The organism is Bradyrhizobium manausense (genome assembly GCF_018130615.1).
Lineage (GTDB): Bacteria > Pseudomonadota > Alphaproteobacteria > Rhizobiales > Xanthobacteraceae > Bradyrhizobium > Bradyrhizobium manausense_A.
On record NZ_JAFCKB010000023.1, the window covers coordinates 55,210 to 110,934 of the forward strand.

General features: G+C 64.3%; 55 protein-coding genes and 1 pseudogene (1 of these 56 only partly in view). 29 read left to right on the plus strand and 27 right to left on the minus strand.

Annotated features, from left to right (window positions below; genetic code table 11):
* The 7 genes from JQ587_RS31220 to JQ587_RS31250 all read left to right on the plus strand — a co-directional run.
* Positions 1-591: the 3' portion of an ABC transporter substrate-binding protein gene (locus JQ587_RS31220; RefSeq protein WP_212427899.1), read on the plus strand. The gene continues 432 nt to the left of window position 1, outside the view; only the last 591 of its 1,023 coding nucleotides appear in the window; the start codon falls outside the window, past its left edge; its stop codon occupies positions 589-591.
* A 98-nt stretch (positions 592-689) separates the two neighbouring features.
* Complete coding sequence (locus JQ587_RS31225; protein WP_212427900.1) at positions 690-1,505, plus strand: ABC transporter ATP-binding protein; 816 nt, start codon at positions 690-692, stop codon at positions 1,503-1,505.
* The gene (locus JQ587_RS31230; RefSeq protein WP_212427901.1) at positions 1,502-2,320 is read left to right on the plus strand and encodes an ABC transporter permease; all 819 of its coding nucleotides are present in this window, start codon (positions 1,502-1,504) and stop codon (positions 2,318-2,320) included. Before JQ587_RS31225 ends, JQ587_RS31230 begins: the two co-directional genes overlap by 4 nt.
* Positions 2,320-3,309: a 2-hydroxyacid dehydrogenase gene (locus JQ587_RS31235; RefSeq protein ID WP_212303481.1), complete on the plus strand. Its 990-nt coding sequence runs from the start codon at positions 2,320-2,322 to the stop codon at positions 3,307-3,309. Before JQ587_RS31230 ends, JQ587_RS31235 begins: the two co-directional genes overlap by 1 nt.
* Positions 3,309-4,001: an AprI/Inh family metalloprotease inhibitor gene (locus JQ587_RS31240; protein ID WP_212303480.1), complete on the plus strand. Its 693-nt coding sequence runs from the start codon at positions 3,309-3,311 to the stop codon at positions 3,999-4,001. Before JQ587_RS31235 ends, JQ587_RS31240 begins: the two co-directional genes overlap by 1 nt.
* Before the next feature lie 125 nt (positions 4,002-4,126).
* The gene (locus JQ587_RS31245) at positions 4,127-4,534 is read left to right on the plus strand and encodes a YciI family protein (RefSeq protein ID WP_212303479.1); all 408 of its coding nucleotides are present in this window, start codon (positions 4,127-4,129) and stop codon (positions 4,532-4,534) included.
* A 31-nt stretch (positions 4,535-4,565) separates the two neighbouring features.
* Positions 4,566-5,846: an RNA polymerase sigma factor gene (locus tag JQ587_RS31250; protein WP_212427902.1), complete on the plus strand. Its 1,281-nt coding sequence runs from the start codon at positions 4,566-4,568 to the stop codon at positions 5,844-5,846.
* Here the strand turns inward: JQ587_RS31250 and JQ587_RS31255 are convergent.
* The gene (locus tag JQ587_RS31255; RefSeq protein ID WP_212427903.1) at positions 5,843-7,240 is read right to left on the minus strand and encodes a peptidoglycan-binding protein; all 1,398 of its coding nucleotides are present in this window, start codon (positions 7,238-7,240) and stop codon (positions 5,843-5,845) included. The genes JQ587_RS31250 and JQ587_RS31255 overlap by 4 nt on opposite strands.
* Before the next feature lie 283 nt (positions 7,241-7,523).
* Between JQ587_RS31255 and JQ587_RS31260 the strand changes: the two genes are divergently transcribed.
* Positions 7,524-7,898, plus strand: coding sequence for a hypothetical protein (locus JQ587_RS31260; protein WP_212303476.1), 375 nt, complete (start codon positions 7,524-7,526; stop codon positions 7,896-7,898).
* A gap of 145 nt (positions 7,899-8,043) precedes the next feature.
* Entirely contained in the window at positions 8,044-8,349 is a 306-nt protein-coding gene (locus tag JQ587_RS31265; RefSeq protein ID WP_212303475.1) for a YMGG-like glycine zipper-containing protein, read from the plus strand.
* Between the two features lie 86 nt (positions 8,350-8,435).
* On the opposite strand, the gene JQ587_RS31270 is transcribed toward JQ587_RS31265, so the two are convergent.
* The gene (locus JQ587_RS31270) at positions 8,436-8,861 is read right to left on the minus strand and encodes a tautomerase family protein (protein WP_212303474.1); all 426 of its coding nucleotides are present in this window, start codon (positions 8,859-8,861) and stop codon (positions 8,436-8,438) included.
* A 157-nt stretch (positions 8,862-9,018) separates the two neighbouring features.
* On the opposite strand from JQ587_RS31270, the gene JQ587_RS31275 reads away from it, so the two are divergent.
* Together JQ587_RS31275 and JQ587_RS31280 are read left to right on the plus strand one after the other, a co-directional pair.
* Positions 9,019-9,600 (plus strand): TetR/AcrR family transcriptional regulator, encoded by a 582-nt coding sequence (locus JQ587_RS31275; RefSeq protein ID WP_212427904.1) that lies wholly within the window; start codon positions 9,019-9,021, stop codon positions 9,598-9,600.
* Positions 9,601-9,625: 25 nt separating this feature from the next.
* A complete protein-coding gene (locus JQ587_RS31280) occupies positions 9,626-10,030 on the plus strand; it encodes a VOC family protein (RefSeq protein WP_212427905.1) in 405 nt (134 codons plus the stop codon).
* Between the two features lie 25 nt (positions 10,031-10,055).
* On the opposite strand, the gene JQ587_RS31285 is transcribed toward JQ587_RS31280, so the two are convergent.
* A complete protein-coding gene (locus JQ587_RS31285; RefSeq protein WP_212427906.1) occupies positions 10,056-10,847 on the minus strand; it encodes a bestrophin-like domain in 792 nt (263 codons plus the stop codon).
* An 86-nt stretch (positions 10,848-10,933) separates the two neighbouring features.
* Between JQ587_RS31285 and JQ587_RS31290 the strand changes: the two genes are divergently transcribed.
* Entirely contained in the window at positions 10,934-11,851 is a 918-nt protein-coding gene (locus JQ587_RS31290) for a tetratricopeptide repeat protein (RefSeq protein WP_212303471.1), read from the plus strand.
* A gap of 15 nt (positions 11,852-11,866) precedes the next feature.
* Here the strand turns inward: JQ587_RS31290 and radC are convergent, their stop codons facing one another.
* The 3 genes from radC to JQ587_RS31305 form a co-directional block, all read right to left on the minus strand.
* Positions 11,867-12,580, minus strand: coding sequence for a RadC family protein (gene radC, locus JQ587_RS31295; RefSeq protein ID WP_212303470.1), 714 nt, complete (start codon positions 12,578-12,580; stop codon positions 11,867-11,869).
* Positions 12,581-12,635: 55 nt separating this feature from the next.
* Positions 12,636-13,457 carry an intradiol ring-cleavage dioxygenase gene (locus JQ587_RS31300; RefSeq protein WP_212427907.1) on the minus strand — a complete coding sequence of 274 codons (822 nt, stop codon included), beginning with the start codon at positions 13,455-13,457 and terminating at the stop codon, positions 12,636-12,638.
* A 79-nt stretch (positions 13,458-13,536) separates the two neighbouring features.
* Positions 13,537-14,481, minus strand: a complete 945-nt coding sequence (locus JQ587_RS31305; RefSeq protein WP_212427908.1) for a DMT family transporter — start codon at positions 14,479-14,481, stop codon at positions 13,537-13,539.
* A 132-nt stretch (positions 14,482-14,613) separates the two neighbouring features.
* Between JQ587_RS31305 and JQ587_RS31310 the strand changes: the two genes are divergently transcribed.
* Complete coding sequence (locus tag JQ587_RS31310; protein ID WP_212303467.1) at positions 14,614-15,210, plus strand: bifunctional transcriptional activator/DNA repair enzyme AdaA; 597 nt, start codon at positions 14,614-14,616, stop codon at positions 15,208-15,210.
* Between the two features lie 63 nt (positions 15,211-15,273).
* On the opposite strand, the gene map is transcribed toward JQ587_RS31310, so the two are convergent.
* A complete protein-coding gene (gene map, locus JQ587_RS31315; RefSeq protein ID WP_212303466.1) occupies positions 15,274-16,095 on the minus strand; it encodes a type I methionyl aminopeptidase in 822 nt (273 codons plus the stop codon).
* A 185-nt stretch (positions 16,096-16,280) separates the two neighbouring features.
* Complete coding sequence (locus tag JQ587_RS31320; RefSeq protein ID WP_212303465.1) at positions 16,281-17,597, minus strand: mechanosensitive ion channel family protein; 1,317 nt, start codon at positions 17,595-17,597, stop codon at positions 16,281-16,283.
* 211 nt (positions 17,598-17,808) lie between these two features.
* Between JQ587_RS31320 and JQ587_RS31325 the strand changes: the two genes are divergently transcribed.
* Positions 17,809-19,602, plus strand: coding sequence for a potassium/proton antiporter (locus JQ587_RS31325; RefSeq protein ID WP_212427909.1), 1,794 nt, complete (start codon positions 17,809-17,811; stop codon positions 19,600-19,602).
* A 141-nt stretch (positions 19,603-19,743) separates the two neighbouring features.
* Positions 19,744-20,004, plus strand: a complete 261-nt coding sequence (locus JQ587_RS31330; RefSeq protein ID WP_212427910.1) for a PepSY domain-containing protein — start codon at positions 19,744-19,746, stop codon at positions 20,002-20,004.
* 73 nt (positions 20,005-20,077) lie between these two features.
* Here the strand turns inward: JQ587_RS31330 and modC are convergent, their stop codons facing one another.
* The 5 genes from modC to mepA all read right to left on the minus strand — a co-directional run bounded on the left by modC (position 20,078) and on the right by mepA (position 24,230).
* Positions 20,078-20,740, minus strand: coding sequence for a molybdenum ABC transporter ATP-binding protein (gene modC / locus JQ587_RS31335; RefSeq protein WP_212427911.1), 663 nt, complete (start codon positions 20,738-20,740; stop codon positions 20,078-20,080).
* 2 nt (positions 20,741-20,742) lie between these two features.
* A complete protein-coding gene (modB, locus tag JQ587_RS31340) occupies positions 20,743-21,438 on the minus strand; it encodes a molybdate ABC transporter permease subunit (protein ID WP_212427912.1) in 696 nt (231 codons plus the stop codon).
* A gap of 7 nt (positions 21,439-21,445) precedes the next feature.
* Positions 21,446-22,231 carry a molybdate ABC transporter substrate-binding protein gene (gene modA / locus JQ587_RS31345; RefSeq protein ID WP_212427913.1) on the minus strand — a complete coding sequence of 262 codons (786 nt, stop codon included), beginning with the start codon at positions 22,229-22,231 and terminating at the stop codon, positions 21,446-21,448.
* 193 nt (positions 22,232-22,424) lie between these two features.
* On the minus strand, positions 22,425-22,928 hold the full coding sequence (locus JQ587_RS31350) for a hypothetical protein (protein ID WP_212427914.1): 504 nt from the start codon (positions 22,926-22,928) through the stop codon (positions 22,425-22,427).
* A 357-nt stretch (positions 22,929-23,285) separates the two neighbouring features.
* On the minus strand, positions 23,286-24,230 hold the full coding sequence (gene mepA, locus JQ587_RS31355) for a penicillin-insensitive murein endopeptidase (protein ID WP_212427915.1): 945 nt from the start codon (positions 24,228-24,230) through the stop codon (positions 23,286-23,288).
* A gap of 428 nt (positions 24,231-24,658) precedes the next feature.
* Between mepA and JQ587_RS31360 the strand changes: the two genes are divergently transcribed.
* On the plus strand, positions 24,659-26,818 hold the full coding sequence (locus JQ587_RS31360) for a putative bifunctional diguanylate cyclase/phosphodiesterase (protein ID WP_212427916.1): 2,160 nt from the start codon (positions 24,659-24,661) through the stop codon (positions 26,816-26,818).
* A 90-nt stretch (positions 26,819-26,908) separates the two neighbouring features.
* Here JQ587_RS31360 and JQ587_RS31365 read toward each other — a convergent pair whose 3' ends face one another.
* A complete protein-coding gene (locus tag JQ587_RS31365) occupies positions 26,909-28,060 on the minus strand; it encodes an acyl-CoA dehydrogenase family protein (RefSeq protein ID WP_212427917.1) in 1,152 nt (383 codons plus the stop codon).
* A 79-nt stretch (positions 28,061-28,139) separates the two neighbouring features.
* Complete coding sequence (locus JQ587_RS31370; RefSeq protein ID WP_212427918.1) at positions 28,140-28,598, minus strand: GNAT family N-acetyltransferase; 459 nt, start codon at positions 28,596-28,598, stop codon at positions 28,140-28,142.
* A gap of 80 nt (positions 28,599-28,678) precedes the next feature.
* On the opposite strand from JQ587_RS31370, the gene JQ587_RS31375 reads away from it, so the two are divergent.
* Entirely contained in the window at positions 28,679-30,283 is a 1,605-nt protein-coding gene (locus tag JQ587_RS31375) for an amidase family protein (protein ID WP_212427919.1), read from the plus strand.
* Between the two features lie 50 nt (positions 30,284-30,333).
* Entirely contained in the window at positions 30,334-31,080 is a 747-nt protein-coding gene (locus JQ587_RS31380) for a hypothetical protein (protein WP_212427920.1), read from the plus strand.
* 14 nt (positions 31,081-31,094) lie between these two features.
* Here JQ587_RS31380 and plsY read toward each other — a convergent pair whose 3' ends face one another.
* Both plsY and JQ587_RS31390 read right to left on the minus strand, forming a co-directional pair.
* On the minus strand, positions 31,095-31,781 hold the full coding sequence (plsY, locus tag JQ587_RS31385) for a glycerol-3-phosphate 1-O-acyltransferase PlsY (protein WP_212427921.1): 687 nt from the start codon (positions 31,779-31,781) through the stop codon (positions 31,095-31,097).
* Between the two features lie 176 nt (positions 31,782-31,957).
* Positions 31,958-32,350 carry a hypothetical protein gene (locus JQ587_RS31390; protein ID WP_212303451.1) on the minus strand — a complete coding sequence of 131 codons (393 nt, stop codon included), beginning with the start codon at positions 32,348-32,350 and terminating at the stop codon, positions 31,958-31,960.
* 183 nt (positions 32,351-32,533) lie between these two features.
* Between JQ587_RS31390 and JQ587_RS31395 the strand changes: the two genes are divergently transcribed.
* The 3 genes from JQ587_RS31395 (at position 32,534) to JQ587_RS31405 (ending at position 34,714) form a co-directional block, all read left to right on the plus strand.
* Positions 32,534-33,496, plus strand: coding sequence for a tetratricopeptide repeat protein (locus tag JQ587_RS31395; protein ID WP_212303450.1), 963 nt, complete (start codon positions 32,534-32,536; stop codon positions 33,494-33,496).
* A gap of 69 nt (positions 33,497-33,565) precedes the next feature.
* Positions 33,566-34,096, plus strand: a complete 531-nt coding sequence (locus JQ587_RS31400; protein WP_212303449.1) for a hypothetical protein — start codon at positions 33,566-33,568, stop codon at positions 34,094-34,096.
* Between the two features lie 201 nt (positions 34,097-34,297).
* A complete protein-coding gene (locus JQ587_RS31405) occupies positions 34,298-34,714 on the plus strand; it encodes an SRPBCC family protein (RefSeq protein WP_212303448.1) in 417 nt (138 codons plus the stop codon).
* Positions 34,715-34,830: 116 nt separating this feature from the next.
* On the opposite strand, the gene JQ587_RS31410 is transcribed toward JQ587_RS31405, so the two are convergent.
* Complete coding sequence (locus JQ587_RS31410; RefSeq protein ID WP_212303447.1) at positions 34,831-35,328, minus strand: hypothetical protein; 498 nt, start codon at positions 35,326-35,328, stop codon at positions 34,831-34,833.
* Between the two features lie 120 nt (positions 35,329-35,448).
* On the opposite strand from JQ587_RS31410, the gene JQ587_RS31415 reads away from it, so the two are divergent.
* Positions 35,449-35,991 (plus strand): GNAT family N-acetyltransferase, encoded by a 543-nt coding sequence (locus tag JQ587_RS31415; protein ID WP_212303446.1) that lies wholly within the window; start codon positions 35,449-35,451, stop codon positions 35,989-35,991.
* Between the two features lie 41 nt (positions 35,992-36,032).
* Here the strand turns inward: JQ587_RS31415 and JQ587_RS31420 are convergent, their stop codons facing one another.
* Together JQ587_RS31420 and JQ587_RS31425 are read right to left on the minus strand one after the other, a co-directional pair.
* Positions 36,033-36,278: a hypothetical protein gene (locus JQ587_RS31420; RefSeq protein ID WP_212303445.1), complete on the minus strand. Its 246-nt coding sequence runs from the start codon at positions 36,276-36,278 to the stop codon at positions 36,033-36,035.
* 129 nt (positions 36,279-36,407) lie between these two features.
* Positions 36,408-36,617: a hypothetical protein gene (locus JQ587_RS31425; protein WP_212303444.1), complete on the minus strand. Its 210-nt coding sequence runs from the start codon at positions 36,615-36,617 to the stop codon at positions 36,408-36,410.
* A 191-nt stretch (positions 36,618-36,808) separates the two neighbouring features.
* Between JQ587_RS31425 and JQ587_RS31430 the strand changes: the two genes are divergently transcribed.
* The 3 genes from JQ587_RS31430 (at position 36,809) to JQ587_RS31440 (ending at position 40,483) form a co-directional block, all read left to right on the plus strand.
* Positions 36,809-37,498, plus strand: coding sequence for an aspartate/glutamate racemase family protein (locus tag JQ587_RS31430; RefSeq protein WP_212303443.1), 690 nt, complete (start codon positions 36,809-36,811; stop codon positions 37,496-37,498).
* A 169-nt stretch (positions 37,499-37,667) separates the two neighbouring features.
* Complete coding sequence (locus JQ587_RS31435; RefSeq protein ID WP_212303442.1) at positions 37,668-38,969, plus strand: serine hydrolase domain-containing protein; 1,302 nt, start codon at positions 37,668-37,670, stop codon at positions 38,967-38,969.
* A gap of 404 nt (positions 38,970-39,373) precedes the next feature.
* Positions 39,374-40,483: a helix-turn-helix transcriptional regulator gene (locus JQ587_RS31440; RefSeq protein WP_212303441.1), complete on the plus strand. Its 1,110-nt coding sequence runs from the start codon at positions 39,374-39,376 to the stop codon at positions 40,481-40,483.
* 361 nt (positions 40,484-40,844) lie between these two features.
* Here the strand turns inward: JQ587_RS31440 and JQ587_RS31445 are convergent, their stop codons facing one another.
* Complete coding sequence (locus tag JQ587_RS31445) at positions 40,845-41,882, minus strand: alpha/beta hydrolase (protein WP_212303440.1); 1,038 nt, start codon at positions 41,880-41,882, stop codon at positions 40,845-40,847.
* Between the two features lie 460 nt (positions 41,883-42,342).
* A complete protein-coding gene (lepA, locus tag JQ587_RS31450) occupies positions 42,343-44,154 on the minus strand; it encodes a translation elongation factor 4 (RefSeq protein WP_212303439.1) in 1,812 nt (603 codons plus the stop codon).
* Positions 44,155-44,267: 113 nt separating this feature from the next.
* On the opposite strand from lepA, the gene JQ587_RS31455 reads away from it, so the two are divergent.
* Positions 44,268-45,893, plus strand: a complete 1,626-nt coding sequence (locus JQ587_RS31455) for a glycosyltransferase family 39 protein (protein WP_212427922.1) — start codon at positions 44,268-44,270, stop codon at positions 45,891-45,893.
* A gap of 117 nt (positions 45,894-46,010) precedes the next feature.
* On the opposite strand, the gene JQ587_RS31460 is transcribed toward JQ587_RS31455, so the two are convergent.
* From JQ587_RS31460 to JQ587_RS31480, 5 genes and pseudogenes are all read right to left on the minus strand, one after another.
* The gene (locus tag JQ587_RS31460) at positions 46,011-46,328 is read right to left on the minus strand and encodes an HPr family phosphocarrier protein (RefSeq protein ID WP_212303437.1); all 318 of its coding nucleotides are present in this window, start codon (positions 46,326-46,328) and stop codon (positions 46,011-46,013) included.
* Complete coding sequence (locus JQ587_RS31465) at positions 46,325-46,726, minus strand: PTS sugar transporter subunit IIA (RefSeq protein WP_007597752.1); 402 nt, start codon at positions 46,724-46,726, stop codon at positions 46,325-46,327. The genes JQ587_RS31460 and JQ587_RS31465 overlap by 4 nt, the downstream gene beginning before the upstream one ends.
* 132 nt (positions 46,727-46,858) lie before the next feature.
* Positions 46,859-47,383 (minus strand): annotated as a pseudogene (locus JQ587_RS31470) (HPr kinase/phosphorylase).
* Entirely contained in the window at positions 47,380-49,170 is a 1,791-nt protein-coding gene (locus tag JQ587_RS31475) for a sensor histidine kinase (RefSeq protein WP_212427923.1), read from the minus strand. The pseudogene JQ587_RS31470 and the gene JQ587_RS31475 overlap by 4 nt, the downstream one beginning before the upstream one ends.
* A gap of 196 nt (positions 49,171-49,366) precedes the next feature.
* On the minus strand, positions 49,367-50,068 hold the full coding sequence (locus JQ587_RS31480) for a response regulator transcription factor (protein WP_027535781.1): 702 nt from the start codon (positions 50,066-50,068) through the stop codon (positions 49,367-49,369).
* Positions 50,069-50,308: 240 nt separating this feature from the next.
* On the opposite strand from JQ587_RS31480, the gene JQ587_RS31485 reads away from it, so the two are divergent.
* The 3 genes from JQ587_RS31485 (at position 50,309) to JQ587_RS31495 (ending at position 55,628) form a co-directional block, all read left to right on the plus strand.
* The gene (locus tag JQ587_RS31485) at positions 50,309-51,055 is read left to right on the plus strand and encodes a HugZ family pyridoxamine 5'-phosphate oxidase (protein WP_212427938.1); all 747 of its coding nucleotides are present in this window, start codon (positions 50,309-50,311) and stop codon (positions 51,053-51,055) included.
* A gap of 67 nt (positions 51,056-51,122) precedes the next feature.
* Complete coding sequence (locus tag JQ587_RS31490; protein WP_212427924.1) at positions 51,123-53,729, plus strand: CHAT domain-containing tetratricopeptide repeat protein; 2,607 nt, start codon at positions 51,123-51,125, stop codon at positions 53,727-53,729.
* A 282-nt stretch (positions 53,730-54,011) separates the two neighbouring features.
* Positions 54,012-55,628 carry a phosphoenolpyruvate carboxykinase gene (locus tag JQ587_RS31495; protein ID WP_212303431.1) on the plus strand — a complete coding sequence of 539 codons (1,617 nt, stop codon included), beginning with the start codon at positions 54,012-54,014 and terminating at the stop codon, positions 55,626-55,628.
* Positions 55,629-55,725 lie beyond the last annotated feature (97 nt).

A 55,725-nucleotide genomic window follows, 5' to 3' on the forward strand; every position in this document is an offset into this window, starting at 1 on the left:
ACCAGCTATTTCCAGTGGCTGAAGTCCGAATATGGATTCAGCGAGAAGAATGTCCGGCCCTATAATTTCAACCCGCAGCCCTTCATCGCCAATCCCAAGAGCGCGATGCAGGGCTACGTCACCTCGGAGCCCTTCGCCGTTGAGAAAGCAGCCGGCTTCAAGCCCAACGTCATCCTGCTCGCCGATGCCGGCTTCAACACCTATTCGACCTTGATCGAGGCCCGCCGCGACCTGATCGAGAAGAAGGCAGACCTGGTGCAACGCTTCGTCGATGCCTCGATGATCGGCTGGTACAATTACATCTATGGCGACAATTCGGCCGGCAATGCCATGATCAAGAAGCTCAATCCCGAGATGACCGACGACCTGCTCGCCTATTCCGTCGCCAAGATGAAGGAATACGGCATCGTCGATTCCGGCGATAGCCTGAAGAACGGCATCGGCGCGATGAGCGACGAGCGCTACACCTCCTTCTTCAACAAGATGGTGAAGGCCGGCGTCGTGAAGGGCGATCTCGACTTCCGCAAGTCGTACACGCTGCGCTTCGTCAACAAGGGCGTCGGCGTCGAGCTGCGCCCCGCCAAGCCGTAACGTATGCCGAGTTTAGACCCAGGTGTGACGTCGTCGCTTACCTCTCCCGGTTGGGGAAAGGTGGTCAACCCGCGACGTCGAACAGCATTTCGCGATCAATGGTAGAGCGCAAAACCTCGCCCACGGTCGAGGCCAGCCTGACGGCGCTTGCCGTCAGCCTGCGCGCTGTGACGAAGACCTACGACAATGGCGTCATGGCGCTCGGCCCTCTCGACCTCGCGGTGCGCAAGGGGGAGTTCATCTCGCTGCTCGGTCCGTCCGGCTGTGGCAAGTCGACGGCGCTGAGGCTGATTGCGGGGCTCAGCGCAGCGTCATCAGGCACGGTGCGGGTGGCCCGTCACGAGGGGCCCGTGCAGCCGGGCCACGGCATCGGCTTCGTGTTCCAGGAGCCGACGCTGATGCCCTGGACCAGCGTGCGCGAAAACGTGCGGCTGCCGCTGAGGCTCGGCGGCATTCCGAAGGCCGAAGGTCGGGCGCGGGCCGATGCAGCACTGGCCAGTGTCGGGCTCGCTGATTTCGCCGATGCCTTCCCGCGCGAATTGTCCGGCGGCATGAAGATGCGTGTGTCACTGGCGCGCTCGCTCGTGACCGATCCGGACATCCTCCTCATGGACGAACCGTTCGCCGCGCTCGACGAGATCACGCGTTTCCGTCTCAACAACGATCTGCTCGCGTTGTGGCGCAGCCTCGGCAAGACCGTCATTTTCGTGACCCATTCGGTGTTCGAATCCGTCTATCTGTCGCAGCGCGTCGTGGTCATGACGGCGCGGCCCGGCCGCATCGAGGCCGATATCCGCATCGAGACGGTCGAGCCGCGCGGTGAGGAGTTTCGTACCTCGGCGGCTTATTCCGATTATTGCCGCAAGGTGTCGGCCGCGCTGGCGCCGTCCTATTCGGGACAGTCGACGCTATGACCGCGCAATCCTCCGTCACCACGAAGCCGTCAGGTGCGCAAAGCGCGATGCGTCTCGTGCTGCCTGTCATCGTGTTCGCCGCCGGCCTCGCGGCCTGGGAGCTCGTGGTCCGGATCAAGGAGATCCCGCCTTATGTGCTGCCGGCGCCTTCGGTCATCTTTCTGACGCTGATCAAGGACTGGGCGGTGCTGTCACAGTCGCTCGCCACCACGCTTTTGACGACGCTGGAAGGTTTTGTCGCCGCCGGCATCGGCGGCATCGCGTTGGCCTTGTTGTTCAACCAGTCGAAATGGGTGGAATATTCACTGTTCCCCTATGCCGTCGTGCTTCAGGTCACGCCTGTCATCGCGATCGCGCCGCTCTTGCTGATCTATCTGGAGCAGCAGACCGCGGTCGTGGTCTGCGCCTTCATCGTCGCCTTTTTCCCGGTGCTGTCGAACACGACGCTGGGGCTGAATTCGGTCGACCGCAACCTCGCCGGTTTGTTCCAGCTCTATGGCGCATCAAGGCCGCAAACCCTGCGCTTTCTCAAGCTGCCCGCGGCGCTGCCCTATATTCTGGGCGGCCTGCGCATTGCCGGCGGTCTGTCGCTGATCGGCGCTGTCGTCGCCGAGATCGCGGCGGGAACGGCGGGCGCCGGCTCCGGCCTTGCCTACAGGATCGCCGAGTCGGGCTATCGATTGAACATACCCCGCATGTTCGCAGCGCTGCTGCTGTTGTCGCTAGCCGGGATTGTCATCTATGGGGTGCTGGCGCTAATTTCCCACCTCGTTTTACGGCGCTGGCATGAGAGCGCGCTTGGAAAGGAAAACTGATGTCAACCGGTTCGATTTCGTCCGATAAGATCGACCTTCTGATCTATGGGCCGGTGCGGCCGATCCTCGAGAGCGGGTTTTCCGATCATTTCGTCGTGCACAAGGCCGAGACGCGCGGTGACCTCGAGCGGCTGACGCCGGCGATCCGCGAAAAGATCCGCGGCGTTGCCGTGACCTATCACACCGTTCGCGCCGACAAGGACTCGCTGTCGCAATTGCCCAAGATCGAGATGGTTGCGAGCTTCGGCGTCGGCTACGACCATATCGACGCCAAATACGCTGCCGAGCACAACATCATCGTCACCAACACGCCCGATGTGCTGACCGAAGAAGTCGCCGACGTCGCGATGGGGCTGCTGATCTCGACCGTGCGTGAGTTCATCAAGGCCGACCGTTACGTCCGTTCCGGCCTCTGGCAGACGCAGAATTATCCGCTCAGTGTCGGCTCGCTGCGTGACCGCAAGGTCGGCATCGTCGGCATGGGGCGCATCGGCCAGGCGATCGCGCGCCGGCTCGATGCCTCGCTGGTGCCGGTGGTCTATCACTCCCGCAATCCGTCCAAGGACGTGTCCTACAAGCACTATCCCGACCTGATCGAGATGGCGAAAGCGGTCGACACGCTGATGGTGATCGTGCCGGGCGGCGCCAGCACCAACAAGATGATCAACGCCGAGGTGCTGAAGGCGCTGGGCCCGCGCGGCGTGCTGGTCAACGTGGCACGCGGCTCTGTCGTCGACGAGCCCGCGCTGGTGCAGGCGCTGAAATCGGGCACCATCCTCGCCGCCGGCCTCGACGTGTTCGCCGCCGAGCCGAACGTGCCGGACGAGCTCAAGACCATGCAGAACGTCGTGCTGCTGCCGCATATCGGCTCGGCCTCGGTGGTGACGCGCAACGCCATGGACCAGCTCGTCGTCGACAACCTCAAGTCCTGGTTCGCCGGCAAGGCGCCGCTGACGCCGGTTGCTGAAACGCCGTTCAAGGGGCGCTGATGACTGCTCTTCGGGTCGTTGCATTGCTGATCGCGACCTCTGTCGCCGCGATCAGCGCTGCGCGTGCGCAGGATGCGACGACCCTGAAGAAGGGGATGGTCGGGCAGTGGGAGCTCTCGACCACCGAGCGCAGCAAGACCTGCGTCGTCACCATCAAGGGCGATGCGGTGGCGCAGGGTTTCAAGCTCGAGCTGGAGCCGGCCTGCAAGACCGCACTGCCCTTCACCAAGGACATCGTGGCCTGGAGCATCAAGGGCCTCGACATCGTCCGCCTCCAGGATGCCACCGGTGAATCCGTGATCGACTTCACCGAGGTCGAGGCCGGCATTTTCGAAGGCCTGCGGCAGGGCGAGGGCGTCTACATCCTACAGGATCTCGCCGCCGCCCGCTCGATGGCCAAGTCGATGGACCAGATGATCGGTGACTGGGCCATGGTGCGCGGCAACGGCCAGCCGATCTGCGGATTGACGCTGACCAACACGGAAGCCGAGCAGGACAATTTCCAGGTCTTCCTCAAGCCGAAATGCGATGCGGCCATCGCCCAGTTCAACCCGACGCAATGGCGGCTCGAGCGCGGCCAGATCATCCTGATGTCGAAATCGGGCGACGTCTGGCAGTTCGAGGCCGACGACAACGCGCAATGGCGGCGGGTTCCCGATACGGCCGATCCCCTGATCATGCTGCGCCAATAGGCGCCCCTCCGGTCCTGCAATTTTTCTGTGGCGCATGTCGCTCCGGCCCCGGCTGGATCGTCATCTCCATAGCGAGCTGATCGCGCGGCCGAACCGGCTGCGTCTCGCCTCAACAGGAGTTTTGCATGCGCTTCATGTACATCGTCACCTCCAGCCAGCCGATGAAGGGCCCGTCTCCGGCGCTGATGGAGGCCATGCAGAAGATTTCCGAGCGGGAAATCAAGGCTGGCCGGATGATCGACAATGGCGGCCTGATGCCGCTTGCGACCGGCGCGCGGGTGCGGATCGTCGACGGCGAGCTCAGCGTCGTCGATGGCCCCTTCATCGAGGCCAAGGAAGTGGTCGGCGGCTACGCCATTTTCGAGCTGCGCGACAAGGCGGAAGCCCTGGCCATGGCCAAGGAATTCATGCAGCTGCACCTCGACCACATGCCGGGCTGGGACGGCACTTGCGAATTGCGGGCGTTCGCCACGCCGGGCGTGGATGGCGCCTGCGAGGTCAACGCGCGGTCCGAACTAGCCGCCCACGCCTGATGAATGGCACACCGCGTCAGGGTCGGCGGCGATGACGGCCGCCGACATCGATCAGGCCATCCGTGCCACGATTCACGCAACATGGCGCGTCGTGCAGCCGCGGCTGATCGCGACGCTGGCGCGGATGCTGCGCGACGTGCCGCTCGCGGAAGAGCTGACCCAGGACGCGCTGGTGGCGGCGCTCGAAGCTTGGCCCGCCGTCGGTGTCCCTGACAATCCCGGCGCCTGGCTGATGACCGCCGCCCGGCGGCGCGCGCTCGATCATTTGCGGCGCGGCAAGATGCTTGGCGACAAGCACGACATGCTGGCGCGGGACATGTTGCAGGAGCAGGAGACCGTGCCGGATTTCGATGCCGCGCTCGACGATGATATCGGCGATGAATTGCTGCGGCTGATCTTCACGGCCTGTCATCCGATCCTGTCGCGCGAGGCGCGCGCGGCGTTGGCGCTCCGCATGATCTGCGGCCTGACCACGTCCGAGATCGCGCGCGCTTATCTCGTGCCTGAAGCAACCATCTCCCAGCGTATCGTCCGCGCCAAGCGGACGCTGTCGAATTCCGGTCTTGCTTATGAGACGCCGAGCGGCGAGGCGCTGTCGGAGCGCCTCGCCTCGGTGCTGGAGGTCGTCTATCTCATCTTCAACGAGGGCTATCTCGCCGCGCGCGGCGAGGAATGGCTGCGGCCGCAGCTCTGCGACGAGGCGCTGCGCATGGGCCGCGTGCTCGCAGACCTGGCTCCGGACGAGCCTGAGGTTCACGCCCTCGTCGCGCTGATGGATCTGAATGCCGCGCGGGCGCGTGCGCGTACCGATGCGAAGGGTGACCCCATTCTGCTGATGGACCAGGATCGCACGCTCTGGGACTGGCTTCAGATCCGCCACGGGCTGCGGTCGCTCGAACGTGCCGGCGAGCTCGGCGGCGCCGGCGGATTCTACGCGCTTCAGGCTGCGATCGCGGCGTGTCATGCCAGGGCAGAGTCCGCTGCAGCTACCGACTGGCGGCGCATCGCGCAGCTTTATGCCGAGCTGGCGCGGCTGGTGCGCTCGCCGGTGATCGAGCTCAATCGCGCGGTCGCGGTCGGTATGGCCTGGGGGCCGCAGGCCGGCCTCGACGTGCTGGACCAGATCGCCGGCGAGCCGGCGCTGCGCGCCTATCACCATCTGCCCGCTGTTCGCGGTGATCTGCTGCAAAAGCTCGGACGGCTCGCAGAGGCGCGGCAGGCGTTTGAGGCCGCCGCGCATCTGGCGACCAATGGACGTGAACGCGCGCTGATGGAGCGCCGCGCTGCGGCGCTTCACACCCAGGACAGCTAGGTCGTCGGCTTGGGCGGCGGCGCGGTGCCTTGCGCCCATTTCTCCAGCTTGCCGAGCACGCCCCAGGCCGTCAGCGCCAGCGAGATCGGAAGCGCGAACTGGCTCAGGCCCGGCACCGCCGACGCGATCGTTCCGAACAGTCCGGCAAGGCCTCCCGCATTGGGGCTTGCGGTCACCGCCGAAAGCAGCGCGGTGATGAGCGAGCCGCCGATGCCGAGCGCGGTCTTCTTGCCGTCGAGCATCTTGCCGATAGTCTCGCCAAGCGCGCCGTTGACCTGGCCGAGCACGGGCTTGCTGTTCTTGTCGAGCAGGACGCCGAGCAGGTCGAGCACCGGCTTCAGCTGGTCGACGGGCGTGGGATTGGCCGGAGTGGTCGTTCCGGGCAGCGGCGCGGTCTTGTTGACGAGAGAGAACAGCCGTTCGAGCAGGCTGACTGGATCATTGGTGGCCACTGTCGTGCCGCCGGATGTCGTACCGCCAGGTGCTGTGGCACCTGGCGACGCGCTTGCGCCTTGCAGCAATTGCGCGAGACCTTCGAGCCGCTTCAGGATCTGGGACAGATCGACATTTGCCGTCTGGACCGGCTGCATCCCTGCGCGCGTGATGGCGGCGACCGTGGCTCCGTCGAGCAGACCGGTGTCGGGAAGGCCGTGGCCTTGCTGAAATTCGGAGACCGCCGCCTTGGTCTTCGGTCCGCTGATGCCGTCTTCGTCGAGCGGCGGATTGGCGCCGAGCCTGTTCAGGGTCTGCTGCATCAGCAGCACCGATGACGCCACATCCTCGTCGGGCTCGGAGTGAGGGGCAATGGACGGGCTGTCGTCGATCGTGATCGAGGAATCCAGCGCCATCATCGCATGCAGGATGACCGCGGTGCCGAGCTGGGTATCGACATGATTAGGATCGAAAACATGGTCGGCGACGAATTTGCCACCCCTTGCTTCGGTCGGTCCGTACAGGGTCGAGCCGCCGTAGAGATAGGGCGAGTTGACGCCTTTGGCGTGATAGCCGAGGCCGTTGAAGCATTCGAGCCGGTAAAGCGTGCGAGCGATGCACCAGTCCTGTGTGCCGACGAAGTGCTGGATTCGCAGTGCGTCCACGGCGCCGTCGACGAACGAGCTGAACGGGCCGCGCCCTTTCGGAACGAGGCAGGTCACGCGATGCAGCGTTTCGCCGTTGCCGAGATAGGTGTCGAAATCGAAATTGGACTCGCGATAATGGCAGAGCGCGACGAAGTACCAGGGCACGCCGGTCAGTCGCTCGACCTGCTGGTAGGTCGCCTTGCCGTTGATCGCCTTGCGTGCCGTCGCATTGGCCTCGCCGAGACGTGTGGGCCTGATCTGGAGATTGGCCCAGTTTCTCTCATATTCACTCTTCAAGCTCTCGTATGACACCATCTCCTGCTCCCGCGAATGGATAAAATTATCGGTTCGTCGTGCAATCAAGCATGAGCCGCGTGCGACCGTTTGCGGGCACGGGCTCTGAGTGTGGTTCGGCAAATGTGGCAGGCCATCGCCAGAGTGCATGTGAAATGGCTTACACGTGCGGCGCGAAAGATTGCGGTCAAAGGACGCAATATCGGTGACGTATGCGCGAGTGCGCCGCCATCACACGCAATCCGGGAACCGGCCGGGCGGTCATCCGTTAACGACGGAGACGGTCTGCTTAGGGAATCCCGCAATGACCAAGCGCGTTCTCGCGATCGGCATCGAACCCGGCAATGCGGATTACAGCGCATTCCCGCAGCTCACGCCGGCGCTCGTGCGCAACTACATCGAAGCACAGCTGCTGCGCCTGCGCGGGCTCGGCTATGAGGTCACGAGCTGCCTGATCGATCTCGACGCCGCCGCTGAAGCTGCCGTGACGGCGGCGCTGCGCGACGAGCGCTTCGATTGCATCGTCATCGGCGCCGGTCTGCGCGAGCCGAAGGAGCGGCTATTGCTGTTCGAGAAGGTGCTCAACCTCGTCCACCGCCTGGCGCCGCAGGCCGCCATCTGCTTCAACACCACGCCCGCCGACACGGCAGAATCCGTGCAGCGCTGGCTCGAGCCGTAGCCGCGGCAGGTGCTTCAGCCGTGGCTGTCGTGACAGGCTGGCCCTTTGGCGCAAGGGGCGGGCGCGCGTCGGATTCAAACGAAAATTTCTGGCACGGGATCGTCCCAAACGCTATGACTGGCCCGATCGGATGGGAGGATTCGGGATGCTTCGACGTCTTGGAATTGCGATGTGTTTCTCGGTTGCGATGGCCGTGCCGGTCCATGATGCGATGGCGCAGGACGCTATCGGCGGCGCCATCATCGGCGGCGTGGGCGGGGCGATCGTGGGCGGCGCGCTTGGCGGCGGCCGCGGCGCGGCCATCGGTGCCGTCGTCGGCGCCGGCACGGGTGCTGCGATCGCGTCGGAAGGCGAACGCCGCCGCTCCGGCTATTACGCGTATCAGCGCGGCTGCTACATGCAGCGCCGGGACGGCCGCTACGTCCCTGTCGATCCGAGATACTGCTACTGAGCCGATCTTGCGCCGGCGCTGTCTCGCACGCGCCGGCGTTGCCATATCTGATCGTTATGACCGATCGTTATGTCTGATCGCGCTGCTTAAGCAGCGCTGGCCTGGCTGACGGCGTCGCCAAGCTCGGCATTGGTGTAGGCCTTGCCGCCGATGCCCCACAGGCCGTCCACCGCATAGACCATGTTGACGAAAATCCGCTCGCGCGGATGCCGGCCTTCCGCGGCCTTGAACGCGATGTCGGTGGCCTCTCTGATGAAGCTCGCCTTTTGTTCGGCGCTTGCCAACGCAAAGGATGGGACTTTCAACTCGACCACGACGATGTCGTTTGACGTTCCACCGGCGAAGGACCGGCCTTTCGGGACGGTGTTGATCTCGCCGATCACATTCGGCGTGATGAACGGATTGCCTGCCAGATCATGATGCCTGAGAAACGAGGCGGTCAGCTCGGCGAACATGGTCTTCTCGGCGGCGGCAGTGAAGATGCCATCGGTGGCGACGACGGTGATCGGCATGATTGAAACTCCTCGTGATGTCTGCGCCGCGACCGCCGGCTGCGATCGTGGCTTGCGATAATATTGCGATCGTTATATAACGATCGTGATTGCATTCGCACGGCGTGGGCGATGCTGTCAACAATAAAATAACGATCGTTATGTAAAAGGTGCGGTGGTGCGATACAAATCCGGACACAAGGAAGAGGCCCGCGCGCGCATGGTCGCGGCGGCCGGCCGCGGTTTCCGCCGCCAGGGCTATGGCGGCATCGGCGTCGACGGTCTCGCCAAGGAGGCCGAGGTCACCTCCGGCGCGTTCTACGGACATTTCTCGTCCAAGGGGGAGGCATTCAAGGCCGCGTTGGTCGCGGGCCTTGAGGAGCTGCGCATCGGCGTCGAGACTTTGCGCGCCGAACACGGTCCCAAATGGGTCGAGGTATTCGTCGATTTCTATCTCGGTCAGAAGCGGGTCTGCGAGCTCGGTTCGAGCTGCGCGTTGCAGAGCCTGACCTCCGAGGTGCAGCGCGCAGAAGTCGGGGTCAGGACCGTGTTCGAGGCCGAGATCGAGGGCGTCGTGAACGCGGTCGCCGAGGGGTTGCCGGGCCGCGCCGCCAAGGACAAGCGCGCGCGTGCCTGGGCGTTGCTCTCGATCCTCTCCGGCGGTGTCACGATGGCGCGGGCGGTCGCGGACAAGGATGTCAGCGCCGCGATTGCGTCCGCGTGCCGCGCGGCTGCGCTCAAGGCCTGCGCAGAGACCTGATCAATTCAACCGAGGAGTGCGAGATATGCGCCTGTCGAACTATCTCTTTTTCACGACCCTGTGCGAACCGGCGCTTGCCTTCTACGCGGCCTGCGGTCTCGGCAACGTCACCGAGATCATGCGTCACGGCGAGGGCGGCATGCCGCTCCGGAATCCCGCGATGCGGGGCAAGATCATGCACGCGAAGTTCGAAGGTCCCGGCATCTGCTTCTATGCTTCGGACAACGACGACGCCGAGCCCATGCGCGGCTCCGCGCACCACCTGATGATGGATGATCAGGACGCAACGACGGACCTGTTCGCGCGTCTCGCCGAAGGCGGCACGATCACCACGCCGCTCGGCATCCAGCCCTGGGGCGACTATTACGGCAAGCTCACCGATCGCTTCGGCGTGCAATGGATGTTGAACTGCGCGTTGGCGCGCGGCTAGCGCATGAGCCCGGCGGTCGGTGCAATCAATTTCGCGCCGCCGGGGCCTCCGGCATGATCTGGCGTAGCGGCTCGGGCGAGATCGATATCTGGCCCGTGAACGGACGATCGTGCGCGGCGATCAGGAGCACCGAGGTGGCGACGCCGGTTGCGAACAGGCCCATCGCGATGGCCGATCCCAGGCGGTTGTCGCAATGAACGAAGCCGATCACCAGCAACTCGCACAGGGCCTGGAGATACAGGCACCACCATTTCACCGAATTGACCGAGGCCAGGCTGACGATGATGCGCTGCCGCCGCGCATCCAGCGCCTGCTCCAGCGCGGCGAGGACCTCGCGCTGCGTGGTTTCCTGCGTTCGGCCCTGCGGCGTCATCGTGACGACGAGCTGCAAGGCCTCGGCGAGCGCCGAGGGCGTCGCCTTCAGCGAGGCCTCCTGATGCGCCATCATCGGCCATTCCTCCGCAACGGCCTGACCGACATAGTCGCGCACCAGTCCGCGTAGCTTCGTTTCCTGCTCCGCCGGCAGGCCGGCGGCGAGCAGCACCGCGCTGCGCAGCGCGCTGGCCTCGCGGCTCACCGCGGCGCCGGCGCGGTCGCTGTCACCCCAGACCTGCGCCGCGGTGAAGGCGACGAACAGGCCGAAGGTGATGCCGAGCACCGGCAGCATGCCCGGCGAGATCGCCTTCAGCGCTTTCGCCCGCTCTTCGGTCGCGACCCGTGCGACGGAGATGAACACCGCTGCTGCCAGCAGGTAGGTGAAGCCGAAGATCACCAGCGCCATCAGGGGCACCGGCAGGTTGTGCAGCCAGTCGCTCATGCGGTTCTGCTACGTGATTCGTGGGGTGAAATCAGCCGCGTCCCGTGGCGCTGGCGACCCCCGGCCCGCCCGACGATCGAGGGCGCATGACGGTGCCTGTCGGCTGGTCGAGCCACCGGGGGGATGGTTGTGCGTCAAGCCAATGTCCGGTTTATCGCGCTGATCCGATTTGCATTTTCTTGAATCGTCGCTTCCAGGGGAGGGCAGTCGCGGCGAAGATGCCGCAGGCTCGTTCGCCGTCCCGCAGCGAACCTGTCCTCGGTTTTGAGGACCAAGGAATGATGGTTCAAGCTCAATCGGAATTGAACATGAAACTTGTCGCTTTGGTCTTTACGTGCCTCCTGTTCTTCGCATTGCCCGCCGGCGCAAATGACGCGGACACCTTCAACGCGATGGTGGTATTGGCCAACAAAGGAGACGCTGAGGCGCAGTACCATGTGGGCATGATGTATAATAACGGCATTGGCACGCAACAGGATCGTAGCCAGGCATTCGGGTGGTTTCAAAAATCGGCTGCGTCCAACCATCCGCTGGGAGCTTATAAGCTCGGCTGTTATTACGATGGGCAGGGCGCCGGCATTGTCGAATCCGACCCGGATCAGGCGCTGAAATACAAGCTTGTTTCCGCCGAAGCCGGTTATGCGCTTGCCCAGCACGATGTCGCAAATCTGTATGACAGGCGCGGAAATTCGCAAGAGGCGCTGAGATGGTGGAAGATGGCGGCCGATCAGGGATATCCCAACGCCCTCTTCAGCCTATCCCGCGTGTATTCTGCAGGAAAAGGCGCATCACGAGATCTGTCCTTGTCGTATGCGTATTTCAAACTCTCGAACATCGCGCCAAGGAAAAATGTGAATGAGATGGCTACCCTGCTGTCCAAGCCGGAGCTTGCGACTGCAGAAAAACTGGTTTCCGAATGGAAGCCACAACCAACGGCTCTGACGCTCAAGGCAAAGAGCGGCTTCAGCGCAGCGGAAGAACACCTGAGGACCAGCAGCAATTAGATGTCCTGATTGGTCTTAAATCAGCCGCATCCCGCGCAGGCTCGAATGGCCGCTCTTGCCGACAATGATGTGGTCGTGCACGGCAATCCCGAGCGGCTTGGCGATGTCGATGATCGCCTTGGTCATCTGGATGTCGGCCTGCGAAGGCGAGGGATCGCCGCTCGGATGATTGTGGACGAGGATGAGGGCGGTGGCCGAAAGCTCCAGCGCGCGCTTGATCACTTCGCGCGGATAGACCGGGGTGTGGTCGACGGTGCCGGTCTGCTGCACCTCGTCGGCGATCAGCTGGTTGCGCTTGTCGAGGAAGAGCAGGCGGAACTGTTCCTTGTCGGCGAAGGCCATGCTGGTGCGGCAATAGGCGATCACCTCGTTCCACGACGATAGCGCGTTGCGGCTGTTGACCTCGCCCCTGGCGACACGATGCGCGGCGGCAGCGATCAGCTTGAGCTGGTTGATCGCGGATTCACCGACGCCATCGACCTCGCGCAAGCGCGCCACCGGCGCATGAACGACCTCGGCGAACGAGCCGAAAATCTTGATCAGTGTCTTTGCCAGCGGCTTGGTATCGCGCCGCGGCAGCGCCGGGAACAGCGCCATTTCCAACAGCTCGTAGTCGCTGAGCGCGTCCGCGCCCGCGCTGTAGAAGCGCTCGCGCAGCCGCTCGCGATGGCCGAGATAATGCGGCGTGTCCTCGGGCTTGCTGTCGTCGGCGTCGGTCCTGGCGGGCATCGTCCGCCAGCATTGCTGCGGATCTCCGTTTTTGCAACCGTCAATTGCCGCGGTCTCAGCGATCGCGCTTCCACCCCGGCACCAGCGCAGCGAGCCGGTCCTTGATTGGGCGTTCGAACATCGGCCCACCCATGGCTCCGGGCGGCGGCCCCGGAGGCGGCCCGGCGCGTCCGACCGTCGCCTCCGCCCGGCGATCGACGCCGAGCGTCAGCGTCGCGACGTAGCGTTCACGCTCCTCCTTCACCGCGCAGAAGGCGCGATGCTCGGGATCGGAACGTTCGATGACGTGGTCGTTGGCGTTGATCACCATGCGCTGCCGCGCGCGGCCGCCGTAGTCGGGTACATTGGCGTAGATGAACTCGTTCAGCGCGTCGGGCAGGAAGGTCTGCCCGGTCAGCACGGTCCGGTCGCCGAGAAACACCTTGAAATGGATATGCGTGGTGCGGCCGTCATACCAGCCGGGATAGATGGTGTTGAACGTCGCCCACCCGGCGCCATCGGTCATTTGCGTGCCGCGCAGGAATGTCTTGCCGGTCGCATCGACATTGTGTGCATCGCTCTGGCCAGGAAACGCCGAATAGAGCCCCTTCGCGTCGCAATGCCAGACGTCGACCCGCGCGTCATGAATCGCGGTGCACGCCCCGGCCTCGATCACCCGCAGCCGCAGGGTCAGCGGCACGCCGGGCCTGCCCTCGGCGATGTCGGATCGCACCAGTTTCGGGTCGGAGTAGAACGGCCCTTCCTCCGCCTGTGGCGTCAGGATGCAGGCGGGCCCGGCGTCCGCCGCAACAGAAGCAGCCTTTGCGCGGGCCGGCAGCAGGCCCGCGGCGCTGGCCGATACAAATCCGAGGAAGCCGCGCCGCGTCGAGGTATTCACTGCTTGTCTCCTGTCTGCTTGACGAGAGATCGTCATCGGGAAACAGGATGGCAAGATCAGGCTTTGATGATGGCGACAATCAGCTCCGCGGTTTCCCATCGTGTCGCGCGCGCGGGGGTAACGTGACAGTGATCACTCCGGTGAGAATGAGCGTCATTCCGGCCAAAGCTGACCAGGTGAAACTTTCGCCGAGCAGGGTGGTGCCGAGCATCACCGCGAAACCCGCCCGCAGATAGCTCCCGCTGGTGGTGCCGAGTGGACCAAGTGTGCGGATCAGCCGGAAATAGATCACCATCGCGAATGCCGTGCAGACGACCGCGAGCGCGACCACAGCTGCGATTGCCTGCGCCGGCGGTGGCGCCAGCGTCCACGGCCGCTCGAGGATCGCGGCCGCGGGCAGCATCAGGATTGCGGCGCAGCTCATGGCGCCTGCGGCCGTGACGATCGCGGGAAGTGTTTTGAACCGCTGCCCCCATAGTGGCGCGAGCGCGTAGCAAAGGCTCGCGCCGAGCACGGCCGCTTGCGCCAGTGGCGCAGTCGTGCCGATGCCGGACAGCGCATCGATCCCCAAGGTTATCGCGACGCCCGCGAGGCCGAGACCGACGCCGGCCATTGTCCGGCCGCTGACGGCCTGCCGCCCGCGCCCGGTCATCAACGCGATCGCGAGCACGAACATCGGTGGTGTCGCATTGAGCACGCCAGCAAGGCCACTCGTGATATGCGCCTCGCCCCAGCTGATCAGCGTGAACGGCAGTGCGCTCTGCAGCAGCCCTTGCACGAGGAAGGCCGCCCACACCGATCCCCGGCCCGGAAGTGCGTGTCCCTGCGCCTTCGCAACAAGAAGGAGGAGACCTGCCGCGAGCGTCACGCGCCCTGCGACCATCGTGAATGGCGGAATCGAAGGGATAGCCAATTTGATCAGCGTGAAGGAGCTGCCCCAGATCAGCGACAGCAGCAGCAAGAGGGCGATTTCGCAGGCGAGGGCGGGTTGCTTCGATGTCGCGTATTCGGCCTGCGTGCTCATGTGATTTGCTCCGGGATCTGCCGGCAACATGATCCGAAGGCAACGGCGCGGGCTGGCCGAATTCGGACCTCATCGTTCGATCGAGTCCGATTTCAGCTACTCCGCGCCCCGCATCGAAACTATTGTCGGGGCATGACGACCGGCCCGGCGCAACGGCAAGCCCTGCCACCGCATCTCGATTGGGAGACATGCGACCGGGCGCGGCTGGCACGTGCCCGGTCGTTCGACGGCCTGTTCTTCTCCGGCGTTCGCTCGACGCGCATCTATTGCCGGCCGGTCTGTCCGGTTCGTCCCGCACGCTCGGAGAATGTCACCTTCTATGCGACTGCGGCGGCCGCCGAGCGGGCCGGCTTTCGTCCGTGCCTCCGCTGCCGGCCGGAAACGGCGCCGGGCTCGCCGGCCTGGCTGGGGACGGCCACGACCGTGGCGCGCGGGATGCGGCTGATCGATGACGGCTTTCTCGATCGCGCCACCATGACGGAGCTCGCCGAGGCGCTTGGCGTCGGGCCGCGCCATTTGTTGCGCCTGTTCCTGCGCCATGCCGGCGCGAGCCCGAACGACATCGCGGCGACCCGGCGCGTGCAGGAAGCCAAGCGCCTGATCGATCAGACTGAGATGACGTTGGCGGAGATTGCGTTTGCGGCGGGCTTCGGCAGTGTCCGCCGGTTCAACGATGCCTTTGCCGCGACCTACAAAAGGCCGCCGTCATCGTTTCGCCGGCGGCGGTAGAGAACGATCACTGCGTTGTCATTCCGGGCTCGCTGCCGCGCGGCGCCCCGGAATGACCGGGTATCATTGGCCGATCTGCTTCTCGCCGTGCCGCTCCGACAGCGTGAAGATCTCGACGCCCGTCGCCGTCACGCCGACCGAGTGCTCGAACTGCGCCGACAGCGAGCGGTCGCGGGTCACCGCAGTCCAGCCGTCGGACAGGATCTTCACATGCGGCTTGCCGAGATTGATCATCGGCTCGATGGTGAAGAACATGCCGGGCTTGAGCTGCACGCCCTCGCCGGGACGGCCGATATGGATGATGTTCGGCTCGTCGTGGAACATGCGCCCGAGGCCATGGCCGCAGAAATCGCGCACCACGCTCATGCCCTGCGGCTCGACGAAGCTCTGGATGGCGTGGCCGATGTCGCCGGTGGTGGCGCCGGGCTTCACTGCGGCAATGCCGCGCATCATGGCTTCATAGGTCACTTCGATCAGCCGCTCGGCCTTGCGTGCGATCGGGCCGACCGCATACATCCGGCTGGAATCGCCGTACCAGCCGTCGACGATGAAGGTGACGTCGATGTTGACGATGTCGCCTTCCTTCAGCGGTCGGTCGCCGGGCATGCCGTGGCAGACCACGTGGTTGAGCGAGGTGCAGGTGGAGTAGCGATAACCGCGATACATCAGCGTGGCCGGATAGGCGCCATGGCTGAAGGCGAAGTCGCGGACGAATTCGTCGATGCGATCGGTCGGCACGCCGGGGCCGACGATGTCGGTGAGCTCGTCGAGGCACTTCGCCACCAGGGCACCCGCCTTGCGCATGCCGGCAAAGGCGGCCGGCCCATGCAGCTTGATCTGTCCGGTCTTGCGCAGGGAGGTATCGGTGGCTTCGACGTAGCTCATGCGGATATTGTCTTCTGGGCTTGGGCCCGGTGCGGGCGGAAGGGCTTGATTTCAGGCCCTAATTTAATGATTGCGGGCCTTCGTGCAAGCTCAGGCTAAGGCGTTTTCGAGCGAAGTGGGTCCCGGTTCGCGCCAAGAAGACGCGTTAGAACAAGAATCCTACCCGCCATGCGGGCGAAGCGGGCTCAAGTCGGGACTTCTACGGTGGTTTCGACCGGCAGCGCACCGCCGCGGACGCGGATTTCCCGGACCGGGTAGGGAACTCGGATGCCCTCGCGCTTGAAGGCGTCCCACAGCGCCAGCATCACGTCGCTCTTGACGGCATCCATGCCGTCAGGGTCCGCAAGCCAGAGCGTCAGCGAGAACTTCATGCCGGCCTCCGCGAACTCCGTGAGCAGGCAGTTCGGCGGCTTGCCCTTCTGCGCGCGCGGATGGGCCGACGCGGTCTCGATCGCGACCTTGCAGACCAGCTTCGGATCGGCGTCGTAATTGGTGCCGAAGGTGATCTTCACCAGCGTGTTCTTGTCGGTGTAGGTCCAGTTGACGACCTTCTGCGTCACCAGATCCTCGTTCGGCACCAGGAATTCGCGGCCGTCGCCGGCGGCCACGGAAATATAGCGCGTCTTCATCGCGCTGATGCGACCGGTGTTGTCGCCGATGGTGACGAGGTCGCCCGGCTTCACCGATTTGTCGGCGAGCAGGATGATGCCGGAGATGAAGTTGGCGACGATCTTCTGCAGGCCGATACCGATACCGACGCCGACCGCGCCGGAGAACACCGCGAGCGCCGAGAGGTCGATGCCGACCGCGCCGAGCGCGATCACGATGGCGACCGCCAGCAACCCGATGCGGATGATCTTGATCAGCAGCACCTGGACCGACGGCGTCAGATCGGTCGTCGAGTTGATCTTGCTCTCGGCGAAATTGCTGGCGATGTTGGTGAGCCAGAGCGCGATGATCAGGAGCGCGCCGGCCTTGATCACCAGCAGCGGCGTCAATCGCAGCCCGCCGAGCACGATCGCGTAGGAATCGAGCAGGTCGACCGTGGTGTCGAGCTGGCCGAGGATGGACAGCGCAGCGAAGAACCAGGCGGCAACCGACACCAGCTTGACGATGAAGGCGTTGCGCAGCACCGAGGTCACGAGCCGGATCGCGAGCCAGGCGAGCCCAAGCTTGGCGGCGACCATCAAGAGATAGCTGCGGCTCGGCCAGGTCGCATGATACATCACCACGCGCGAGATGATCACGAGCAGGGTGAACACGGCCGTCGAGGTGCTGGCGGCCATCACGTGGACGAAACGGCGAAGCGGCATCGGCCAGCGCATCGCGAGCGAGTTCGTGTCCACACGGCTGCGCATTGCGGCTTCCGCAGCATAGGCGATCCCCGCCGCCGCCAGAATCAATCCGAATTGCAGGTAGAACCAGGGGGACGAGATTTCCGCCCCGACGCTGCGCGCAGTCGTCTGCACGAACTCCATGAGGTCTTTGAGGTCCATGTCCATCGGGCGGTCTCGGGAAAGCGGTCGGGCGGTTTGATTCGAAAGCGCCGCAGATTCTCACAAAGGAAGCGGCCGGGCCATCGATACACCGCGAAGTGAAGCGCGTTAAGGCCGCAAAATACGGGCAGATTGCCGCGAGCGGGAGAAAATGGGTTGGCGCGCAGGGGCTGCGACGATATGGATGAAATTCCAGCGATTTGTACCCGGAAGGTGGATGGCCTCCCTCGACTCTTTTAGCATCGCCATTCTGCTCGGCGCCGTCCTCGTCATGGCCGGTATCCTGTCGAGCCTGCTCGCGCTGCGCTTCGGTGCGCCGTTGCTGCTCGTCTTCCTTGCCATCGGCATGCTCGCTGGCGATTCCGGCCCCGGTCAGATTCAGTTCAACGACGTCGGCACGACCTATCTGGTCGGCTCGGTGGCGCTGGCCCTGATCCTGTTCGACGGCGGGTTGAAGACGCGCTTTGCCAGTATCCGTGCCGTGCTCGCGCCCTCCGTGGTGCTCGCGACCGTCGGCGTGCTCCTGACGGCGCTGATCACGGCGCCGTTCGCGAAATACGCGCTCGACCTCAACTGGGCGGAGTCGCTGCTGGTCGGTGCTGTGGTCGCCTCGACCGACGCGGCGGCCGTGTTCCTGCTGGTGCACACTCAGGGCCTGCGTCTGCGTCCGCGCGTCGGCGCGACGCTGGAAGCGGAATCCGGCACCAACGATCCCTTCGCGATCTTCCTCACCTTGATGCTGGTCGAATACATCTCGCTGGGCTCGAGCACGCCCGGTCATGTCGCGATGGAGTTCATCCAGGAGGCGGCGCTCGGCGCCATCGTCGGCGTGATCGGCGGACGCCTCGTCGTCATCGGGCTCAACAAGGTCGCGCTGCCGCAGGGCCTGCATGCGCCGTTCGTCACTACGGCCGCGCTCGTGATCTTCGGCGGCTCGCAGATCATGCATGCTTCCGGCTTCCTGGCCGTCTACCTCGCCGGTATCATCATCGGCAACCGGCCGACGCGCGCGCATAATTCGGTCGTGGCGTTCCTGGATGCCGCGACCTGGCTGGCACAGATCGTGATGTTCGTGCTGCTCGGCCTCTTGGTGTCGCCGAGCCGGCTGGGCTCCAGCGTCCTGCCGGCGATCGGCGTCGCCTTCGTCCTGATGCTGGTGGCTCGGCCGATCGCGGTGTTCGTCTGCCTGGCGCCGTTCCGTTTCAACTGGCGCGAAAAGATCTTCATTGCCTGGACCGGCCTGCGCGGCGCGGTTGCGATCTTCCTGGCGTCGATCCCGATGCTGGTGGGCCTGTCGAAGGCCTATCTCTATTTCGACGTCGCCTTCGTCGTTGTGATCATCTCGCTGCTGCTGCAAGGCTGGACGCTGGCACCGGCCGCGCGCAAGCTCCATGTGGCGCTGCCGCGCGCCGAGCGCGGCCCGCGCCGCGTCGAGCTGGATCTGCCCGGCCAGCTTGAGCAGCAGCTGGTCGGCTATCCGGTCCGGCCCAAGAGTCTCTATTTCCGGCGCGGGCTGATTCCGTCCTGGTCCAAGCCGACCCTGGTGATCCGCAAAGAGAGCATTTTGACGCCGGCGGAAGCCGAGCCGGTCGCGCCTGGCGACTACATCTATCTGCTCGCACCGCCGGAAAAGGCCGAGGCGCTCGACCGCTTCTTCGTCGACATGCAGCCGAGCACGGCGCCCGACCCGCATCTGCTCGGCGACTTCATGGTCTCCGGCGAGCACACGCTCGCCGAGCTCGCCGAAATCTACGGCGTGAAGATCGGCGAGGATGACGGCAAGCTCACGCTCGCTGACTATTTCGACGTCCATCTCGACCGCGCACCGAAGGAAGGCGCCGAGCTCGCTCTGGATTCGATCGTGCTGGTGGCGCGCTCGATCTCCGGCGGCCGCGTCAACGTCGTCGGCCTCCGCCTGCCGGAAGAAGATGAGACGCCGGCGCCGCTGACCCGCAGCCAGGCGCTGCGGAAGAAGCTCGCGGAGCTCTGGGCCTCGGTGGCGGGAGTTTAGAGGCTGCCCACCTCGCGAAAGTCGTCGTGAGGGCGATTGCCAGACAACCGCCACCAAATCGCCGCATCCGGTTCCGGAACGCTCTGCGGCGTTGTCCGTTCTTAGCCGCGTAACGGTCAACACGTCTGACAGGAGCAATTCATGCGCAAACTCATCCTGCCCGCCATCGTCGCGCTCAGTCTGGGAGCGGCGGCGCCGGCGATGGCCTATGACACGGGCGATCAGATCTCGATGCAGGCGGCGCTCGATGTCGCGACCGATATCGGCGTCATGACCATCTCACACACCGAGTTCGCCGGCGACGAATGGCAGATCGAAGGCCGCGACCGCAGCGGCCGCTGGATGGAGGTCGACGTCGACGCCCGAACCGGCGACGTCCGCAACGTCGATCGCGGGTGGTAAAGGCAAACGCGGTGTCCGGCGAGGATCAGATTCTTCGCCGGGACGACAGCGGTGGATGGGTTGGCAGCGCACTTCACGTCAGCACTTTCACCCCGCCGAACGACGTCACCCGCCCCTGCCTGAGCATCACGATCTGCGTCGCGAGCTGACGCAGTTCGGCGACGTCGTGGCTGACATAGACCATCGGGACATTGGCTTCGTCGCGCAGCCGGACCAGATAGGGCAGGATCTCGAGCTTGCGGGCCTCGTCGAGCGCGCCGAGCGGCTCGTCGAGCAGCAAGAGGCGCGGCTTCGACAACAGCGCACGGCCGAGCGCGACGCGCTGGCGTTCGCCGCCGGAGAGCTTTCCGGGGCGGCGATCGAGCAGCGCGCCGATGTCGAGCAGCTCGACGACGCGCGTGTGTTGCGCCGGATCGCGCGCGAGACGGTTCATCCGCCTGCCATAGTCGAGATTTTGCGCGACGTTGAGATGTGGAAACAGCCGCGCATCCTGGAACACATAGCCGATGCGGCGGCGCCAGGCCGGCACGTGAATGGCGGCAGCGGTGTCGTCGACGGTCTCGCCGTCGATGACGATGGTGCCGCGGTCGGGCCGCAGCAGGCCCGCGATCATGTTGATCAGCGAGGTCTTGCCGGCACCGGAGGCGCCGAACAGGCCGGTGACGCGGCCTTCGCTCGAGAACGACGCTTGAAGCGAGAATTCGCCGAGCTGTTTTTCGACATCGACGCGCAGCATGGTCAGTTCCCGTGCAAGCGCTGAGTGGCGCGGCGGGCGAACCATTCGGCGGCGATGAGCGCGCCGAGTGCGAGCACAATCGAGACGATCACGAGCCGCCCCGCGGCGGCGTCACCGTCCGGTGTCTGGATCAGCGAATAGATCGCGGACGAGATCGTCTGGGTCTCGCCGGGAATGTTGGACACGAAGGTGATGGTGGCGCCGAACTCGCCGATCGCCTTGGCAAAGCCGAGCACCATGCCGGCCAGCACGCCGGGCAGCGCCAAGGGCAGCGTCACCGTGAAGAACACCTTGAAAGGTGCCGCACCGAGCGTCTCGGCGGCCTGTTCGAGCTTGCGGTCGATCGCCTCGATCGACAGCCGCATCGGGCGTACCAGCAGCGAAAACGACATCACCCCGCAGGCGAGCGCCGCGCCGGTCCAGCGGAAGGCGAAGACGATGCCGAGATGATCGGCGAGGAAGCCGCCGACGAGGCCGCGGCGGCCGAAGGTGAGCAGCAGCAGATAGCCGGTCACGACCGGCGGCAGCACCAGCGGCAGATGCACGACGGCATCGAGCACCGACTTGCCCCAAAAATCCTTGCGGGCGAGCAGCCACGCCAGCGCAATGCCGAATGGCGTTGCCACCAGCGTCGCGATGACGGCGACCCTGAGCGAGAGCAGGATTGCCGTCCATTCGGCGGGAGAGATGTCGAACACGACAAAATCAGGTGGTCGGGCTGATCAGGAATTTAAAACCGTATTTTTCCAGAATGGTCTTGGCCGTCGTCGAGCGCATGAAGGCGAGATAATCGCTGGTCTCGGGCTTCGCCGTCGTGGTCGCCGCCACCGGATAGATGATCGCGGGATGCGAATCCGCCGGGAAGGTGCCGACGATCTTCACGCCCGGCTCGACCTTGGCGTCGGTGGAATAAACGATGCCGAGCGCGGCTTCGCCACGCGCGACCAGCGTCAGCGCGGCGCGCACGCTCTCGGCCATCGCGAATTTCGGCTCGGCCGCCTGCCAGGCCCCGAGCTTCTCCAGTGCGGCCTTGGCATATTTGCCGACCGGCACCGACTTGACGTCTCCGGTCGCGATCTTGCCGTCGCCGGCGAGCTTTGCGAGATCAAAGCCCTGCGCAATGGTGACGTTGTCGATCTTGGAATCCTTCGGCGCGATCAGCACGATGCTGTTGCCGAGCAGGTTGACTCTGGAAGGCTCGTTGATGGTCTTCTTGGAGAGAGCGTAGTCCATCCAGTCGGTGTCGGCGGAGACGAACACGTCGGCCGGCGCGCCCTGCTCGATCTGTTTGGCCAGCACCGAGCTCGCGGCATAGCTGACGCTGAACTTGACGCCGGTCTTGGCGGTGTAGGCCGCATCGATCTCGTCGAGCGCGTTCTTCATCGAGGCCGCGGCGAACACGGTGATGGTCTTGTCCTCGGCGCTGGCGGGCGAAAGGCTCGCACTCGCGAGAAGCACGAAGGCAGTGAAAAGTCCGGCAAGTCGATACATGGATGGCGCTCCGTGCCCCGCGCGCGCACAAACGCACGCGCAAATCTGGCGTTGGGTGGGTTCAAGTCGCGACGGGCGGAAGCGCTGTTCCACGTGTCCCGCAGCGGCTTACGGCCGGCGGGGATATCGCAGGTGCGAAGATAGCAGGCCGGCGCCTCAGGTCAAAGGCGACGGTTTGTCTAGCCAGACCCGCTTATTGGGCCGGCAGGATCGCAATGGACAGTGAATTGTCCTTGGCACCGCTGATCTGGAGCACAAACGGCTTGTCCGAGAGCTCGTATTTCATGGTCTTGCGGATGCCGTCGCAATCGGTCGCGCCGCTGAAGGCCACCGGCTTGAGGAAATGCCCGTCCTGGACAAGATCGACCCAGGCGCCGGAGGACAGGCTGATCGTGTAGAGCCCGGCCTTGGCCGTCTTGATGCTGGTGAAGCCGGCAAAGGTGCCGTCCGTCGGCGCCCGCTCCGGCGGCGAGGGCAGTTTGGCTTCCTGCGGCGCGACCAACCCCAGGGTGATGGCCGATGCCGGGACGGCGGCCTGTTCGCTGCCCGAGGCGAGCCTGGCACGGTCCGGCGCAGTCAGCGCGGCGCGATCGCGCTCGATCGGCCATTTGAACTTGTCGCAGCCGCTGGGCTCTTCGGCGGCGAAAGCGGAGGTCGCGCTGATCGTGAGCACGGCAAGAAGAGCGAGGACGCGCATGTCAATCTCATCGTTGGCCACGCCAGGCGCGGCTTGCGGTCAGGTTTGTTGAAGGACGGGATGCGCATCCCGGAATGCCGCGGGCTTACGGCCAGGCGGCGCGGCGATCCTAGCGCATTTGGGGAGTGCGAACCAACCAACTACTTCGTCATCCCGGGGGGGCGCGTAGCGCCCCGGGACGACACTGGTGTGTGTAGTGGCAGCGTCAATCTCCCCTCGTCATCCCGGACAAGCGGAGCGCAGCCACGTCCTGTGGCTAGCGCGACAAGCGCAAGCGCTCGCGCGGCGGTCCCCGGCTCGCTTCGCGCCCCGGGACGACGGTGGTGTATGAGGTGGCAGCGCGCCCAACCACGCGCCCTACGGCTTCGCATCGCCCGCGTGCAGCACGGCTTTGCAGGCCGCCGGCATCTGGGCCAGCGTCATCGGCGGTTTCGGCTTCGGCGGCTCCGGTGGCGGTTTCGGGTGCAGCACGCCTTCGCTGAACCAGTAGGCGAAATCGGAGGGCTTGCAGCCTTCGTCCTCGGATTGCGATGGCTGGCCTTCGCATTCGCCGGCGCCCGCCGGGCAGCGCATGCGGATGTGGAAGTGATAGTCGTGGCCCCACCAGGGCCGGATCTTCGACAGCCAGGAACGGTCGCCCCTGGCCTCACGGCACAACGCCCTCTTGATCGCGGGATTGACGAAGATGCGCTGTACCGCCGGCTCCTGCGCGGCGTCGCGCAGCACCAGCACATGGCTCGGCGTGAACACTCTGGGATCGATGTCGAGGCGATCCTCGCGCACCATCATCACTGCCGACATCTCCTCGCGTTCTTCGCGCGAGAGCCGGTGATCGGGCATCGGCGTCAGCCAGATGTCGGCATCGAGGCCGATCTGATGGCTGGCATGGCCGGAGAGTGCAGGGCCGCCGCGCGGCTGGCCGATGTCGCCGACCAGGATGCCCGGCCATCCCGCGTCCTTGTGCGCCTTGGCGGCGAGGCGCTTGATCAGCGCGATCATGTCGGGATGACCGTAATTGCGGTTCCGCGACAGCCGCATCACCTGCCAATTGTCGCCGTTGAGCGGCATCTGCTGCGCGCCGCCGATGCAGCCCTTCACATAGGAGCCGATGACGCGGGCCGGTCCCCTCGAGGGCAGCAGTTTTCGCGCGAACAGCTCCTTGGCGCCGAGCTTGGGATCGTTCGGATTGGCGAGCGGCGGCAGCGGCTTCGGGTTGACGCTGCCCTTGTCCTGGGCCAGCGCGCCGCCGGCGGCCAGGAGCGTCATGACAAGCAGGAGAGAGGCGATGCGGCGGGGACTCATGCTGGCATCCTTATAACCCAACACCGCGCTGGGGTCACCGAACGATGCGGCACGTCATGCGGGCGTGATTCTTAACCGCGCGATAACTCTATCCCGCACTGACCAAAATTCGTGCGCGGAACGAGAGGCGTCCCGGTCCCGCATGCAAGCGGGCCTGCGTTCCGGAATTGAATCATGGAGACTGCACGTTTTTGCGCCTCCGCTCTCGCGGATCGCGACGCGCGCGCAGGTTCGATGCGCCTGACGATGCTTCTCGCGCCTCGCAAACAGGCAAATCAGTCCGGCGCGCAGCCACGGCTCAATGGGCGCCGCCGACCAGGATTACTTTTCTTTCAGACACTTGGAGCAAGACTTGCGGCCGCTAGGCGCGGCTAGGACGTGTGAAGTTGAGTTTGGGGTCCAATAGAACAAAAAAACGAAAGCGAACCGTGCTTGCGAGAGGCGGCCAACAGCCGCGCAAGCTGCGATTTGCGCGCGCGCCTCATCAGCCCGTCGAACGCGACCAACTCGTGCAGAGCCGTGCGGAAGCTGAAGCCGCCATCATTGATGCACGCAAATCGCATGAACGGCTGCGCCAGGCGGTCGACCTGTTGCCGCAAGGCATCGTGATTCTGGATCCCGATGGCCGTTACGTTCTCTGGAACAAGCAATATTCCGAGATCTACAGCAAGACCGCCGATCTGTTCCAGGAAGGCGCGCGCCTCGAAGACACGCTGCGCGTCGGTGTTGCCCGCGGCGACTATCCGGAAGCGGCCGGTCACGAGGACGAATGGATCGCCGCGCGGCTGAAGAAGCTCTACGAGCCCGGCAAGCGCCACGAGCAGACGCTGTCCGACGGCCGGGTCATCCTGATCGAGGAACGCCGCACCGATGACGGCGGCGTGGTCGGCCTGCGCGTCGACATCACCGAATTGAAGCAGCGCGAGGCCTCGTTCCGCCTGCTGTTCGACGGCAATCCCGTCCCCATGATCGTCTGCGCGCGGGACGACGAGCGCATCCTCGGCGTCAACGACGCTGCGATCGCGCATTACGGCTATAGCCGCGCCGAGTTCGAGCGTCTGAAGATCCGCTCCCTGCAGGCGTTCGACAGCGAGCCGCCCTGGACCGTCGATCGTTCCAGCGACGAGCAGGCCGGCCGCACCTGGAAGCACGTCAAGGCCGACGGCGCGCTGATCGATCTTGCGATCTATTCCCGCGAGCTGACCTATGCCGAGCAGCCGGCGGTGCTGCTCGCCTTGATGGACATCACCGAGCGCAAGCGCGCCGAGGCGCGGCTCGCTTTCATGGCCCAGCATGACGCCCTGACCGGCCTGCCGAACCGCAATCTGTTGCGCCAGACCATGGACGAGATGTTGCTGCACACGCGGCGCAGCGTCGAGAAGGTCGCGGTGCTGATGCTCGGGCTCGACAATTTCAAGTCGGTCAACGAGACGCTGGGGCACGCTGTCGGCGACAAGCTGCTGCGTGGCGTCGCCAAGCGCCTGCGCTCCACCTTGCGCGAGGAAGACACGCTGGCGCGGCTGAATTCCGACGAGTTCGTCATTGTTCAAAGTGGCCTGACACGGCCCGAGGACGCGGTCGGGCTCGCAAAGCGCCTGCTCGAAGCCATTGCCGATCCCTATCTGCTCGACGGCCATTCCGTGGTGGTCGGCGCCTCCATCGGCATTGCGACGGCGCCCGGCGATGGCGACGATTCCGAAAAGCTGCTCAAGAGCGCCGACATGGCGCTGTCGCGCGCCAAGTCCGACGCACGCGGCACTTTTGCCTTCTTCGAAGCCGGGCTCGATGCCAAGGCACAGAGCCGCCGCAAGATCGAGGTCGAGCTGCGTGACGCGATCCAGAACGACGTGCTGCGCCCCTATTATCAGCCGCTGATCGACCTCCAGAGCGGCCGCATCACCGGCTTCGAGGCGCTGGTGCGCTGGCCGCATGCCGAGCGCGGCATGGTCTCGCCGGCCGAATTCATTCCGGTCGCCGAGGACACTGGCCTGATCAGTCCGCTCGGCGGGTTGATGCTGCGCCGCGCCTGCCTCGATGCGGCGACCTGGCCGGACGACGTCCGCGTCGCCGTCAACCTGTCGCCGCTCCAGTTTCGCAGCGGCAATCTGCTGTCGATGGTGACGGATGCGCTGAAGCAATCCGGCCTGCCGCCGCGCCGGCTCGAACTCGAGATCACCGAGACGCTGCTGCTCGAGAAGAGCGCGCAGGTGCTGGCGACGCTGCATGCGCTGCGCACGCTCGGGGTCCGCATCTCGATGGACGATTTCGGCACCGGCTATTCCAGCCTGAGCTATTTGCGCAGCTTCCCGTTCGACAAGATCAAGATCGACCAGTCCTTCGTGCGCGGTTTAGGGGCCAATCGCGAGGCGCAGGCGATCATCCGCTCCATCGTCAGCCTCGGCAAAGGCTTAGGGGTCATCATCACGGCCGAAGGCGTCGAGACCGAGGCCGAGCTGAGTTGCCTGCGTGCCGAGGGCTGCGACGAGGGCCAGGGCTTTCTGTTCAGCAAGGCGCGGCCGAACGTCGAGATCATCAGCCTGCTCGCGGCGCAACGCGGCATCGACGGCGACACCGCGCTGGTGGCTTGAGGGACTACTGGCGAAAGGGATGCGCGCTCTCTCACTCCCTCGCCCCGTTCTTACGGGGAGAGGGAGCGCAGCGGCAATCGCGGCTGCCACCTAGCCCCCCGCCAAAATCATCTTCCCCACGTCCTCGAAATGCGTGTCGCGCGCCTGGATCTGTTGGGCGATTGCATGCATGTCGCGAAACCGCCGCTCGAACGGATTGCTGCGAAACACGGCGGTGGCGCCGGCCATGCGATAGGCGGTGTCGACCACCTTGGCCGATTGCTGGATGGTCCAGGTCGCGGCGAGACGGACGGCGCTGCGATGCGCCGGGCTGAACGCGCTGGTCGCCGAGAGGTCGCGCCACATCGCATTCGCCGTCGCATAGAGATAGGCGCGGGCGGCGCGCAGGTCGCCCTCGGTGCGGCCGATCAGGCCCTGGACCGCCTGATTGTCGCGCATCGCGCTCGCCGCCAGCGACGGCTGCTTCGTGCGCGCCAGGGCGATCGCCGCATCCAGCGTCGCGCGCGCGACGCCGAGCGAGACCGCGGCAAAGCCGAGGCTGAAGGTCGAGCCGGTCGGAAGCCGATAGAGCGGGCCCGGCTCGCGCAAGGCCTCGGGCACGTCGCGAAACACGGCAAAGCGGTCGGGGATGAAAAGGTCTTTCACCTCATAGGAATCGGTGCCGGTGCCGGCGAGCCCGATCGCCTGCCAGACGTCGTGCATCACCGCGCTTGCAAGCGGGAACAGGATGGTGCGCATCTCCGGCGAACCATCGGCATTCTTCCGCGGTATGCCGTCGGCGCTGACGATGCGGACGTGGGCGCCAAGCCAGCTCGCCTGCCGCGAGCCCGAGGCAAAATCCCAGCGCCCGGTGACGCGGTAGCCGCCCTCGACCGCGCGCGCCTCATGTGCCACCGCGCCCCAGGCGAGAATGCCCGGCGACGTGTTGAAGATCTCGTGCGCGCTGTCGTGGTCGAGCGCGGCTGCGATCATGGCGCAGACGCTGCATTGGCCGAGGCACCAGGCCGTGGAGGCATCGGCCTTCGCGATCTCCTCCAGCATCTGCATGAAAATCTCGGGCGGGGCTTCCGATCCACCCAGGCTCTGCGGCAGCAATGCCCGATAGAGCCCGTTCCCGATCAGCGCATCGACGACTTGAGGCGTCAGCCGCCGCGTTCGCTCGATCTCGTCGGCCTCATCCGCAATCAGCGGGACGATGGCTCGCGCGCGCTCGACGAGATCAAATCCGACAGTTCCGTCCATGTCCGCGTTTCCTCGCCCATTCTGCCGTGAGCGGTGAAATGCGATGGTGGTCTATTTCGTAGAGGCGATCAAGCTGCTGCTAGGACGCCTCGAGCGCCCGTTCCATGATGATGGTGCGCTCGTCGCCATGGTAGCTGTCCCGCACGGCCTTGAAGCCGAGGCGGGCGTAGAATGTCTCGGCGGTGACCGAGGAGGGAACCGTCAACACAGCAATGTTTCGTTCGCGTGCAATGCGCTCGATCTCCGCCATCAGCAGCCTGCCGATGCCGCGCGCCTGGACGTCGGGCGCCACGAACACGGTGCGGACGACGCTTCCATCCAAGCTTGCCGTACCAACCACGCGGCCGCCGATGGAGGCGACGAACACGGTGCGTTTGCCGATCAGCGCCCGCACCGCGTCCGGACCAAAGCTTTGCTCCACCCTGGCAATGATCTCGTCGGTATAGTCCTTTGCATTGGTTTCGCGCAGCGCACGCAGGACCACCGCGCTGATGTCGGCGGCGTCGTCGGCAAGCGCTGGCCGGATCGTGCAGTCCATCACTTGGTTCCTGACCGGCTTGTCGTGCTGGCGGGATAAATGCTACGTTTTGTAGCAGATCTCCGTCCGAGAGGCACGCGATGAAGAAGCCAACCCGCCGCGCGCCGGCCGAGCTGAAGCTCGAGGACGCGCCGATGAGCGACATCATCGACGCCCTGGCCGGCGGGCGTGTCACCGCGACGGCGCTCACAAAGGCCTATCTCGCGCGCATCGCAGCCTATGATCGCGGCGGGCCCATGCTGAATTCCGTTCGCGCGCTCAATCCGGACGCGCGAGCGATCGCCGGCACGCTCGACGGCCGCAAGCCGTCGGCCAAGCGTCCGCTGGCCGGCGTCCCGATCCTGGTGAAGGACAACATCGCGACATCAGACAAGCAGCCGACGACGGCGGGCTCGCTGGCACTCGAGGGCGCGCGCGCGAAGCGCGACGCCACCGTCGTCAAGCTGCTGCGCAAGGCCGGCGCGGTGATCCTGGGCAAGGCGAACTTGACCGAGTTCGCCAATATCCTCGCGATCGACATGCCCTCGGGTTACTCGTCGCTGGGCGGCCAGGTGAAGAACCCCTACGTGCCGGCGCTGGTGGACGGTAGGGGCATTCCGATCGTGGACCCGGGCGGTTCGAGCTCAGGTTCGGCGGTCGCCGTCGCGGCTGGCCTGTGCGCAGCTTCGATCGGTACCGAGACTTCAGGCTCGTTGCTGCATCCTGCCAGCCGCAATGGCATCGTCACGGTCAAGCCGACCGTCGGACTGATCAGCCGCGCCGGCGTCATGCCGATCGCGCATAGCCAGGACACCGCGGGGCCGATGACGCGCACGGTGCGCGACGCAGCGCTGCTGCTGAATGTGCTGGCCGCCGAGGACCCGCGCGATCCCGTGACGGAGCGGCAGCGCAGGCCGGCCGATTACACGGCTGACCTCGCACGCGATGCGATGAAGGGCGCGCGCATCGGCGTGCCGAGCGACCCGGCCGACCCGCTGAACGATTGCTACTACGGCAAGTTGTCATCCGACGGGGCCAGGCTGATGGCCGAAGTCATCAAAGTGATGCAGGACCTTGGTGCCGTCATCGTGCGCGCCAACATGCCGACGCGTGGCTGGATCGCCGGGCCGGGCACCGGCATGGCCGTGCTCAACCGCAATCCGCTGAGCAGCAACAAGGGCAATCCGACCGGCGCGCCGATCGTGTTTCTCTACGAGCTGAAGTACGGGCTCAATCTCTACCTCAGGGATTGGGCGACCAATACCGGCATCAAGACCATGGCCGATATCGTCGCCTTCAACGCGGCGAATGCGGAGAGAGCCCTGCGCTTCGGCCAGGATCTGTTTCTCGCCGCTGACCTCACCAAAGGCGATCTGAGCGAGCGCGAGTACAAATCCGCACGTGCCATGGATTTGCTCGCGGCCAGGACGCATGGCATGGACGCCTACATGAACCAGCACAGGCTGGACGCCGTCCTGTTTCCCGGTGCGACCGGCGCGGCAATCGCAGCCAAGGCAGGCTATCCCAGCGTCATGGTGCCGTCAGGCTTCGTCGCGGGGGCCGACGGCAAGGACACACCGGACTATCCGCTTGGTGTTAGCTTCGCGGGCCGTGCCTGGAGCGAGCACAAGCTGCTGCGTCTCGCCTATGCCTATGAGCAGGCCTCCAACATGCGCAAGCCTCCGCTCGGCCTGCCGGGGCTGTAGACCGCCGCGCAGGGCCTGAACCTACGCGGCGCGGCGCACGACCAATTCCCATGCCGATCGTCAGAATTCTCCTGGTCCTGCTGGCGTTCGCCGCGCCCGCCTTCGCGCAGGACGGTATCCACGAGCTGAACGCCGCGCGCGATGCCGCGAAGGCGTTCAAGATCTATATCGACGGCGTCGCGAAGAAGGGCGGGCGGCCCGATCTGACCCGGCCTGATGTCGCCGCCATGCTCGGCCGCATCTACGATCTCGACGCCTTTGGGTCGCTGCCGCCCCCGGAGGCAAGCGACATGAACTGGCTGCCGGACTGGTTCGACGCCGCCAACGCGTCGGCCAAGCTCTTCACCTTTTACGGCGCAAAGCCGGGGCCGCAGCCTGATTTGCCGGCGGTCGCGCGTAACATGACTGAATATGGCGATCAGTATGCGACGGCTGTCAGCTTCATGATCCGCGGCATGGCGCGCGAGGCAGTTGCGGGCCAGATGTTCTGGAACGAGCTTCCGCCGGAGCACCGCACCCGCATCCGCGAAGAGGGATTTGCGGGCCTTCGCAAGAACAGCGCCCTCTTCATTCTGTCCACGGTCTGCGCGGCGATCCAAGGCGCGAGCAAGCCCGCCAATGCGCGCCTGGTCGCGGCGGCGCTGCGCGACACGCGCGAAGTCTGGGCGAACTATCTGTACCCTCAAGATCGGGCCCGCGTGATCGCAGAGCTCGCCGACCTCCCGAAATGGGCGCCCGACGAGACGGCGCGCGCCGATCTTGCCACCTTCACGGCCGCGCTTCAGGCGGTGAACTGATCGAACGTCCTGCGTTAAACCTGCGCTTCCGCTTTCACGTCCGGGCTGCTTTGACCGAGCCGCGGCTCCGAGCCCGCAAGCAGCCGCTGAATGTTGGCGCGATGGCGGATGATGACGTAGAGGCCGCCTGCGATCACCAGCAGCCGATAGGGCAACGGGTGCGGCAAGCCGCAGGCGAGGATGATGGCCGCCACCGCCGCAAGCATCGAGCTGAGCGAGACGATCCGCGTGACCGCGAGCACGAGGCCAAAGACGACTGCCGTACCCAGTCCCACCGGCCACGACATCGCCAGTGCCACGCCGAGCCCGGTCGCGGCCGATTTGCCGCCGGTAAAGTTCAGCCAGATCGAGCGGCCATGGCCCAGCAGCGCGGCAATGCCGGCGAGGCACACCGCCCATGGCACCCAGGCTTGCAGATCGGCCGCTGCCGACGGCGTCGGAGATAGCTCCGCAGTCAGCCAAGGCCAGAACCAGCGCGCAACCAAGATCGCAGCCATGCCCTTCAGCACGTCGATCACGAGCACTGCCAAGGCGGGCCATTTGCCCAGCGTCCGCAGTACATTCGTGGCGCCGGTGGACCTCGAGCCGTGCTCGCGAATGTCGATTCCTCCGAGCAGCTTTCCTGCCAGATAGCCCGTGGGGATCGAGCCCAGGAGATAGGCGATCACTGATCCGACTGCGCCTGCGATCCAGAAAGCCATGTTTGTGTCCAGTGTCCTGTTATCCGTATCTTATCGCCGGCTTCGCCTGACCGCCATCGGCAAGACCTTGGAGCCACCTTCCCGCTGTAGCAGAAGGCGCCCAAGCGCGACGCGAGCGCGATCATGCAAGCCGAGCGCGGACGCGCCGTGGCCGACGTGAATGCTCTCGGTGAGCTTCAGGAGCGCCGGCCTTTGGAGTTGAAGATCTTGTCGCGCGTGGGTTCCATCATGACCAGAAAGAGCACAATGAACAACGCAACCGCGACAGGATAAGCGAAAATCAGCAGAACCGATGCCAACATGACTTCGCCGCGGGCGCCGAAGAAAAACGGTGCCAGTTCGAGCGGCATGACGACGCCGAACCCCGCACTAATTCCACCAATGACTGCCACCACGACGCAGATTGCAACCCTGTTCAGGAATAGGGCGAGCACGAAACAAACCAGTGCGACGGCGATGAGCGCCGTTTCCGTCTGGTGCATCAATTGGACCGGCCAGCCAGACTGTTGATTGCCGAGAGAGGCGAACACGAACATCATGGGAGCTACTAAGGCGCTGTCCTGACTCACGGCCGGCTTTCGTCCGACTGACCGCGCGTCCGATGATTGCACGTTTTGGTTGATGATTTGTGTACCTGCGCCGGACTTGGCCTGGTTACGGCGCCGCTGCCTTTCCCCTGCATTGAACCTGTCCGGCCTCCAGGCGCACCAAAACCGCGTATGTCTCGCACAAACGCGACGAAGGAACGCGCGATGAAGGCCCTGAAGGCGTCGATCTGCATTGCGGTCACGGCACTCGCGCTGAGCCTGCCGCTGGGCGCACCTTCCCATGCGGGCGAGGACGAGGCGGGCACGCTCACCCGGCAGATGAAGGAGCTCTATCGGGCCGGCAAGTACACCGAAGCGTTGCCATTGGCCCAGAAAGCCCTGGCTCTTCGCGAGGCGGAGTCTGGCCCCGATGACGCCAAGGTCGCGATGCCGCTGAATGATCTCGGCACGATTCACTACAATCTCGGGCAATACGCCGTTGCGGAGCCGCTGTACAAGCGCGCGCTGGCCATCAGGGAGAGGACGCTCGGTCCGAAGCATCCCGAGGTCGCGATGGTGCTGAACAATCTGGGCGATCTCTATCGCGCGGAAGGGCGTTACGCGGACGCTGAGCCGCTGCTCAAACGGTCGATCGCCATTGACGAGACAACGGTCGGTCCCGACGATCCGTCGATCGTGCTGCCGTTGAGCAACCTTGCCGCCGTCTACAGCGGTCAGCGTCGGTACGACGAGGCCGTGCCGCTGTTCAAGCGGGGGCTGGCCGTTCTAAGGAAGGCGCACGGCCCCGACGATCCCGAAGCCACGGTGCTGATGAGCAACCTGGCCGATACCTACATCAATCAGCATCGCTATGCCGACGCCGAACGGCTGCTCAAGCGCGCGATAGCGGTGACCGAGAAGGCCTACGGACCCGATCATCCCGACGTCGCGCAGGCGCTGAACAATCTGGCCGCGCTCTACGCGCGTCAGGGGCACAACGCCGATGCCGAACGGCTGTTCAAGCTGTCGGTGGCCACCATGGAGAAGACGCTCGGTCCCAACCATCCGGATCTCGCCGATGTCCTGGAGAACCTGGCCGGTCTCTACAAGGACGAGGGCCGCTACGCCGATGCCCGGGAAGTCATCAAGCGGTCGATGGCCATTCGTGGCAAGACAGGGGCAATCTGAACGGCCGGCGAGGCCGGTCGATAGGTCCTTCGCGTGAGGATCATCGCGCGATCGCGTTGGGAGCCTGCCATGACGACGCCTGCAAGACTGCTCGGAATTGCCGTCGCCCTGTCGTGGCTCGGAATGTCAGCCGCAATGGCAGCCGGCGGCTCGTCGAAGGACATGTGGAGCGGCGCATGGAGGCTCGATATGGACCGCTACGATCGGCCATGGCTCACCTTTTACGACACGAGCCACAAGACGGTGTTTCGCTTCGGCTGTGGGACGCATTACGAGCTCGATGCGGTCTATCCGGGCGAAGCGCCGAAGCAGGATCACACCGAGGCCACGATCACGATCGGCAACGGCAAGACCCAGATGGACTTCGCCGGCTTCACCTACTCCGGCCCCGAATCCTTCCCGCCGAACACCTCGATGTTCAACCAGGCGGACCTCGGGCATCCCGAATTCGCCGACGACAAACGGAGCGCGCTGGAAAACCGCCTCCTGGATCTTCTGGGCTCCGGGAAGCCCCTGACGATCTCGGCCGAGGGCAAAAGCTACGTGCTGCCGCCGACCAGGGCGTCGCGCTGGCGCGCGCGTTTCCAGAAGGTCTGCTGACGCGCCGGTCGCAAGCAACGGCGGCGCGCGTCTCCTTGGCAGCATCCATTTTTTTATCGTATTGACGGCTCGACCATGTCGGCATGGGCCGGTCTCGATCGTCCTTGGGTGGACAGTCGCGGACCCGTTGTAGGCGACCCCGGCACACGGGCCGCGACGTCGTCACCTCGAGCCGTCATAATCGAACTGGAGCAAGACCCCATGAGGATCACCGTCGAAACCAGCGTCGCCGCCCCCATCGATCAGGTCTGGCGCGCCTATACGACGCCCGCCGACATCGTGAAGTGGAACGCCGCGTCGGACGATTGGCACACCACCAAGGCGACGGTCGACCTGCGCGAAGGCGGCATCTTTTCGTCGCGCATGGAGGCCAAGGACGGCAGCATGGGTTTTGACTTCGCCGGCACCTACACGACCATCGTCGAGCACAAGCTGATCGAATATGCGTTCGGCGATCGCAAGGCCGAGGTCGAGTTCGTGCCCGAAGCAAAGGGCGTTGTCGTCCGCGTCGTGTTCGACGCCGAAACGACCCACCCGGTCGAGCAGCAGCAGGGTGGCTGGCAGGCGATTCTCGACAGTTTTGCGCGATACGTCGAGGCGAAGCAGAAGGCGTCGTAAAGGCGCGTCGGGCAAGACAGGGGGACGCTGGCGGACACCGTCAGCTCCCCCGAAGGGACCTGTAGGGCAACCCTCAGGTCGAAGGGCGCTGTCGACAGCGTTGCTGTCGCTGGACATCACGTCCTATGAACGGCCGGCGGCGCATCGCCCAAAATTTCATCCGCCTCCTTGAGACCTGCTTCGACCTTCCTCCTGTTGGGGTTTGCCCAATATCTGAATGTGTCGCAACCAAACGACAGGATGACCTGTTCAGGCCTGATGAATCGGTAGCCCAGTTTCTGTAACAGGGTTTCAGGGATGCGCTCGGTTCTCGCATCCACCACGACGCAGAGCTCATGCGATACGACGATCTTGCGCCGCTCTCGGGCGGCCAAGACGTTCAGCACGTGCCGGACGAAGAGTGCCGCGTCCCCACGACTGAGGCGGTACTGAGGCCCCTCGCCAGCAGTCTGAAGTTCAGCCCAATGCTTCGCGATGTTCAGCGACAGGCCTCCGGAGAGTCTAATACGATGACCTTGCTCCCATCCTACAATCTCCAGGAGCCACGTCGTGAACCGTCGCGATATCGCTGCGATATCGCGCAGCGGACTCTCCATGTTGTTCCGGTTCGCCATCTCGCCTCCAGTCGGCCGCTCGATAAATATCCCTCTTCATCTACAAGTGGGAAGCGATATAGATTGCAATTCCATGAAGCTGCGCCACAATTCGTCGTCCCCCAATTGAGGCGAAGCCGGATGCAAGTGTTGACGCAAAGGTTGCTCCTCCGGCCGTGGACGGACTCAGACAGGCCGCCCTTTGCGGAGATGTCTCGGGATCCCACCGTCATGGAACACCTCCGTCCGCTTGCCACGCGGGAGGCGTCCGACGCCTGGATCGATTTTCAGATCAACCATCAATCCGCTCACGGTTTCTGCTTGTGGGCCGTGGAGTCGAGAGCATTCGGCATTTTCATGGGGGCTGTCGGACTGTCGCGCATCGGCTTTGTCGCCGGCTTCACGCCGTCGGTCGAAGTCGGTTGGCGGTTGGCGCGGCCGTTTTGGGGCCAAGGATTTGCCGTCGAGGCTGCGCGAGCGTCGATTCAATTCGGCTTCGACGAGATTCGTCTCGCAGAGATCGTGGCGCACGCAGGGGTCCGAAACGTTCGATCAAGGCACGTGATGACGAGGCTTGGGATGTCCCACGACAGCGCGGACGATTTTGACCATCCCCGTATCCCGGAAGGCGACCCGTTGCGGCGGCAGGTTCTTTATCGACTGAGGCGCGAGGTGTGGGTTTGATGCTGTATCGGCAGCGGGAGTCGGCCGAAAGAGTCCCTCGATCAGCACCCCCGACAAATCCCGCTGATCTTGCGGTCGACATTCGCATCCTCCTGATCGAGAAAATCCGGCGGTCCCATCGTCGTTGCAGGAACGTCCGATGCGTGCGGCTGGCGATGGCCGACCGGTGCCGTCCAGGGTTTTGTGGTGGTTTCCTTTCCGGCCACCGGCGGATGGAACGATTGCGCCGACGCGATGCCCATTGTCGAGACGAGTGCGACCACAACCAGCAGCTTCGAGGTGCTCATGAATGCCTCCGAATCGCGTCCGCGCGAGATGCGCGGCTCTGACATTCAGATTTGCATCGAAGACACGTTATTCCGCTCATAGCGGAGGCGTGATGCCGCCGTGACCGGGCTTTCCGGAGCGAGGCCGCGTCAGACCGGTGCTTTCCTGCCGATCAAGCCGAACACGATCATGACGAGGCTGATGCCGCCGACGACGCCGGAGACCTCGCCGACCGTGCGCATCAGGGCGACAGGATCATTGGACCACAGCGTCATGTCGCGCATCGACAGGAAGAACAGCACGGCCAGCACCAGCAGCACCGTGCCCACCGCAATCAATCGCCAGTTTCGTCGTCGCATGACAGACACCCCGTATCGCCCATGGACGGGCAAGCCGATCCCTACGCAGGGGATAGTGTCGTTGGGCGTGGACCGGGTTCAATCGGAATGGCGGACGGCCCCGACCGAGAGTCGGCCTGCCGGTGTCGTGATGGCGGCCGCCACCGTCTTCGTCTACGATCCGGGCGAACCAGATTTCGAAAGGCACGGCGATGCAAACCATTGGTCTGATCGGCGGCATGAGCTGGGAGAGCACGGCGCTCTACTACAAGCTCATCAATGAGCGCGTCCGTGACCGTATGGGCAAGCTGCACTCGGCGCCGCTGCTGATGTACTCCTACGATTTCCAGGAGATCAAGGAGATGCAATACGCCGGCCGCTGGGCCGAGGCAGCGGCCAGCCTCGCGGATGTGGCGCAGCGTCTCGAAAACGTCGGCGCGCGCGCGATCGTGCTGTGCACGAACACCATGCACAAGCTGGCACCCGACATCACGCCGAAGCTGACCATTCCCTTCATTCACATCGGCGACGCGACGGCCCAGAGGATCCGGGCCAAGGGATATCGGCGCGTCGGCCTGCTCGGCACCAAGTTCACGATGGAGGAAGATTTCTACATCGACCGGCTGCGCGCGCATGATCTCGATGTCCTCATTCCGCCCACTGACGCGCGCGCCGACGTGAACCGCATCATCTACGACGAGCTGTGCCTTGGCGTCGTGGCTGCGTCCTCGCGCCGCCGCTATCAGGACGTGATGGCCGCCCTGGTCGGGCGCGGCGCCGAGTGCATCATCCTCGGCTGCACCGAGATTACGATGCTGGTCGGCGCCGCCGATACATCAGTCGAGACGTTCGACACGACGGCCATTCACGCGGAGACCGCGGCGGATTTCGCGATTGGGTGATGGTGAGGCCGGTAGCACTGGACGTCTGCCATCCGACGCGGCAAGTTCGGCCGATGTCGGCGGGGCCACATCCTGACACCGTCGACCCCCAATGATAACATGCCTCCCGTCACGAGCCTGCGAAGTCGTTCTCACAAGCGTGCACGCAAGAACGTGGGAGGCAAGTCCAGTGAATTGGAAAGCGCTCTGCAGGCCGCGCGGTTGCCGCGGGCTTTTCTCGCCCGTCATCCTCGCCTCCGCGCTCTGGGCGTCCTGGGCCTGCGCGCAGGACGCCCGAAGCTCGCCTGGCGAGGCGGGACCGGTTTTTTCGGATAGCGGCCCCGACGCCGATGCCTATGGTGCTGCTTCCGGCTATCCGATCGGGACGCGGGCGACCACCACCCAGCTTGACAAGCTCGTCGGGGTCTACAGCCATTTCGGCGAGATCTACCCCTCGCGCCCGATCGGTCGCGCGGCGGCGCCGTGGCAATTCAAACGCGCGCCGGAGCCATCGATCACTTACAGTTTCGGCACGGAGCGGCTGAGCATCGCGGATTACCTCAAGCGCAATCCTGTGACAGGCCTGCTGATCGCCAGGGACGACACCATCCTGTACGAGCACTACCAATATTCGCGGACCGATCACGACCGCTTTCTGTCGCAATCGATGGCCAAGACACTGGTGTCCATGCTGGTCGGGATCGCGGTCTCGGAGGGACGGATCAAGTCGATCGACGATCTCGTCTCGACCTACGTCGCCGGTCTTGCAGGAACGGAATACGGCAACACATCCATCCGGGCCTTGCTGAACATGTCGTCGGGCGTCGACTTCTCGGAAGTCTATGACGGGCATGACGATATCGCCCGGCTTGGGCGGGCCCTGTTCGTTGAACAGACGAAGGATCCCGCCGCCGTCGTCGCGCAATTCAATACCCGGATCGCGCCGCCCGGCACCAGATGGCACTATGCAAGCGTGGAAACCGAGATCCTGGGCCTGGTCCTGCGCTCCGCCACGGGCACGCCGGTTGCCGACTATCTCCACGACCGGATCTGGAATGCGATCGGCACCGAAGCGGATGCCTCCTGGGCGATCGACGGAAGCGGACAGGAGATTGCTTTTTGCTGCTTCAACGCAACCTTGCGCGACTACGCGCGCCTGGCCCGGCTGCTCGCACATGACGGCGCCTGGGAGGGTCGTCAGTTGATTCCCCGGCAGTGGCTGCTGGATGCCACGACCGTCAGGCCGGGCGACGGCCATCTCGCTCCGAAAATGGCCACACCCTATTTCGGCTATGGCTATCAGGTCTGGATCCTCCCTGGCGAGCAGCGCAGGTTTGCCCTGCTCGGCATCCGCGGCCAGGTCATCTTGGTCGATCCAGCCTCGAAGCTCGTCATGGTGCACACCGCCGTTCGCCAGAAGCCATCCGAGCCGGGAGCCCTCAGAGAACCGCTCGCGCTGTGGTCCGCGGCGCTTCAACAGCTCGGGCAATGATTCGACTGCGCGGATGCCTATGAACCCTCGAATAATCGAAACGGCGCCATAATACCGGCGAGCCCCTCCGGCCCGTTCGGAGGGCAACGCGTATGGCGCCGCCCGCAATGTCAGGCAGCGCTCTTCCCAATATCGCCTTGCACCCACCCATTCCCCTCATTCCGGGGCGATGCAAAGTATCGAACCGGGAATCTCGAGATTCCGGTTCCGCCCTTCGGGCGTCCCGGAATGACAGGTCTGCCCATATGCGATAGCCCCGGGTCCGCTCCGGGCACCGGCAGCGATTGAGTTCCGTGGAAGCGGCTTGGTATCATGTCCCCCAAATTCGGGCGACGCACAGAGGCTCAAGCGAAAATGCGCAGCGCGCGCCTGATGTCGATTTTGTTGGGTCTAACGCGGCGACAATGACGGACATCGATATCGAGCACATCATCGATCGCATCCACGAGGCTGCGGCCGTTCCGGAGCTCTGGCCGGATGTTCTGGAAGCCATCGCGCATGCCGCAGGCGCACATGGCATGGTCATGATTACCTCGGACGCCGATCCGTGGGCTGGCGTCTGGAATGGTGTCGTGACGTCGCCGTCGATCCGTGAGGCATTCTCGGCGTTCATGCGTGACGACCTCTCAAGTCGCACGGAGACGACCCCCCGACTTCTGGCACTTGATCATCCCGGCTTCGTGAGCGAGCAGGATGTCTTTTCGCTGGAAGAATGGGAGCGTGATCCATATCGGACGGAGTGGAATAAAGTATGGGGCTTCGAGCACGCTTGCGCGACGGCAATCCATAGTCCCTCCGGTGAGCTCATTGTCTTTCACATGGAAAGATTGGCAGGCCGGCCTGCCTTTTCACGGCAGGATCTCGATTTCCTCGATCGCTTTCGTCCCCATCTTGCGCGGGCGGCCCTGCTGTCGACGCGCTGGCGTCTCACCCGGATGCGGGCGGCGACCGAGGCGTTGGCGCTTGTCGGTCTGCCGGCCCTCGCAATTGCGCGATCCGGACGGGTTGTGGCCGTGAACGACTTGATCGAAGGCATGACGGATGTCCTGCGGTGGCTACCGAAAGACCGGCTTGCCATCAGGGACGGCGCAGCCGACGCGCTGTTGCGCGCCGGCTTGCTTCAACTCGGGTCAGCTGAAAAGGCCGTGTGTTCCTTCGCGGCGCGCCGTACGAACGATCAGGATCGGGTGGTCTTTCATCTCGTTTCGATGCCAGGCGAAGCGCGCGATCTGTTCAATGGGGCCGTCGGCCTTCTGATCGTGACGCCCGTGACTGCCTCCCAGGCGCCGAGTCTGGCGCTCATTCGTGGCCTGTTCGATCTCACCCCCAGCGAGGCGCGCGTTGCGCGTGGCATCGCGCAAGGCCAGACGATCGGCGACATCGCGGCGCATCACGGATTGAGCCGTGAAACAATCCGCACCCAGATCAAGGCCGTCCTTGCCAAGACGGGAACCCGCAACCAGAAGAGTGCAGCTGCGCTCTTCGGCGGGATCCCCAAATTGCCCCTCGGGTGACGCCCTGAGGGATTCGGGCAGGTACGATTAAACCTTGGCGATGTGTGAGGGTCTCTTCACCCAAAGGGGTGAAGACAGGGTCCGCCCTCCGGGGTCAACTCCGTCAGGGAGTCTGACGAGATAGCGCAGGGATGGTGAGACCGGAGTTCCCAATTTTCGATGTGACCATGGCGCAGCGCAGGCGACGAACATGGGCCTGGAGCATCTGCACCAGCCAGGGCGTGGTGGTCATGCAGGGCCGGGAACGAAGTCGGCCTGCGGCAAAGTACCGGGCCGAAAGAGCGCTGTTCCAGCTGCTGCTGACTGCCCCCTATCGCTCCCGGCTTTCGGCCTAGCGGAGGCGTTCATCCGAACTTATCGGCTAGGAGCGCTTCGCCTCATCGAGGAACGCTTGAACGGCTTCGAACAGGCGTAACCGATTCTTTTCCATGATGATGGTGTGGGTACCTTCCGCCAATTCGACGTACCGCTTGCCGGGCGAATTGACCAGCAATGGAAACAGCGCCTGGGCCATGTAAGGGGGCGCATCGCGATCCCACTCGGCTCCAACCAAGAGCGTTGGGACCGTAATTTTCGACGGGTCGTAATAGGGTTTGCCTGCGCCGAAAAATTGTGCGCCGTCCTGAACGACCCCGTTGGGAGCGCGCAACATCGCCGGGGTCATCTGGGCTCCAACCGGATCGGTCGCAAAGGTGGCATCGGCCCAAGCCTCGAACCAGCCTTGCGGGATGAGCGAGGCCTTTTTCTCTTCCGGGACGCCGGTGTACCAACGCTCTTTGGCTTGCTCGCGCGTCACCATCCGGTAAGCGCCGAGTTTGCCAGGGCCTGCCTGGACCAGGGAAGCCGTCTGACGGATCCACACAGGCGCATACAAAACCAATCTCTCCACCTTGGCGGAATTCTGGGTCGTGTATGTCGCCATCAAGGTCGTTCCCCACGACCAGCCAAGGAGGTTCAGGCGGGGGATGGCTCGTCGCGCAAGAATGAAATCCACGGCCGAGCCGATATCCCGTACCGCGACTTCGCCGGTGACGATTGGCGGATTGGCTTCTGCCTTGTCGTCCATCTCCTTGGGGCGCGTCGACTTGCCATATCCGCGCACATCCAGCGACCAGACGTCATAGCCGCGCGATGCGATGTACTCCATCCACGACGTGCCATCGAGCTTGAGATCAAAAGCCGTCTCCGACGGATATGTTGCGCCGTGAACGTAGAGCACCGTCTGCTCCGGGCGGAATGTTGTCATCCCGGCGGGCCGCTTGTTCCGGACATAAATCTCGATGCCGGGATCGGCGCTCTTCACCATGATCTCTTCGGTGATGAGCGAACCGGACTGAGCAAATGCAGGTGCAGCGAGAATCATCGAAGTCAAAAGACCCACGAAAATTGAGATCCTCATAGTCGGGCTCTCTGGGGTTCAATGATCAGTTTGTCAGATGTGGGACCTGCGAGCATACCGTCTCGGAGGCCTCTTTCAAGTCGAGCCTGAATGTCAAAGCGGGTTCGGCGTCACGACGGTCAGCCGGTCCTCAACGTTGATTTCGGGTCATGTTCGACCAAGAGCCTGCACCCGTCGCCATTGCCGTTCGCTCGGCCTGCAAAGCCCTGGGTGTCGAGGCGGCCGGCGGGCGGGGCCCGATCGCGGGTCCGCCGATCACACGCGCTGCCATGATGCCATCATGCCAGTGTTTTGCCCGACGGGTCAAATGGATTTCGTAAAATCGGAAAGGCGCAATGCCGACAAGGGGCGGGCTACTGGCTACTGTGCATGGGGTTGTTTTCGCGATTTTGTCGTCCGGTCGCGAAATGCTTCGACTGGACCCGCCGCGTCACGCCTGAGGCGGCTTCCGCCGGTGGCCTCAGCTGTCCACCTTCAGCGCGGCAATGAAGGCTTCCTGCGGGATGTCGACCTTGCCGAACTGCCGCATCTTCTTCTTGCCTTCCTTCTGCTTCTCCAGCAGCTTTCGCTTACGCGTGATGTCGCCGCCGTAGCACTTTGCGGTGACGTCCTTCCGCAGCGCGCGCACCGTCTCGCGGGCGATCACCTTGCCGCCGATCGCCGCCTGGATCGGGATCTGAAACATGTGCGGCGGGATCAGCTCCTTCATCTTCTCGACCATGGCGCGGCCGCGCCCCTCGGCGCGGGTGCGGTGGACCAGCATCGAGAGCGCGTCGACCGGCTCGGCGTTGACCAGGATCTGCATCTTGACGAGATCGGCCGGCTTGTAGTCGGTGAGGTGATAGTCGAACGAGGCGTAGCCCTTGGAGACCGACTTGAGGCGGTCGTAGAAGTCGAACACGACCTCGTTGAGCGGCAGGTCGTATTTCACCATCGCGCGGGCGCCGACATAGGTCAGCTCCTTCTGCGAGCCGCGGCGGTCCTGGCACAGCTTCAGCACGCTGCCGAGATATTCGTCGGGGGTGAGGATCGTGGCCTCGATCCAGGGCTCCTGGATCTCCTCGATCTTCACCACGTCGGGCATGTCGACGGGATTGTGGATCTCGAGCTCGGTGCCGTCGGTCAGCTTCATCTTGTAGATGACGCTCGGCGCAGTCGCGATCAAATTGAGGTCGAACTCGCGCGACAGCCGCTCCTGGATGATCTCCAGATGCAACAGCCCGAGGAAGCCGCAGCGAAAGCCGAAGCCGAGCGCGGCCGAGGTTTCCATCTCGAAGGAGAAGCTGGCGTCGTTGAGGCGCAGCTTGCCCATCGCGGCACGCAGCGTCTCGAAGTCGTCGGCGTCGACAGGGAACAGGCCGCAGAACACGACGGGGATCGCCGGCTTGAAGCCCGGCAGCATTTCCGTCACGGGCTTCCTGTCGTCGGTGATGGTGTCGCCGACGCGGGTGTCGGCGACTTCCTTGATCGCGGCGGTGATGAAGCCGATCTCGCCGGGACCGAGCTCGTCGACCTGCTGCATCTTAGGCGTGAAGAAGCCGACGCGCTCGACGTCATAGGCCGCGCCGGTGCCCATCATGCGCACGCGCTGGCCCTTCTTCATGACGCCGTCGACGACGCGGATCAGCACGACGACGCCGAGATAGACATCGTACCAACTGTCGACCAGCAGCGCCTTCAGCGTCGCATCGCGATCGCCCTTCGGCGGCGGCAGGCGGGTGACGATGGCTTCCAGCACGTCGGGGATGCCGAGGCCGGTCTTGGCCGAGATCATCACGGCGTCGGAGGCGTCGATGCCGATGACGTCCTCGATCTGCTGCTTGACCTTCTCCGGCTCGGCGGCCGGCAGGTCGACCTTGTTCAGGACCGGCACGATCTCGTGATTGTTGTCGAGTGCCTGGTAGACGTTGGCGAGCGTCTGCGCCTCGACGCCCTGGCTGGCGTCGACCACCAGCAGGGAACCCTCGCACGCCGCCAGCGATCGCGACACCTCGTAGGCGAAGTCGACATGGCCGGGCGTGTCCATCAGGTTGAACACGTAATCCTTGCCGTCCTTGGCGCGGTAGGCGAGGCGCACCGTCTGCGCCTTGATGGTGATGCCGCGCTCGCGCTCGATGTCCATGGAATCGAGCACCTGCTCCTTGCCCGCCATTTCGCGGTCGGAGAGGCCGCCGGTCATCTGGATCAGGCGGTCGGCCAGCGTCGATTTGCCATGGTCGATATGGGCGACGATGGAGAAATTGCGGATGTTGGAAATGGGGACGGTCGTCATGGGCGCGGGATACCACTCACATCCCCGTGCGGCAACCATATTGCTGTATTTTCAGGGCCTTTCTTCACGCCAAGCTGATTCCACGATGGTCCAAAACGCGCTACGCAACGGCCATGTCAACGACCTCGATCCCCTCGGCCCGCGCACGCGCCAAGAGCCGCCTCAGCTTTGACCGCTTCCGGGCCTGGCTGGTTGCCTACGCGACCCACCCCTCGGCCAGGCTCTGGCTGGTGATTCAGCTCGCCATCGTGCATGCGGTGATCTGGACTTTCATCCTGGTCAATCTCAAGGCAGCGCAGGACGTTCACATGGACGTCGCAGAAGCCTGGGGCTGGGGCCAGAAATTCCTGTGGGGCTACGGCAAGCATCCGCCGTTGTCCGGCTGGATCGCCGGGCTCTGGTTCAGGATCTTCCCGGCGACGGACTGGGCGACCTATGCGTTGGCGATGGCAACGGTCAGCGTCGGCATGGTGATCTGCTGGCTGGTGGCGCTGCGCGTGGTGGACCCGCGCCGAGCGTTCCTGGTCGTGGTGATGGTTGCGCTCTATCCGATCTTCAATTTCAAGGGCTTCAAGTACAACCCCGATCTGCTTCAGCTCGTCACTCTGCCGCTCGTCGTGCTCGCCTATCTCAACGCGTTCGAGAAGCGGAGCTGGCAGTCCGGAATTTGGCTCGGGCTTGCCGGCGCGCTGGCGCTGATGACGAAATATTGGGTGCTGACCATGATCGGCGCCATCGGCCTTGCCGCGCTGATCCATCCCGAGCGCATGAAGTTCTTGCTGTCGCCGGCGCCCTGGGTCGCGATCGCGACGATGGTGGCGGCGATGACTCCCCACATCGTCTGGCTTGCGGATGCGCATTTCGTGCCGCTGACCTATGCCGGCGACACCTACAGCATCGAGAACTCCGACCAGGTGCGGCAGCTTGTGTTCGGTTATGTCCTGCACAATGCCGCGCTGCTGGCGCTGCCGGTGGCGCTCGCCGCGCTCGCGATGGCGCTGGTGCCGCCCTGGCTGACGCTGCTTGTGCGCGCTCCCTTACGCATCGTCACGCGGGCATGGGCGCGCGGCGCCAATCTGGGCGTCAACGTTTCCCAAGCGCTGAACGTCTGGATCATCCAGATCATCGTCGCGGCCGGGCCACCGCTCGGCGCGCTCGCCTTCAGCATCTACATGAAGACCGACTGGGGGATCTCGCTGTTCTTCCTGGTGCCGGTCGCACTGGTGGCGATTCCGACGCTGCGGGTGCAGAGTGCGGTGCTGTTCAACATCGTGGCGATCTGGCTCGTGCTCAGCGTCGCGACGCTAGCCGCTTCGCCCTGGATCGCCGCGCGCGAGATGGCGGCGAATTCGGACAACACGGCGACCTATGGCGCGCGATCGGAGCTTGCGCGCGAGTTGACGCAGGCCTGGCATTCGCGCTTCGCCTCGCGCTGGGCGATCGTCGCCGGCACGATGGAATCAATCCAGCCGTTGGTGTTCTATAGTCCCGATCATCCGGTTGCGTTCATCCCGAACGAGGCTTGGAGTTCCGGGCTGACGTCACTCGATGAGGTCAAGAAGGACGGCTTCATCGGCGTGTTCGATCCGACCGACGGCCGTTTGCCGGCATTCGAAAAATGGGTGTCGGAGATTGCGCCGAACGCCGAGCGCATGGTGATGACGACGCGCCGCTTCACCCATGGCAAGGCCGGCCCGTCGATGACGTGGAACGTCTACATCGCTCCGCCGGCGAAGTGACCGAAGGTCATTCCGGGGCGATGCGCAGCATCGAACCATGGTGCGCACTTGCGCACCCGAGAATCTCGAGATTCCGGGTCTGTTGCTGTCGCACCATCCCGGAATGACGGCAGAAGGCTAAACGCCTTCCTCGTTGAACTTGCTTTCGACGAGCTCGGCGATTGCCGCAAGCGCGGCTTCCGCGTCTGCACCGGCGGCGGCGACCGTGATCGTCGTGCCGGGGCCTGCCGCGAGCATCATCAGACCCATGATCGAGGTGCCGCCGACGGTCTCGCCGCCGCGCGTCACCCACACTTGCGCGTTGAAGCGCTCGACCGCCTGGACGAATTTCGCCGAGGCGCGCGCATGCAGGCCGCGCTTGTTGATGATCAGGAGCTCTTTGGAGATCGCGCCCGCGGGCACGCCAGTCCCGGCTTGTGGCGCGTCGTCGCTCATTTGCCGGCAAGCACCCGGCTGGCGATGGTGACGTATTTGCGGCCGGCTTCCTGCGCCATCGCGATTGCATCGGGCAGCGGACGCTCTTCGCGCACCTTGGCGAGCTTCACCAGCATGGGCAGGTTGATGCCCGCGAGCACTTCGACCTTGGGCCGGCTCATGCAGGAAATCGCGAGGTTCGACGGCGTGCCGCCGAACATGTCAGTGAGGATCGCAACGCCGTCGCCGGAATCGACGCGGTTAACCGCCTCGATGATGTCGCTTCGGCAGAGATCGGAATCATCTTCGGCACCGATCGTAATCGCTTCGATTTGCTTTTGTGGGCCCATGACATGTTCAAGCGCTGCCTTGAATTCGTCGGCAAGGCGCCCGTGGGTCACAAGTACTAGACCAATCATCGGAAAACTCCCGCGGGCGCTTTTGGTGCACCGCACGAACGCGCCACTTTGACCATCCAGAGCCCCCGCGCAAGAGGGGATGTTGCGTATCTCCCTGAATCTAGACGGATGGATGAGGGGAAATGCGCCGGTCTACTCGGTCGCGAGTGTGGGACTCATATGGTTACCATTTCCCTTCAAACAATCGCCCGAGGGCTTAGCAGAAGGTTAACTCTTGGTAGTGGTCAAGGCCGCAACAACCAGTGGGAGGGGCGAATAGTCGCGCCCGACCGGGATTCGCGGTATTTCGACACCAAAAATGGTGGTTTTCAGCGTTTCCGGCGGAGGCAAGCGTTCGGCGTCGTCAGCGGCGAGATCGACCACGAGGCCGACCGTCGCATGCTCGACGAAGTCGCAGCGGCGGATTCCCAGCCCCCGGATCTCGATCAGGCCGGCCAGCAGCGGGGCGGGACGAACTTCAATTTCATGGCCGACTGTCGCCAGATGGACACGGTCGTCGCCGACCAGGGTGGCGCCATCGACCACGCCTGAGCGCCCAGCCATGATCAAATCGAAGGCAAGGCGCGACTTGCCGGCGCCCGAGGGCCCGCGGATCAGCACTGCCAGGGACCCGACCTTGACCGCGGAGGCGTGAATGCTCGGCCCGCCGTCGCTCATAGCGCCGGCAGCCTCACCACGAAGCGCGCGCCCGCGACTGTCGGCGCCCCGTCTTCGTCAGCGGGACCGGCGCGATTCTCCGCCCAGATGCGCCCGCCATGGGCGTCGACTATCTGCTTGGAGATCGACAGCCCGAGGCCGGAATTCTGGCCAAAGCCCTGATGCGGCCGGTCGGTGTAGAAGCGCTCGAAGATGCGTTCCAGCGCGTCGTCGCGGATGCCGGGGCCGTCGTCGTCGACCACGATCTCTATCTCGCCGCGCGCGCGGCGGCAGGTCAGGCGCACCTTGCTGCCGGCTTCCGAGAAGGACTGCGCATTGGAGAGCAGGTTGGAGACCACCTGTCCGAGCCGCGAATCATGACCCGTGACGGAGAATGTATCGGTCGGGCTGCGGCCCTCGAAGCGCGCCTCGACGGCGACGTCGTGACCGAGCTTGGTTTCATTGGCGACCGCAACCAGCGTGCCCAGGAGTCGCCTGAGATCGACCGGGATCGCATCTTGCCGCTGCAACTCGGCATCGAGCCGGCTTGCATCGGAGATATCAGAGATCAGCCGATCGAGCCGCTTGACGTCGTGCTCGATCACCTCGAGCAGGCGGGCGCGGCTGGTCTCGTTGCGTGCCAGCGGCATTGTCTCGACCGCGGAGCGCAGCGAGGTCAGCGGGTTCTTCAGTTCGTGGGCGACGTCGGCGGCGAACATCTCGATCGCCTCGATTCGCTTGTACAGCGCGCTGGTCATGTCGCGTAGCGCGCCGGAGAGATGGCCGATCTCGTCGCGGCGGCGGGTGAAGTCGGGGATCTCGACGCGGGTCTTGATGCGGCGGCGGACCCGCTCGGCGCTGTCGGCCAGCCGGCGGACGGGGCCTGCGATCGTGCTCGCAAGCAGCAGCGACAGCATGATCATGACCGCGGCCGCGACCCCACCGACCTTCAGGATTGCCAAGCGCTCGGCCGTGACCATCTGATCGATTTCGTCGCCCTGGGTCGACAGCATCAGCGCGCCATGGATGGCACGCGCGCGCTGCACGGGGACGGCAACCGAGACGATCACCTCGCCGCGCGCATCAACCCGCACCATCGAGCGCTTCTGGCCTTGAAGCGCGTCAGCGACCTCCACATAACCCTTGCCGTTCTCGCGCCCGAGTTCGCGATAGAGCGGCAGGTCGCCGCGGTTCAGATAGGTTCGCACCGGGACCATCATGCGTTCGACGAGGCCCGGCTTCTGCGACAACGGCGGTAGCGGAAACCCCCGCACGCTATCGAGATCGCGGCTGTCGAGCAGCACGCTGCCATTGGGGTCGAAAATCCGGGCACGGGTCTTGGTCGGCGAAATCAGCGTGCTGAGCACCGGCGCAACGCGCTCGGGATTGATCGGAAAATCCAGCGAATCATCCATTCCGCCATAGCTCTCGCCCAGCTTCAGGTCGAGCAGCCGATCGGGGTCGACGGTGATCGCGTTGGTCTGCACCGTCGCGGACGCGCCGATGGCGCCGGCGATGATTTCGGCCTGAACCAGCAGGCTCTGCGCGCGTGCGTCGATCAGGCCGGCGCGGAACTGCGACAGATACAGGATGCTCGCGACCAGGGCGACGAGGCCCGCGAGGTTGAGCGAGACGATGCGGCGGGTCAGGCTGGAGAAGGACAGTGCGAAGAAGAACTGCCCGGCGCGCTTGAGCCAGTTCAGCGGCCCCCAGGCTTTCGCGACAGGCTTGTCCTCATGGTCCGAGGTGCCGTGGGCGACAACGTCCTCGGCGTTTGAACTCGGATCAGGCTGCGTTCGGTCAAGCAATGCTCAAGCCCGCGTTAGGACAGCTCGTGCGACGGTCCCCGCATTCTAGAGCATGATCCGGAAAAGTGTGCAGCGGTTTTCCGAAAGATCATGCTCAAACAACAAACTGAAGCGCGATTGCGCTTCAGAGCCATCCCGGTCCCGATGGAATCAGAACCGGGCTTGAGCTCTGCTCTTTGTGAAAGCGCGTGACGCCTCAGGCTTCCTTGAAGCGGTAGCCGACGCCGTAGAGAGTCTCGATCATCTCGAAATCGTTGTCGACCACCTTGAACTTCTTGCGCAGCCGCTTGATGTGGCTGTCGATGGTGCGGTCGTCGACATAGACCTGGTCGTCATAGGCGGCGTCCATCAGCGCGTTGCGGCTCTTGACCACGCCGGGGCGGGTCGCCAGCGCCTGGAGGATCAGGAATTCGGTGACGGTCAGCGTCACCGGCTCGTTCTTCCAGGTGCAGGTATGCCGTTCCGGATCCATGCGCAGCAGGCCGCGGTCGAGCGCCTTGGCGTCGTTCTCCTTCGGCGCGACGGTCGGATCCTTGGGCGCCGAGCGGCGCAGCACCGCCTTGACGCGTTCGACCAGCAGGCGCTGCGAGAACGGTTTGCGGATGAAATCGTCCGCGCCCATCTTGAGGCCGAACAGCTCGTCGATCTCTTCGTCCTTGGAGGTCAGGAAGATCACCGGCAGGTCGGACTTCTGCCTGAGACGGCGCAGCGTCTCCATGCCGTCCATGCGCGGCATCTTGATGTCGAGGATGGCAAGATCGGGCTGGGTGGTGCGGAAACCGTCAAGCGCGGAGGCGCCGTCGGTGTAGGTCATGATGCGGTAGCCTTCGGCTTCCAGCGCGATCGAGACGGATGTGAGAATGTTGCGGTCGTCGTCGACCAAAGCGATTGTGGGCATGAGCCTCTGCTTTCTGCTTTCCGTTTGGGTCGTGGCTTAAACGGCGAGCAATCCAGTGATGCGCCGCATACATGGGTGCCGAATTTGGCGTTCGAACCTTGTCACCGAGCAATGCAAGCTGGGCTGAAGTGTGACCAAGTTCCACGAAACACGGCGGATTCGCCGCATATCGACCCATAACCGGGCTCGGGTTTACCCGAAAAAAGGCCTGCCTTGCAACCACCTGAACCGAGAAAGCCAATGCAACCGACCCCTGATTTCGATCCCGGAAAGCTCGCCAAATCGCTACTGAGGCGGTCCCGGCAGGGTGCCCTGGCAACGCTTATGGCCGGCAGCGGCGATCCCTATTGTTCCCTGGTCAATTTGGCGAGCCATCCCGATGGCTCGCCGATTCTGCTGATCTCCCGATTGGCCCTTCACACCAAGAATATCCTCGCAGACGGCCGGGTCTCCCTGATGCTGGACGAGCGCGCCGCCGGCGATCCGCTGGAAGGCGCCCGGATCATGCTGTCAGGCCGGGCGGAACAGGCTGAGGATGAGAAGGATCTGCTCCAGCGGCGGTATCTCAATGCCCATCCGTCAGCGGAAACCTTTGTCACGTTTAAAGATTTTGCGTTCTTCCGGGTCATCCCTGCGGGAACCCACTTGGTGGCTGGTTTTGGCCGGATCGTCGATCTCAAGCCGGAACAATTCCTCACCGACCTTGCGGGGGCCGAGGAGTTGCTGGCGGCGGAGGAGGGGGCGGTCGAGCATATGAATGATGACCATCGCGACGCCATGAGCCTTTATGCGACGAAGCTTCTCGGCGCGGCTGCGGGCGATTGGCGTTGCGTCGGCTGCGACCCCGAAGGCCTCGACATGCAGCACGGCCAGACCGGATTGCGGCTGGATTTTCCGGAGCGGGTCACCAGCAGCACGGCGCTGCGCAAGATGCTGGTCCGCCTAGTGGGCGAAGCGCGCGCCAAGAGTCCGGATCAGCCGCAGTAAATTGAACGTCGCCTCCCGTCGCTGCGACCCAAGATCGTGTTCGGTCTGAGGTTGGCAGCGAGGGGTCATGACACGTCGTCGTTCGGCATGGGTTGCAGGCCTCGCGTTCGCGATGACCGCATCGCTTGCCATGCCTGGACTTGCCCAGAAGAGCGATCTCTCAGGCCAAAGCGCGCGGATCAATGCGCTGAGAACCGCTGGCAAATATGCGGAAGCGCTTCCTTTGGCGCAGGCCATGGTGGCGTCGCTCGAGAAGGCCAGCAACAATCGCGATCTCGCCGCCGCGCTCAACAACCTCGCGCAGATCTACGCCGATCAGGGGCGCGATGATCAGGCCGAGCCGATCTACAAGCGCGCCATCGCGCTGATGGAGAAGGGGACCGGCCTGGATAGCGTCGAGATCGCGCCGGTGCTGAACAATCTCGCCGCGCTCGATCAGCGGCAGGGCCGTTTCGCCGACGCCGAGCCACTGTTCAGGCGCGCGCTGACGATCCGCGAAAAGGCGCTTTCGCGCGAGCATCCCGACGTCGGCCAGTCCCTCAACAATCTCGCTACGCTCTATGTGAAGCAGGAGCACTTCGCCGACGCCGAGCCGTTGTTCCAGCGCGCGCTCGCGATCCTCCAGAAGGTCGGCGGTCCCGAGCACCCGGCAGTCGCGACGCTCCTGAACAATCTCGGGCAGCTCTATCGCGATCTCGGCCGCGATGCCGACGCCGAAGCGCCGATCAAGCGTTCGCTCGCGATCCGCGAAAAAGTTCTGGGGTCGGACCGTCCCGATGTCGCGCGGTCCCTCAACAATCTTGCCGGCCTTTATGAGCATCAGCAGCGCTATGCCGATGCCGAGCCGCTGTATCGCCGGGCGCTGGCGATACGGGAGCGTGCGCTCGGTCCGGATCACCCTGATGTTGCGACCTCCACCGGCAATCTGGCCTATTTCCTCTACGTGTCCGGCCGAATTGCAGACGCGTTGCCGCTCGCGGAAAAGACGCTTGCGAACGGTCGCGCGCAGCTGCGCGTCGTGCTCCCGATCCTGTTTGCGGCGCGCCAGCAATCGCTGGTGCCGGGCGACAAGGCACTGGACGAGGCGCTCGCCGCGATCCAGCGTGGCACGCAATCCTCCGCCGCATCGGCCGTGAACAAGCTCGCGGTGCGGCTTGCCGCCGGCAGCGACCGGCTCGCCGAGCTGGTACGCAAGGACCAGGACCTTGCCGCCGAATCCGAGGCGCTCGACAAGGCGATCATCGCGGCCGTGTCGAAGCCGTCGGCGCAACGCGACGTCGCCTCCGAGCAGCGCAGCCGCGGGCGGATCGCGACAATTGCAGACGAGCGCACCGGCTTGCAGAAGACGCTCGCCGTCGAGTTTCCCGACTACGCCTCGCTCTCCAACCCGCTGCCGCTGACGGTCAAGGACGTCCAGCCGCTGCTGTCGGCCGACGAAGCCATGGTGCTCCATTCCGTCGTCGACAAGCGCAGCTATGTCATCGCCATCACGCGCGAGAGCGCTGACTGGAAAGAGATTCCGCTCGGCGCCGACGCATTGGCGCAGAAGGTCACGGCGTTTCGCCGAGGTCTCGATGTCGGCAAGGCGAGCGATGAGGCGCGCGACGGCTCGGGCAAATCCGGCTTGTTCGATCTTGCGCTCGCCAACGAGCTCTATGTCACGCTGCTCGGTCCGGTCGAGGCGCTGACCAGGGACAAGCGCAGCCTGCTTACGGTGCCGTCAGGCGCGCTGACGGCACTGCCGTTTCATCTGCTCGTCACGGAGACCCCGAAAGCTGCGATCCCGGACACGCTCGAAGGCTATCGCAGCGCAGCCTGGCTGTTGCGGCGTCAGGCCGTCTCGGTGCTGCCGTCGGTGGTCAGTCTGAAATCGCTGCGCGCCTTTGCGCGCAAGGACGAGGGCATCAAGCCGATGACGGGCTTTGGCGATCCCGTGTTCAATCCTGCCGAGGGCCGGCCTGCCGACCGTCGTGCAGCAAGCGGCAAGGTCGCAGCGCGCAGCATTGCGACGATTGCCTATACCGACTTCTGGCGCGGCGCGGGCGTCGATCGTGCGCGGCTTGCGCAGGCGCTGCCGCAACTCCCGGATACTGCGGACGAGCTGAACGCTGTGGCGAAAGATGTCGGTGCGACTGATGCCGACATCCATCTCGGCCGCGATGCCAGTGAAGCAACGCTCAAGCGTGCGCCGCTTGCTCAATACAGCATCATCTATTTTGCGACCCACGGCCTCGTCGCCGGGGACATCAAAGGTGTGGGCGAGCCGTCGCTTGCGCTGTCGATTCCCGAGCAGCCTTCCGAGCTCGACGACGGTCTGCTGACCGCGAGCGAGGTTGCGCAGCTCAAGCTCAATGCAGATTGGGTCGTGCTGTCGGCCTGCAACACGATCGCCGGCGACAAGCCTGGCGCCGAGGCATTGTCAGGATTGGCGCGCGCTTTCTTCTATGCCGGAGCACGCGCGCTCTTGGTTTCGCATTGGGCGGTGGATTCGGAGGCTGCCACCCGCTTGACCACTTCGACCTTCGACCTGCTCAAAAACGAACCAAAGCTTGGCAGAGCCGAAGCTCTGCGGCGCGCGATGTTGGCGTATGTCGATGACACTTCGTTGCCGCGCAATGCCTACCCCGCAATGTGGGGACCGTTCGCGCTCGTTGGCGAAGGTGCGGTACGATAGAACGGCGCAGCATTTGTGCGTCGCAAAACTTCCGATAACGCCGAAACAGCCGTTTGGTTGCGCGATCATTCGCGTTTTTTGCGTCAGCCTGCTCAGAGCTGACATGCGCGACGTTTGGCGCGCTCCTTGAATAAACCAAATCCTGCGGGATCAGCTTGGCAACGCCAGCGTTCATCAGTATTAGGTCGTCCAGCCGAGGCCGGACGGCCTATAATTCACGGTGACCGCGATGGTGCCAAAACTTGGTCGCGCTGAGTGTCGCGGGTTCTAGGAGGATTTTTCGTGCAAGAGACGGGCGTGCGCAACGGTGCCTTCGGCGCCGACAAATTCGGCTTAAGGAATCTCAAGCAGGTTCACTGGAATCTGGGTGCGCCGCAACTCTATCAATACTCGCTCGCAGCGGGCGAGGCGGTGCTCTCCGCCGACGGCGCATTGTGCGCGGACACCGGCGAGTTCACGGGCCGCAGCCCGAAGGACAAGTTCACGGTGCGCGACGCCACCACCGACAAGAAGATGTGGTGGGCCGGCAATCAGTCGATCACCGCGGAGCAGTTCGAGACGCTGTACCAGGACTTTCTCAAGCACGCCGAGGGCAAGAGCCTGTTCGCACAGGACCTCTATGGCGGCGCCGATCCAGCCTATCGGATCAAGACCCGCGTCTTCACCGAGCTCGCCTGGCACTCGCTGTTCATCCGCACGCTGCTGATCCGCCCCGAGGCGATCGAGCTGTCGACGTTCACGCCCGAGCTCACCATCATCGACATGCCGAGCTTTCGCGCCGATCCGAAGCGCCACGGTTGCAAGTCGGAGAACGTCGTCGCGATCGACTTCGCCCGCAAGATCGTGCTGATCGGCGGCTCCTACTACGCCGGCGAGATGAAGAAGTCGGTCTTCACCACGCTGAACTATTATCTGCCCGAGCGCGGCGTGATGCCGATGCACTGCTCTGCCAATGTCGGCGCCAAGGGCGACGCCGCGATTTTCTTCGGGCTGTCAGGCACCGGCAAGACCACGTTGTCGGCCGATCCCAACCGCACGTTGATCGGCGATGACGAGCACGGCTGGGGCCCGAACGGCGTGTTCAATTTCGAAGGCGGCTGCTACGCCAAGTGCATCAAGCTCTCGCAGGAAGCCGAGCCGCAGATCTATGCGGCGTCGACGCGCTTCGGCGCGGTGCTCGAGAACTGCGTGCTCGACGAAGACACCCGCGTGGTGGATTTCGACGATGGCTCAAAGACCGAGAACACGCGTTCGGCCTATCCGCTCGACTTCATCCCGAACGCTTCGCGCACCGGCCGCGCGCCGCAGCCGAAGAACGTGGTGATGCTCGCGGCCGATGCCTTTGGTGTGCTGCCGCCGATCGCAAAGCTGTCACCGGCGCAGGCGATGTATCACTTCCTCTCCGGCTACACCGCGAAGGTTGCCGGCACCGAGCGCGGTCTCGGCAACGAGCCGCAACCGGAATTCTCGACCTGCTTCGGCTCGCCCTTCCTGCCGCTCGATCCCTCCGTCTACGGCAACATGCTGCGCGATCTCATCGCGCAACACAATGTCGACTGCTGGCTGGTCAACACCGGCTGGACCGGCGGCAAGTACGGCACGGGCTCACGCATGCCGATCAAGGTGACACGCGCGCTGCTGACCGCCGCGCTCGACGGCAGCTTGCGCAACGTCGAATTCCGCACCGACAAATATTTCGGCTTCGCGGTCCCGACTGCACTGCCGGGCGTGCCGAGCGAGATCCTCAACCCGGTCAACACCTGGAAGGACAAGGACGAGTTCGACAAGACGGCGCGTGCGCTGGTCGGCATGTTCCAGAAGAACTTTGCCAAGTTCGAAGCCCAGGTCGACGCCGAAGTGCGCGCGGCCGCGCCGGACGTGAAGCTCGCGGCGGAGTAACTGCTCTGTCTTCAATGCAAAGGGCGGCCGAGAGGCCGCCCTGTTTATTTGCGGTCGCGAGCGCCAGCCACATATATCAGCCGTCGTCCCGGCGAAG

Excerpts from the sequence above, each read along its gene's own strand:
- JQ587_RS31225 (WP_212427900.1), top strand. The coding sequence starts at position 690 with ATGGTAGAGCGCAAAACCTCGCCCACGGTCGAGGCCAGCCTGACGGCG.
- JQ587_RS31230 (WP_212427901.1), top strand. The coding sequence starts at position 1,502 with ATGACCGCGCAATCCTCCGTCACCACGAAGCCGTCAGGTGCGCAAAGC.
- JQ587_RS31235 (WP_212303481.1), top strand. The coding sequence starts at position 2,320 with ATGTCAACCGGTTCGATTTCGTCCGATAAGATCGACCTTCTGATCTAT.
- JQ587_RS31240 (WP_212303480.1), top strand. The coding sequence starts at position 3,309 with ATGACTGCTCTTCGGGTCGTTGCATTGCTGATCGCGACCTCTGTCGCC.
- JQ587_RS31245 (WP_212303479.1), top strand. The coding sequence starts at position 4,127 with ATGCGCTTCATGTACATCGTCACCTCCAGCCAGCCGATGAAGGGCCCG.
- JQ587_RS31250 (WP_212427902.1), top strand. The coding sequence starts at position 4,566 with ATGACGGCCGCCGACATCGATCAGGCCATCCGTGCCACGATTCACGCA.
- JQ587_RS31255 (WP_212427903.1), bottom strand. The coding sequence starts at position 7,240 with ATGGTGTCATACGAGAGCTTGAAGAGTGAATATGAGAGAAACTGGGCC.
- JQ587_RS31260 (WP_212303476.1), top strand. The coding sequence starts at position 7,524 with ATGACCAAGCGCGTTCTCGCGATCGGCATCGAACCCGGCAATGCGGAT.
- JQ587_RS31265 (WP_212303475.1), top strand. The coding sequence starts at position 8,044 with ATGCTTCGACGTCTTGGAATTGCGATGTGTTTCTCGGTTGCGATGGCC.
- JQ587_RS31270 (WP_212303474.1), bottom strand. The coding sequence starts at position 8,861 with ATGCCGATCACCGTCGTCGCCACCGATGGCATCTTCACTGCCGCCGCC.
- JQ587_RS31280 (WP_212427905.1), top strand. The coding sequence starts at position 9,626 with ATGCGCCTGTCGAACTATCTCTTTTTCACGACCCTGTGCGAACCGGCG.
- JQ587_RS31285 (WP_212427906.1), bottom strand. The coding sequence starts at position 10,847 with ATGAGCGACTGGCTGCACAACCTGCCGGTGCCCCTGATGGCGCTGGTG.
- JQ587_RS31290 (WP_212303471.1), top strand. The coding sequence starts at position 10,934 with ATGACGGTGCCTGTCGGCTGGTCGAGCCACCGGGGGGATGGTTGTGCG.
- radC (WP_212303470.1), bottom strand. The coding sequence starts at position 12,580 with ATGCCCGCCAGGACCGACGCCGACGACAGCAAGCCCGAGGACACGCCG.
- JQ587_RS31305 (WP_212427908.1), bottom strand. The coding sequence starts at position 14,481 with ATGAGCACGCAGGCCGAATACGCGACATCGAAGCAACCCGCCCTCGCC.
- JQ587_RS31310 (WP_212303467.1), top strand. The coding sequence starts at position 14,614 with ATGACGACCGGCCCGGCGCAACGGCAAGCCCTGCCACCGCATCTCGAT.
- map (WP_212303466.1), bottom strand. The coding sequence starts at position 16,095 with ATGAGCTACGTCGAAGCCACCGATACCTCCCTGCGCAAGACCGGACAG.
- JQ587_RS31320 (WP_212303465.1), bottom strand. The coding sequence starts at position 17,597 with ATGGACATGGACCTCAAAGACCTCATGGAGTTCGTGCAGACGACTGCG.
- JQ587_RS31325 (WP_212427909.1), top strand. The coding sequence starts at position 17,809 with ATGGCCTCCCTCGACTCTTTTAGCATCGCCATTCTGCTCGGCGCCGTC.
- JQ587_RS31330 (WP_212427910.1), top strand. The coding sequence starts at position 19,744 with ATGCGCAAACTCATCCTGCCCGCCATCGTCGCGCTCAGTCTGGGAGCG.
- modC (WP_212427911.1), bottom strand. The coding sequence starts at position 20,740 with ATGCTGCGCGTCGATGTCGAAAAACAGCTCGGCGAATTCTCGCTTCAA.
- modA (WP_212427913.1), bottom strand. The coding sequence starts at position 22,231 with ATGTATCGACTTGCCGGACTTTTCACTGCCTTCGTGCTTCTCGCGAGT.
- JQ587_RS31350 (WP_212427914.1), bottom strand. The coding sequence starts at position 22,928 with ATGCGCGTCCTCGCTCTTCTTGCCGTGCTCACGATCAGCGCGACCTCC.
- mepA (WP_212427915.1), bottom strand. The coding sequence starts at position 24,230 with ATGAGTCCCCGCCGCATCGCCTCTCTCCTGCTTGTCATGACGCTCCTG.
- JQ587_RS31365 (WP_212427917.1), bottom strand. The coding sequence starts at position 28,060 with ATGGACGGAACTGTCGGATTTGATCTCGTCGAGCGCGCGCGAGCCATC.
- JQ587_RS31370 (WP_212427918.1), bottom strand. The coding sequence starts at position 28,598 with ATGGACTGCACGATCCGGCCAGCGCTTGCCGACGACGCCGCCGACATC.
- JQ587_RS31375 (WP_212427919.1), top strand. The coding sequence starts at position 28,679 with ATGAAGAAGCCAACCCGCCGCGCGCCGGCCGAGCTGAAGCTCGAGGAC.
- JQ587_RS31380 (WP_212427920.1), top strand. The coding sequence starts at position 30,334 with ATGCCGATCGTCAGAATTCTCCTGGTCCTGCTGGCGTTCGCCGCGCCC.
- plsY (WP_212427921.1), bottom strand. The coding sequence starts at position 31,781 with ATGGCTTTCTGGATCGCAGGCGCAGTCGGATCAGTGATCGCCTATCTC.
- JQ587_RS31395 (WP_212303450.1), top strand. The coding sequence starts at position 32,534 with ATGAAGGCCCTGAAGGCGTCGATCTGCATTGCGGTCACGGCACTCGCG.
- JQ587_RS31400 (WP_212303449.1), top strand. The coding sequence starts at position 33,566 with ATGACGACGCCTGCAAGACTGCTCGGAATTGCCGTCGCCCTGTCGTGG.
- JQ587_RS31405 (WP_212303448.1), top strand. The coding sequence starts at position 34,298 with ATGAGGATCACCGTCGAAACCAGCGTCGCCGCCCCCATCGATCAGGTC.
- JQ587_RS31410 (WP_212303447.1), bottom strand. The coding sequence starts at position 35,328 with ATGGCGAACCGGAACAACATGGAGAGTCCGCTGCGCGATATCGCAGCG.
- JQ587_RS31415 (WP_212303446.1), top strand. The coding sequence starts at position 35,449 with ATGCAAGTGTTGACGCAAAGGTTGCTCCTCCGGCCGTGGACGGACTCA.
- JQ587_RS31420 (WP_212303445.1), bottom strand. The coding sequence starts at position 36,278 with ATGAGCACCTCGAAGCTGCTGGTTGTGGTCGCACTCGTCTCGACAATG.
- JQ587_RS31425 (WP_212303444.1), bottom strand. The coding sequence starts at position 36,617 with ATGCGACGACGAAACTGGCGATTGATTGCGGTGGGCACGGTGCTGCTG.
- JQ587_RS31430 (WP_212303443.1), top strand. The coding sequence starts at position 36,809 with ATGCAAACCATTGGTCTGATCGGCGGCATGAGCTGGGAGAGCACGGCG.
- JQ587_RS31440 (WP_212303441.1), top strand. The coding sequence starts at position 39,374 with ATGACGGACATCGATATCGAGCACATCATCGATCGCATCCACGAGGCT.
- JQ587_RS31445 (WP_212303440.1), bottom strand. The coding sequence starts at position 41,882 with ATGAGGATCTCAATTTTCGTGGGTCTTTTGACTTCGATGATTCTCGCT.
- lepA (WP_212303439.1), bottom strand. The coding sequence starts at position 44,154 with ATGACGACCGTCCCCATTTCCAACATCCGCAATTTCTCCATCGTCGCC.
- JQ587_RS31455 (WP_212427922.1), top strand. The coding sequence starts at position 44,268 with ATGTCAACGACCTCGATCCCCTCGGCCCGCGCACGCGCCAAGAGCCGC.
- JQ587_RS31460 (WP_212303437.1), bottom strand. The coding sequence starts at position 46,328 with ATGAGCGACGACGCGCCACAAGCCGGGACTGGCGTGCCCGCGGGCGCG.
- JQ587_RS31465 (WP_007597752.1), bottom strand. The coding sequence starts at position 46,726 with ATGATTGGTCTAGTACTTGTGACCCACGGGCGCCTTGCCGACGAATTC.
- JQ587_RS31480 (WP_027535781.1), bottom strand. The coding sequence starts at position 50,068 with ATGCCCACAATCGCTTTGGTCGACGACGACCGCAACATTCTCACATCC.
- JQ587_RS31485 (WP_212427938.1), top strand. The coding sequence starts at position 50,309 with ATGCAACCGACCCCTGATTTCGATCCCGGAAAGCTCGCCAAATCGCTA.
- JQ587_RS31490 (WP_212427924.1), top strand. The coding sequence starts at position 51,123 with ATGACACGTCGTCGTTCGGCATGGGTTGCAGGCCTCGCGTTCGCGATG.